Source organism: Burkholderia sp. Bp9142 (genome assembly GCF_003853415.1).
Taxonomy (GTDB): Bacteria; Pseudomonadota; Gammaproteobacteria; order Burkholderiales; family Burkholderiaceae; genus Burkholderia.
Genome location: NZ_QTPP01000043.1, coordinates 1 through 56,797, shown reverse-complemented (window position 1 = coordinate 56,797; position 56,797 = coordinate 1). Strand labels below are relative to the sequence as shown.

Annotated in this window: 48 protein-coding genes and 2 pseudogenes; 29 read left to right on the top strand and 21 right to left on the bottom strand. The window is 67.7% G+C overall.

Annotated features, from left to right (window positions below):
* Window positions 1–86: 86 nt before the first annotated feature.
* Both DIE22_RS32090 and ceoR read right to left on the bottom strand, forming a co-directional pair.
* A complete protein-coding gene (locus DIE22_RS32090; protein WP_124497192.1) occupies window positions 87–383 on the bottom strand; it encodes a DUF4148 domain-containing protein in 297 nt (98 codons plus the stop codon).
* A gap of 415 nt (window positions 384–798) precedes the next feature.
* Window positions 799–1,803, bottom strand: a complete 1,005-nt coding sequence (ceoR, locus tag DIE22_RS32085; protein WP_124497191.1) for a putative multidrug efflux transcriptional regulator CeoR — start codon at window positions 1,801–1,803, stop codon at window positions 799–801.
* A 173-nt stretch (window positions 1,804–1,976) separates the two neighbouring features.
* Here ceoR and DIE22_RS32080 point away from each other — a divergent pair, with 173 nt between their 5' ends.
* Genes DIE22_RS32080 through opcM form a run of 4 tightly spaced genes read left to right on the top strand, consistent with a single transcriptional unit; the run spans window position 1,977 to window position 8,911 of the window.
* Entirely contained in the window at window positions 1,977–2,837 is an 861-nt protein-coding gene (locus tag DIE22_RS32080) for an alpha/beta hydrolase (protein WP_124497190.1), read from the top strand.
* A 31-nt stretch (window positions 2,838–2,868) separates the two neighbouring features.
* Window positions 2,869–4,098, top strand: coding sequence for a multidrug efflux RND transporter periplasmic adaptor subunit CeoA (gene ceoA, locus DIE22_RS32075; protein WP_124606940.1), 1,230 nt, complete (start codon window positions 2,869–2,871; stop codon window positions 4,096–4,098).
* A gap of 45 nt (window positions 4,099–4,143) precedes the next feature.
* Window positions 4,144–7,359, top strand: a complete 3,216-nt coding sequence (gene ceoB / locus DIE22_RS32070; protein ID WP_124497188.1) for a multidrug efflux RND transporter permease subunit CeoB — start codon at window positions 4,144–4,146, stop codon at window positions 7,357–7,359.
* A 10-nt stretch (window positions 7,360–7,369) separates the two neighbouring features.
* Window positions 7,370–8,911 carry a multidrug efflux transporter outer membrane subunit OpcM gene (opcM, locus tag DIE22_RS32065; RefSeq protein ID WP_124497187.1) on the top strand — a complete coding sequence of 514 codons (1,542 nt, stop codon included), beginning with the start codon at window positions 7,370–7,372 and terminating at the stop codon, window positions 8,909–8,911.
* Between the two features lie 192 nt (window positions 8,912–9,103).
* Here the strand turns inward: opcM and DIE22_RS32060 are convergent, their stop codons facing one another.
* Complete coding sequence (locus DIE22_RS32060; protein ID WP_124606939.1) at window positions 9,104–9,994, bottom strand: LysR family transcriptional regulator; 891 nt, start codon at window positions 9,992–9,994, stop codon at window positions 9,104–9,106.
* 98 nt (window positions 9,995–10,092) lie between these two features.
* On the opposite strand from DIE22_RS32060, the gene DIE22_RS32055 reads away from it, so the two are divergent.
* The gene (locus DIE22_RS32055; protein WP_124606938.1) at window positions 10,093–10,533 is read left to right on the top strand and encodes a PACE efflux transporter; all 441 of its coding nucleotides are present in this window, start codon (window positions 10,093–10,095) and stop codon (window positions 10,531–10,533) included.
* A 94-nt stretch (window positions 10,534–10,627) separates the two neighbouring features.
* On the opposite strand, the gene DIE22_RS32050 is transcribed toward DIE22_RS32055, so the two are convergent.
* The 7 genes and pseudogenes from DIE22_RS32050 to DIE22_RS32025 all read right to left on the bottom strand — a co-directional run bounded on the left by DIE22_RS32050 (window position 10,628) and on the right by DIE22_RS32025 (window position 17,643).
* A complete protein-coding gene (locus DIE22_RS32050; protein ID WP_124606937.1) occupies window positions 10,628–11,479 on the bottom strand; it encodes an alpha/beta fold hydrolase in 852 nt (283 codons plus the stop codon).
* A 185-nt stretch (window positions 11,480–11,664) separates the two neighbouring features.
* A complete protein-coding gene (locus DIE22_RS32045) occupies window positions 11,665–11,994 on the bottom strand; it encodes a DUF6616 family protein (protein ID WP_311767437.1) in 330 nt (109 codons plus the stop codon).
* A gap of 265 nt (window positions 11,995–12,259) precedes the next feature.
* A pseudogene (locus tag DIE22_RS39035) lies at window positions 12,260–12,409 on the bottom strand (IS5/IS1182 family transposase); the annotation flags it as partial.
* Window positions 12,410–12,519: 110 nt separating this feature from the next.
* A complete protein-coding gene (locus DIE22_RS32040; protein ID WP_124606936.1) occupies window positions 12,520–12,861 on the bottom strand; it encodes a DUF3579 domain-containing protein in 342 nt (113 codons plus the stop codon).
* A 25-nt stretch (window positions 12,862–12,886) separates the two neighbouring features.
* Complete coding sequence (locus tag DIE22_RS32035; RefSeq protein ID WP_124606935.1) at window positions 12,887–14,248, bottom strand: sigma-54 dependent transcriptional regulator; 1,362 nt, start codon at window positions 14,246–14,248, stop codon at window positions 12,887–12,889.
* The gene (locus DIE22_RS32030) at window positions 14,238–16,133 is read right to left on the bottom strand and encodes an ATP-binding protein (protein ID WP_124606934.1); all 1,896 of its coding nucleotides are present in this window, start codon (window positions 16,131–16,133) and stop codon (window positions 14,238–14,240) included. The genes DIE22_RS32035 and DIE22_RS32030 overlap by 11 nt, the downstream gene beginning before the upstream one ends.
* Window positions 16,134–16,278: 145 nt before the next feature.
* The gene (locus tag DIE22_RS32025) at window positions 16,279–17,643 is read right to left on the bottom strand and encodes a 2-hydroxycarboxylate transporter family protein (RefSeq protein ID WP_124497179.1); all 1,365 of its coding nucleotides are present in this window, start codon (window positions 17,641–17,643) and stop codon (window positions 16,279–16,281) included.
* 420 nt (window positions 17,644–18,063) lie between these two features.
* Between DIE22_RS32025 and DIE22_RS32020 the strand changes: the two genes are divergently transcribed.
* Genes DIE22_RS32020 through DIE22_RS31995 form a run of 6 tightly spaced genes read left to right on the top strand, consistent with a single transcriptional unit; the run spans window position 18,064 to window position 24,316 of the window.
* Window positions 18,064–18,924: a MetQ/NlpA family ABC transporter substrate-binding protein gene (locus tag DIE22_RS32020; RefSeq protein ID WP_124606933.1), complete on the top strand. Its 861-nt coding sequence runs from the start codon at window positions 18,064–18,066 to the stop codon at window positions 18,922–18,924.
* Window positions 18,925–18,934: 10 nt separating this feature from the next.
* On the top strand, window positions 18,935–20,356 hold the full coding sequence (locus DIE22_RS32015) for an LLM class flavin-dependent oxidoreductase (RefSeq protein WP_124606932.1): 1,422 nt from the start codon (window positions 18,935–18,937) through the stop codon (window positions 20,354–20,356).
* A gap of 12 nt (window positions 20,357–20,368) precedes the next feature.
* On the top strand, window positions 20,369–21,547 hold the full coding sequence (locus tag DIE22_RS32010) for a methionine ABC transporter ATP-binding protein (RefSeq protein ID WP_124606931.1): 1,179 nt from the start codon (window positions 20,369–20,371) through the stop codon (window positions 21,545–21,547).
* The gene (locus DIE22_RS32005) at window positions 21,540–22,196 is read left to right on the top strand and encodes a methionine ABC transporter permease (protein ID WP_124606930.1); all 657 of its coding nucleotides are present in this window, start codon (window positions 21,540–21,542) and stop codon (window positions 22,194–22,196) included. The genes DIE22_RS32010 and DIE22_RS32005 overlap by 8 nt, the downstream gene beginning before the upstream one ends.
* A gap of 54 nt (window positions 22,197–22,250) precedes the next feature.
* On the top strand, window positions 22,251–23,108 hold the full coding sequence (locus DIE22_RS32000) for a hypothetical protein (RefSeq protein ID WP_124497174.1): 858 nt from the start codon (window positions 22,251–22,253) through the stop codon (window positions 23,106–23,108).
* A complete protein-coding gene (locus tag DIE22_RS31995; protein WP_124606929.1) occupies window positions 23,105–24,316 on the top strand; it encodes an acyl-CoA dehydrogenase family protein in 1,212 nt (403 codons plus the stop codon). The genes DIE22_RS32000 and DIE22_RS31995 overlap by 4 nt, the downstream gene beginning before the upstream one ends.
* A 106-nt stretch (window positions 24,317–24,422) precedes the next feature.
* Here DIE22_RS31995 and DIE22_RS31990 read toward each other — a convergent pair whose 3' ends face one another.
* Together DIE22_RS31990 and DIE22_RS31985 are read right to left on the bottom strand one after the other, a co-directional pair.
* Window positions 24,423–26,150 (bottom strand): YadA family autotransporter adhesin, encoded by a 1,728-nt coding sequence (locus DIE22_RS31990; protein ID WP_124606928.1) that lies wholly within the window; start codon window positions 26,148–26,150, stop codon window positions 24,423–24,425.
* A 552-nt stretch (window positions 26,151–26,702) separates the two neighbouring features.
* Window positions 26,703–26,903, bottom strand: a pseudogene (locus DIE22_RS31985) (transcriptional regulator); the annotation flags it as partial.
* 327 nt (window positions 26,904–27,230) lie between these two features.
* Here DIE22_RS31985 and DIE22_RS31980 point away from each other — a divergent pair.
* Both DIE22_RS31980 and DIE22_RS31975 read left to right on the top strand, forming a co-directional pair.
* Entirely contained in the window at window positions 27,231–28,193 is a 963-nt protein-coding gene (locus DIE22_RS31980) for a DUF2167 domain-containing protein (RefSeq protein WP_124497171.1), read from the top strand.
* Window positions 28,190–28,915 (top strand): site-2 protease family protein, encoded by a 726-nt coding sequence (locus DIE22_RS31975; protein ID WP_124497170.1) that lies wholly within the window; start codon window positions 28,190–28,192, stop codon window positions 28,913–28,915. Before DIE22_RS31980 ends, DIE22_RS31975 begins: the two co-directional genes overlap by 4 nt.
* Before the next feature lie 62 nt (window positions 28,916–28,977).
* Here the strand turns inward: DIE22_RS31975 and DIE22_RS31970 are convergent, their stop codons facing one another.
* Complete coding sequence (locus DIE22_RS31970) at window positions 28,978–30,369, bottom strand: MFS transporter (RefSeq protein WP_124606927.1); 1,392 nt, start codon at window positions 30,367–30,369, stop codon at window positions 28,978–28,980.
* A gap of 252 nt (window positions 30,370–30,621) precedes the next feature.
* Between DIE22_RS31970 and DIE22_RS31965 the strand changes: the two genes are divergently transcribed.
* Entirely contained in the window at window positions 30,622–32,199 is a 1,578-nt protein-coding gene (locus tag DIE22_RS31965; protein WP_124606926.1) for an aldehyde dehydrogenase (NADP(+)), read from the top strand.
* A gap of 133 nt (window positions 32,200–32,332) precedes the next feature.
* On the opposite strand, the gene DIE22_RS31960 is transcribed toward DIE22_RS31965, so the two are convergent.
* Both DIE22_RS31960 and DIE22_RS31955 read right to left on the bottom strand, forming a co-directional pair.
* Window positions 32,333–32,704 carry a type II toxin-antitoxin system VapC family toxin gene (locus tag DIE22_RS31960; RefSeq protein ID WP_124606925.1) on the bottom strand — a complete coding sequence of 124 codons (372 nt, stop codon included), beginning with the start codon at window positions 32,702–32,704 and terminating at the stop codon, window positions 32,333–32,335.
* Window positions 32,701–32,898 carry a type II toxin-antitoxin system VapB family antitoxin gene (locus DIE22_RS31955; RefSeq protein ID WP_006752328.1) on the bottom strand — a complete coding sequence of 66 codons (198 nt, stop codon included), beginning with the start codon at window positions 32,896–32,898 and terminating at the stop codon, window positions 32,701–32,703. Before DIE22_RS31955 ends, DIE22_RS31960 begins: the two co-directional genes overlap by 4 nt.
* Window positions 32,899–33,086: 188 nt before the next feature.
* Between DIE22_RS31955 and DIE22_RS31950 the strand changes: the two genes are divergently transcribed.
* Entirely contained in the window at window positions 33,087–33,638 is a 552-nt protein-coding gene (locus tag DIE22_RS31950) for a hypothetical protein (protein ID WP_124606924.1), read from the top strand.
* 151 nt (window positions 33,639–33,789) lie between these two features.
* On the opposite strand, the gene kdgD is transcribed toward DIE22_RS31950, so the two are convergent.
* Entirely contained in the window at window positions 33,790–34,704 is a 915-nt protein-coding gene (gene kdgD, locus DIE22_RS31945) for a 5-dehydro-4-deoxyglucarate dehydratase (RefSeq protein ID WP_124497165.1), read from the bottom strand.
* A 229-nt stretch (window positions 34,705–34,933) separates the two neighbouring features.
* Here kdgD and garD point away from each other — a divergent pair, with 229 nt between their 5' ends.
* The 3 genes from garD (at window position 34,934) to DIE22_RS31930 (ending at window position 37,824) form a co-directional block, all read left to right on the top strand.
* A complete protein-coding gene (gene garD / locus DIE22_RS31940) occupies window positions 34,934–36,487 on the top strand; it encodes a galactarate dehydratase (RefSeq protein ID WP_124606923.1) in 1,554 nt (517 codons plus the stop codon).
* Between the two features lie 216 nt (window positions 36,488–36,703).
* Window positions 36,704–37,159 carry an RbsD/FucU family protein gene (locus tag DIE22_RS31935; protein ID WP_124497163.1) on the top strand — a complete coding sequence of 152 codons (456 nt, stop codon included), beginning with the start codon at window positions 36,704–36,706 and terminating at the stop codon, window positions 37,157–37,159.
* Between the two features lie 227 nt (window positions 37,160–37,386).
* Entirely contained in the window at window positions 37,387–37,824 is a 438-nt protein-coding gene (locus tag DIE22_RS31930) for a DoxX family protein (protein ID WP_124497162.1), read from the top strand.
* A 135-nt stretch (window positions 37,825–37,959) separates the two neighbouring features.
* On the opposite strand, the gene DIE22_RS31925 is transcribed toward DIE22_RS31930, so the two are convergent.
* Together DIE22_RS31925 and DIE22_RS31920 are read right to left on the bottom strand one after the other, a co-directional pair.
* Entirely contained in the window at window positions 37,960–39,270 is a 1,311-nt protein-coding gene (locus DIE22_RS31925) for an MFS transporter (protein WP_124606922.1), read from the bottom strand.
* 304 nt (window positions 39,271–39,574) lie between these two features.
* A complete protein-coding gene (locus DIE22_RS31920; RefSeq protein WP_124497160.1) occupies window positions 39,575–40,711 on the bottom strand; it encodes a branched-chain amino acid ABC transporter substrate-binding protein in 1,137 nt (378 codons plus the stop codon).
* 681 nt (window positions 40,712–41,392) lie between these two features.
* On the opposite strand from DIE22_RS31920, the gene DIE22_RS31910 reads away from it, so the two are divergent.
* The gene (locus tag DIE22_RS31910; RefSeq protein ID WP_124497158.1) at window positions 41,393–42,187 is read left to right on the top strand and encodes an AraC family transcriptional regulator; all 795 of its coding nucleotides are present in this window, start codon (window positions 41,393–41,395) and stop codon (window positions 42,185–42,187) included.
* Between the two features lie 72 nt (window positions 42,188–42,259).
* On the opposite strand, the gene DIE22_RS31905 is transcribed toward DIE22_RS31910, so the two are convergent.
* Window positions 42,260–42,523 (bottom strand): hypothetical protein, encoded by a 264-nt coding sequence (locus DIE22_RS31905; RefSeq protein ID WP_124497157.1) that lies wholly within the window; start codon window positions 42,521–42,523, stop codon window positions 42,260–42,262.
* 277 nt (window positions 42,524–42,800) lie between these two features.
* Window positions 42,801–44,693, bottom strand: coding sequence for a bifunctional sugar phosphate isomerase/epimerase/4-hydroxyphenylpyruvate dioxygenase family protein (locus DIE22_RS31900; RefSeq protein WP_124606921.1), 1,893 nt, complete (start codon window positions 44,691–44,693; stop codon window positions 42,801–42,803).
* A gap of 257 nt (window positions 44,694–44,950) precedes the next feature.
* On the opposite strand from DIE22_RS31900, the gene aroQ reads away from it, so the two are divergent.
* Genes aroQ through DIE22_RS31885 form a run of 3 tightly spaced genes read left to right on the top strand, consistent with a single transcriptional unit; the run spans window position 44,951 to window position 47,640 of the window.
* The gene (gene aroQ, locus DIE22_RS31895; RefSeq protein ID WP_124497155.1) at window positions 44,951–45,406 is read left to right on the top strand and encodes a type II 3-dehydroquinate dehydratase; all 456 of its coding nucleotides are present in this window, start codon (window positions 44,951–44,953) and stop codon (window positions 45,404–45,406) included.
* Window positions 45,403–46,257: a shikimate dehydrogenase gene (locus DIE22_RS31890; RefSeq protein ID WP_124606920.1), complete on the top strand. Its 855-nt coding sequence runs from the start codon at window positions 45,403–45,405 to the stop codon at window positions 46,255–46,257. Before aroQ ends, DIE22_RS31890 begins: the two co-directional genes overlap by 4 nt.
* 39 nt (window positions 46,258–46,296) lie before the next feature.
* Complete coding sequence (locus DIE22_RS31885) at window positions 46,297–47,640, top strand: MFS transporter (protein WP_124606919.1); 1,344 nt, start codon at window positions 46,297–46,299, stop codon at window positions 47,638–47,640.
* A gap of 102 nt (window positions 47,641–47,742) precedes the next feature.
* Here DIE22_RS31885 and DIE22_RS31880 read toward each other — a convergent pair whose 3' ends face one another.
* Window positions 47,743–48,852 carry a 2-aminoethylphosphonate--pyruvate transaminase gene (locus DIE22_RS31880; protein WP_124606918.1) on the bottom strand — a complete coding sequence of 370 codons (1,110 nt, stop codon included), beginning with the start codon at window positions 48,850–48,852 and terminating at the stop codon, window positions 47,743–47,745.
* A gap of 254 nt (window positions 48,853–49,106) precedes the next feature.
* On the opposite strand from DIE22_RS31880, the gene phnS reads away from it, so the two are divergent.
* The 7 genes from phnS to DIE22_RS31840 are packed head-to-tail and all read left to right on the top strand — an operon-like array spanning window position 49,107 to window position 56,398.
* Entirely contained in the window at window positions 49,107–50,198 is a 1,092-nt protein-coding gene (gene phnS / locus DIE22_RS31870) for a 2-aminoethylphosphonate ABC transporter substrate-binding protein (protein WP_124606917.1), read from the top strand.
* Between the two features lie 34 nt (window positions 50,199–50,232).
* Window positions 50,233–51,336, top strand: a complete 1,104-nt coding sequence (gene phnT / locus DIE22_RS31865) for a 2-aminoethylphosphonate ABC transport system ATP-binding subunit PhnT (protein WP_185640737.1) — start codon at window positions 50,233–50,235, stop codon at window positions 51,334–51,336.
* Entirely contained in the window at window positions 51,314–52,234 is a 921-nt protein-coding gene (locus tag DIE22_RS31860; RefSeq protein ID WP_124606915.1) for a 2-aminoethylphosphonate ABC transporter permease subunit, read from the top strand. Before phnT ends, DIE22_RS31860 begins: the two co-directional genes overlap by 23 nt.
* A complete protein-coding gene (phnV, locus tag DIE22_RS31855) occupies window positions 52,224–53,084 on the top strand; it encodes a 2-aminoethylphosphonate ABC transport system, membrane component PhnV (RefSeq protein ID WP_124497147.1) in 861 nt (286 codons plus the stop codon). Before DIE22_RS31860 ends, phnV begins: the two co-directional genes overlap by 11 nt.
* Window positions 53,081–54,391: a phosphonoacetate hydrolase gene (phnA, locus tag DIE22_RS31850; protein ID WP_124606914.1), complete on the top strand. Its 1,311-nt coding sequence runs from the start codon at window positions 53,081–53,083 to the stop codon at window positions 54,389–54,391. Before phnV ends, phnA begins: the two co-directional genes overlap by 4 nt.
* Window positions 54,391–55,842: a phosphonoacetaldehyde dehydrogenase gene (phnY, locus tag DIE22_RS31845; RefSeq protein WP_409410206.1), complete on the top strand. Its 1,452-nt coding sequence runs from the start codon at window positions 54,391–54,393 to the stop codon at window positions 55,840–55,842. The genes phnA and phnY overlap by 1 nt, the downstream gene beginning before the upstream one ends.
* Window positions 55,843–55,846: 4 nt before the next feature.
* The gene (locus DIE22_RS31840) at window positions 55,847–56,398 is read left to right on the top strand and encodes a phosphonate degradation HD-domain oxygenase (RefSeq protein ID WP_124606912.1); all 552 of its coding nucleotides are present in this window, start codon (window positions 55,847–55,849) and stop codon (window positions 56,396–56,398) included.
* Window positions 56,399–56,797: the final 399 nt, after the last annotated feature.

Below are 56,797 nucleotides of genomic sequence, written 5' to 3'. Positions count from 1 at the left end.
CTCCTGCAACTAACTGACTAATCGAATATTCGACGGCGGTATCACGACGCCGCGCACCGGATCATCCGTTGCGCGGCGTCGCACGTTTACCGGCCTGCGCCTGCGAGCTGGTTGCCTTCCGGCGTCGGGCGATACGGGCCTTGCGCGAGTTCGAGCCCTTGCGGATACGAATTCGCCTTGCGCAGCCACGCCAGCGTGCCGTCGCGGCGGGCCTGCTCGACTTCCGCGCTGACTTCGGCGCGGGTGCGCGGGCCGTTGTTGTGCTGCGTGTACCACGACGTGTTGCCGTAGTCGCCGGCGTGCGGGGTGGTCGTATCGGCGAACGCCGGTGCGGACACGGCGAGTGCGAGGGCGACGGCGGAGAGAAGGTGGCGGCGGTTCATGACGTAACTCCTGTGTTGGTCGGAGTTGGCGCATGAGCGCTCGCTCCGGTCCCGTCAAACGGGGCTGTTCGATGCGCAACGAGGTGCGCGACAGGGTTTACTCTAGGTGTCTGTTCCGTCGCGATAAATGCGGCTGACGCGAATTGAATAGTCGCGATCGAGGAACAATCGCCATCCGTAACGTCGGCAGGGTTATTCGAATCGCGCGCGAAGCCGCTTCCGGCGGGGCTCACGGCGATGTGGCGCGCAGCGCGGCGACGCGCACCGACGATTGCCGCGCGTGGCGCAAAGGTGTGATGCGGATTCGGGAAAGACGCTGTGCGCGGAGGCGCGGGTGGCACGGCGGTGACACCGGCACGGCGCGAAGGCGGGACGGCGCGCGGGCCGGACAGCCCGCGCGCAGCGGTTCAGACGATTACGCGACCCACTCGTTGATGACCGGCGTGTCGAGCGCCGGCGCGCGCTCGGCTTCCTCGAACGTGCGCTTGCTGCATGTCGCGTCGAGGCTGCCCTTGCCGCTCAGCAGCGGGCAGCGGTCGAACACTTCGGCGATCCAGTCGACGAACACGCGCACCTTCGGCGACAGGTGCCGGCTGTGCGGGTACACGACCGAGATCGGCATCGGCAGCGGCTTGATGCCCGGCAGCACTTCCTTGAGCCGGCCTTCGCGCAGGTGCGGCAGCACCATGAACAGCGGCGGCTGGATCAGCCCGAAGCCCTCGACGCCGCAGGTCACGTACGCATCCGCATCGTTGACCGACACGATGCTGTTCATCTTGATCTCGGTTTCCTTGCCGTCGATCAGGAACGACCAGTCGATCGTGCGGCCCGTGCGGCTCGAGAAATAGTTGACGGCCTTGTGGTCGTTCAGATCCTCGATCGTCTGCGGCTCGCCGTGATGTTCGAGATACGACGGCGCGGCCACCGTCACGCCTTCGAACAGGCCGACGCGGCGCGCGACGAGCGACGAGTCCTGCAGCGCACCGACGCGGATCACGCAGTCGACGCCCTCCTGCAGCAGGTCGACCGGGCGGTCGGACAGGCCGAGCTGCAGGTCGATGTCCGGATAGCGCGTGTGGAATTCGCACAGCGACGGAATCACGAGCAGCCGCCCGATCGAGCCCGGCATGTCGATACGCAACTTTCCGTGCGGCTTCCGGTTGTTGTTCTGGAAGCTTGCTTCGGTTTCCTCGACATCGGCGAGGATCCGCACGCACCGTTCGTAGTACGCGGCGCCGTCCGGCGTGAGCGACAGCCGGCGCGTGGTCCGGTGCATCAGGCGCACGCCGAGGAATGCTTCGAGATTCTGGATGATCGTCGTGACGGACGCCCGCGGCAGGCTGAGCGTTTCTGCTGCCTTGGTGAAGCTGCTTGTATCGACGACGCGAGTAAACACCTGCATGGCCTGAAGCCGGTCCATCACAACCTCCGCAATCTAATGAGCCCGCGAACAACAAGGCTGCGCTACCTCGTGGGTGAACGCAGCCTGGGATTGTTCGGGGGCGTTGAATTGTGTTGCCGGATTATAGGCATTTATCCCGATGTCTGCCGGATCCAGAATTCGTTCCATCTCGAAATGGATGCTGCATCGTCATGGACGCTTCTGAATTCAGCAAATTCCTGAAAGCCGCATTGCCCGCCGAAGCCAGAGCCGGCGCGGCACTGACGGTCGCGGAGGTCGAAATCCCCGGCCACGCGCAGGACATCGCGCTGCGCCTCTATCGGCGCGCGGACAAGACCGGACTGCCGGTAGTGCTTTACTTCCACGGCGGCGGTTTCGTGCGCGGCACGCTCGACGACGCCGACTTCGCCGCGCGCTTTTTAGCAGAACGCTTACCAGCTCTCGTAGTGTCGGTCGATTATTCGCTCGCGCCGGCCTTTCCGTTTCCGGCCGCGCCGGAGGATGCGTATCGCGCGGCCGTGTGGGCCGCGACGCGCGCCCGCGCGTTCGGCGGCAATCCGAAGAAGATCGGCGTCGCGGGGCACGATGCGGGCGGCCAGCTCGCGAACTGCCTCGCGTTCATCGCACGCGATCGCGGCGAAGTGTCGATCGCCGCGCAGGCGCTGTTCGGGCCAATGCTCGACCCGAGCATGACGCGCATCGGCGACGCCGAACGCCTGTCATCCGACATCACCGCGCGCGAATGCGCGGCCTGTTATCGCGCTTATCTGCCCCAGGCGGCGCAGCGCATGCACCCGTATGCGGCGCCGCTCGAATCGGCGCGTCTCGCGGGCCTGCCGCCGACGCTCGTCGTCACCGCGCAGAACGACGTGCTGCACGTCGAAGCGGAGAAATACGCGGGCTGCCTGATCTCGTCGGGCGTGCTCACGCAGGTGATCCGCTACCCGGACGTCACGCACGCGGCGCTCGCCACGCACGAGGCCGCGCTCGAGGAAGCCGTGCGCTTCTTCCAGTGCCGCTTCCAGGCGCGTCAACCGAATCGCAACGAATAACCAATCCAATCCACGCTTACTGGAGATCTACATGGCCATCCTACGCACTTCCCGCTCCCGGATCGCGACCGCGGCGATCGTGACGCTCACCGTCGTCGGCCTCGGCACGTTCGGCGCGATGCGCGTCAGCGCGAACGCGCCCGAGAAAGCGGCGGCGCCGTTGCCCGAAGTCGATGTCGCGACCGTCGTGCCGCAGACCGTGACCGACTGGCAAAGCTATTCGGGCCGCCTTGAAGCGGTCGAGAAGGTCGACGTGCGCCCGCAGGTGTCGGGCACGATCGTCGCGGTGAACTTCAAGGACGGCGCGCTCGTGAAGAAAGGCGACGTGCTGTTCGTGATCGATCCGCGCCCGTATCAGGCCGAAGCCGACCGTGCGGCCGCGCAGCTTGCGGCCGCGCAGGCACGCAACGGCTACGCGCAGAGCGACTGGCAGCGCGCGCAGCGGCTGATCGGCGACAACGCGATCGCGAAGCGCGACTACGACGAGAAGCAGAACGCCGCGCGCGAGGCGAGCGCGAACCTGAAGGCGGCCGACGCCGCGCTGGAAACGGCACGCATCAACCTCGGCTATACGCGGATCACGGCGCCCGTATCGGGCCGCGTGTCGCGCGCCGAAATCACGCTCGGCAACGTCGTATCGGCCGGCGCATCGGCCGCGCCGCTCACCACGCTCGTGTCGGTGTCGCCGATCTACGCATCGTTCGACGCGGACGAGCAGACCTACCTGCAATACATCAACGGCGCGCGCAGCGGCCGCAAGGTGCCGGTCGAGCTCGGCCTCGCGAACGAAACCGGCTACTCGCGCAGCGGCGAGATCGACTCGGTCGACAACCGCCTCGACACGTCGTCGGGCACGATCCGCGTGCGTGCGCGCTTCGACAACGCGGACGGCGCACTCGTCCCCGGCCTGTATGCACGCGTGAAGGTCGGCGGCAGCGCGCCGCACCCGGCGCTGCTCGTCGACGACGCGGCGATCAACACCGACCAGGATAAGAAATTCGTGTTCGTCGTCGACCAGCAGGGCCGCGTGTCGTACCGCGAAGTGCAGCAGGGCATGCAGCACGGCAACCAGCGCGTGATCGTGAGCGGTCTCGCCGCCGGCGATCGCGTGGTCGTGAACGGCACGCAGCGCGTGCGCCCCGGCGAACAGGTGAAACCGCACATGGTCCCGATGACGGGCGGCGGCGATGCCGCATCGGCGCCCGCCGCGCCGCTCGCGAGCAACGCGAAGCCGGCCGCATCGTCGAAGGCGGATTCGTAAGCGGCGCGCCGCTTCGCTTCCGCGTTCAACCAGACAGAGCAACCCATGAACATATCCAAATTCTTTATCGACCGGCCGATCTTCGCAGGGGTGCTATCGGTGATCATCCTGCTGGGCGGGGTGATCGCGATGTTCCTGCTGCCGATTTCGGAGTATCCGGAAGTCGTGCCGCCTTCGGTGATCGTGAAGGCGCAGTACCCGGGCGCGAACCCGAAGGTGATCGCCGAGACGGTCGCATCGCCGCTCGAGGAGCAGATCAACGGCGTCGAGGACATGCTCTACATGCAGTCGCAGGCGAACAGCGACGGCAACATGACGATCACCGTCACGTTCAAGCTCGGCACCGATCCGGACAAGGCCACGCAGCTCGTGCAGAACCGCGTGAACCAGGCGCTGCCGCGCCTGCCGGAAGACGTGCAGCGGCTCGGCATCACCACGGTGAAGAGCTCGCCGACGCTGACGATGGTCGTCCACCTGATCTCGCCGGACAACCGCTACGACATGACCTACCTGCGCAACTACGCGCTGATCAACGTGAAGGATCGCCTGTCGCGGATCCAGGGCGTCGGCCAGGTGCAGCTGTGGGGTTCGGGCGACTACGCGATGCGCGTGTGGCTCGATCCGCAGAAGGTCGCGCAGCGCGGGCTGTCGGCCGAGGACGTCGTGCAGGCGATCCGCGAGCAGAACGTGCAGGTCGCGGCCGGCGTGATCGGCGCGTCGCCGTCGCTGCCCGGCACGCCGCTGCAGCTGTCGGTGAACGCGCGCGGCCGCCTGCAGACGGAAGACGAGTTCGGCGACATCGTCGTGAAGACCACGCCGGACGGCGGCGTCACGCACCTGCGCGACATCGCGCGGATCGAGCTCGACGCGTCCGAGTACGGGCTGCGCTCGCTGCTCGACAACAAGCCGGCCGTCGCGATGGCGATCAACCAGTCGCCGGGCGCGAACTCGCTGCAGATCTCCGACGAAGTGCGCAAGACGATGGCCGAGCTGAAGCAGGACATGCCGGCGGGCGTCGACTACAAGATCGTCTATGACCCGACGCAGTTCGTGCGTTCGTCGATCAAGGCCGTCGTGCACACGCTGCTCGAAGCGATCGCGCTGGTCGTGATCGTCGTGATCGTGTTCCTGCAGACCTGGCGCGCGTCGATCATTCCGCTGATCGCGGTGCCCGTGTCGATCGTCGGCACGTTCTCGCTGCTGCTCGGCTTCGGCTACTCGATCAACGCGTTGTCGCTGTTCGGGATGGTGCTCGCGATCGGTATCGTGGTCGACGATGCGATCGTGGTCGTCGAGAACGTCGAGCGCAACATCGAAAGCGGGATGAACGCGCGGCAGGCGACCTACAAGGCGATGCAGGAAGTGAGCGGGCCGATCATCGCGATCGCGCTGACGCTCGTCGCCGTGTTCGTGCCGCTCGCGTTCATGTCGGGCCTGACCGGCCAGTTCTACAAGCAGTTCGCGATGACGATCGCGATCTCGACGGTGATCTCGGCGTTCAACTCGCTGACGCTGTCGCCGGCGCTGTCCGCGATCCTGCTGAAGGGTCACGGCGACAAGGAGGACTGGCTCACGCGCGTGATGAACCGCGTGCTCGGCGGCTTCTTCAAGCGTTTCAACAAGGTGTTCCACCGCGGTGCGGAGAACTACGGCCGCGGCGTGCGCGGCGTGCTGTCGCGCAAGACGCTGATGCTCGGCGTGTACCTCGTGCTGGTGGGCGCGACCGTGCTCGTGTCGAAGGTCGTGCCGGGCGGCTTCGTGCCCGCGCAGGACAAGGAATACCTGATCGCGTTCGCGCAGCTGCCGAACGGCGCGTCGCTCGACCGCACCGAGAAGGTGATTCGCGACATGGGCTCGATCGCGCTGAAGCAGCCGGGCGTCGAGAGCGCGGTCGCGTTCCCGGGGCTGTCGGTGAACGGCTTCACGAACAGCTCGAGCGCGGGCATCGTGTTCGTCACGCTGAAGCCGTTCTCGGAACGGCACGGCAAGGCGCTGTCGGCCGGTGCGATCGCCGGTGCGCTGAACCAGCAGTACGGTGCGATCAAGGACTCGTTCGTCGCGGTGTTCCCGCCGCCGCCGGTGCTCGGCCTCGGCACGCTCGGCGGGTTCAAGATGCAGATCGAGGATCGCGGCGCGGTCGGTTACGCGAAGCTGTCGGACGCGACCAACGACTTCATCAAGCGCGCGCAGCAGGCGCCGGAACTGGGCCCGTTGTTCACGAGCTACCAGATCAACGTGCCGCAGCTCAACGTCGACCTCGACCGCGTGAAGGCGAAGCAGTTGGGCGTGCCGGTCACCGACGTGTTCAACACGATGCAGGTGTATCTCGGCTCGCTGTACGTGAACGACTTCAACCGCTTCGGGCGCGTGTACCAGGTGCGCGTGCAGGCCGACGCGCCGTTCCGGCAGCGCGCGGACGACATCCTGCAGCTGAAGACGCGCAACGACAAGGGCGAGATGGTGCCGCTGTCGTCGCTGGTCACGGTGACGCCGACATTCGGCCCGGAAATGGTCGTGCGCTACAACGGCTACACGGCGGCCGACATCAACGGCGGCCCGGCGCCGGGCTTCTCGTCGGGTCAGGCGCAGGCCGCGGTCGAGCGCATCGCGCATGAAACGCTGCCGCGCGGCGTGCGGTTCGAATGGACCGACCTCACGTACCAGCAGATCCTCGCGGGCGATTCGGCGATGTGGGTGTTCCCGATCAGCGTGCTGCTCGTGTTCCTCGTGCTCGCCGCGCTGTATGAAAGCCTGACGCTGCCGCTCGCGGTGATCCTGATCGTGCCGATGAGCATTCTGTCGGCGTTGACGGGCGTATGGCTCACGCAGGGCGACAACAACATCTTCACGCAGATCGGCTTGATGGTGCTGGTGGGGCTGTCGGCGAAGAACGCGATCCTGATCGTCGAATTCGCGCGCGAACTCGAGCATGACGGCAGGACGCCGCTCGAGGCCGCGATCGAGGCGAGCCGCCTGCGGCTGCGCCCGATCCTGATGACGTCGATCGCGTTCATCATGGGCGTCGTGCCGCTCGTCACGTCGACGGGCGCGGGCTCCGAGATGCGGCATGCGATGGGTATCGCGGTGTTCTTCGGGATGCTCGGCGTGACGCTGTTCGGGCTGATGCTGACGCCGGTGTTCTATGTCGTGCTGCGCACGCTGGCGGGCGGCAAGATCCACGTCGCCGGCAAGGACTCGGCCGGCTATGGCGCGTCGGCTACGGGCGTACCGGCTACGGGCGTGCCGGCTACGGATGCTTGAGGATAGGAAGATGGACAACATGCACAACTCGAATGGCCTGATGCGCTTCGCGAAGGTGGCGGCCGCGAGCACCCTGCTCGCGACCCTGCTCGCCGCGTGCGCGGTGGGGCCCGACTACAAGCGCCCGGATGTGTCGACACCCGCGGCGTTCAAGGAAGCGCCGACGCTCGCGGCCGGCGAACAGGCCGGCACGTGGAAGACCGCCGAACCGGCGGACGGCGAGCATCGCGGCGAATGGTGGAAGGTGTTCGGCGATCCGGTGCTCGACGCGCTCGAAGCGCAGGCACTCGCCGCGAACCAGAACCTGAAGGCCGCGGCCGCACGTGTCGAGGAAGCGCGTGCGGCGACCCGCACCGCGCGCTCGCAGTGGTTCCCGCAAATCGGCGCCGGGTTCGGGCCGACGCGCGAGGGGCTGTCGTCGGCGTCGCAGTTCCAGCCGCAGGGCACGGGCCCGACCAACGCGACGCTTTGGCGCGCGCAGGGCACGGTGTCCTACGAGGCCGACCTGTTCGGCCGCGTCGGCCGCAACGTCGAGGCGTCGCGTGCCGACCAGGCGCAGAGCGAAGCGCTGTTCCGCTCGGTGCAGCTCGCGCTGCAGGCGGACGTCGCGCAGAACTACTTCGAACTGCGCCAGCTCGACTCGGACCAGGACCTGTACCGCCGCACGGTCGAACTGCGCGACCAGGCGCTGAAGCTCGTGCAGCGCCGCTTCAACGAAGGCGACATCAGCGAGCTCGACGTGTCGCGCGCGAAGAACGAACTGGCGAGCGCGCAGGCCGATGCGGTCGGCGTCGCGCGCCGGCGCGCGGCGTCCGAGCATGCGCTCGCGATCCTGCTCGGCAAGGCGCCCGCGGACTTCGCGTTCAAGGAGACGCCGATCGTGCCGGTCGCGGCGAAGATCCCCGCGGGCCTGCCGTCCGCGCTGCTCGAACGCCGCCCGGACGTGTCGGCGGCCGAGCGCGCGATGGCGGCCGCGAATGCGCGGATCGGTCTCGCGAAGTCGGCGTACTTCCCGAAGCTCGATATCACGGGCGCGTTCGGGTATGAGGCGTCGACGCTCGGCAACCTGTTCCTGTGGTCGAGCCGCACGTTCCTGCTCGGGCCGTTCGCCGGCACCGCGCTGACGCTGCCGCTGTTCGACGGCGGGCGGCGTGCGGCCGGCGTGCAGCAGGCGCGCGCGCAGTACGACGAGCAGGTCGCGAACTACCGGCAGCAGGTGCTCGTCGCGTTCCGCGAGGTCGAGGACAACCTCGCCGATCTGCGCCTGCTCGACGACCAGATTCGCGCGCAGGATGCGGCGGTCAATGCGTCGCGCCGTGCGGCGACGCTGTCGCGTACGCAGTATCAGGAAGGCGAAGTGGCCTATCTCGACGTGATCGACAGCGAGCGGTCGGTGCTGCAGTCGCAATTGCAGGCGAACCAGTTGACCGGCGCGCAGGCCGTATCGACGGTCAACCTGATCCGGGCGCTGGGCGGCGGGTGGGGGCCGGCGCCGGCGCCGGCTGCGGTTGGCGACGCGGCGACCGGCAAGGCGGAGGTGGCTGCGCGCTGAACGTGAGCGGCGGGCGATTCGGGCAATTCGTTGCCCGGCCGTCGGCCGCGAATCGAAGAACCCCGGCATGCAGGCTCAGGCCCGCGTGACCGGGGTTTTTTCATGGTGCGTCGAGCTGATATCGCAACTAACGGTCAAACTCGCCCGGCACCGGCGGGCGGAGCGTGCGGCCGTGTCCCGCCGCACGCCCGATCAAGCTAGGTGGCCTTCAGCCCGCAGCGCCCGCACCAGTTCGCCGGCCGCCTTGCCGAGCCCCGTGTGCTTCGGCCGGCGCAGGTAGACGGGCAGTGGCAGCCCGTTGCGGATGTTCGCGAACACGAGCGGCGCGAGCTCGCCGGCGGCGACATGCCGGCCGATCAGCGAATCGGGAAAATTCGCCCAGCCATGCCCGGCCTTCACGAGCGCGATCGCGGTCGCCATGTCGGTCACCTTCCACGTGCGGTTGCCGATCACCGGGCGCACGTCGGTGAGCGGTCGCCCGGGATCGGCGATCACGATCTGCCGGAACCCCGACAACCGCTCGATCGCCTCGGGCTGCGCGGCTTCGGCGATCGACGGATGACCGGGCGCGGCGACGGCAATCAGCGTCTCGGTCCACAGCGCGTGGATCTGTTCCTGCGGATGAAGATCGAGCCCGCCGTACGCGACGCAGAGATCGACGGCGCCGCGATGCAGGGCGTCGACGATCGCGTCCTGCGGCGCGGTGACGATGCTGATCGCGAGCGCCGGATACTTCGCGGCCACGGACGTCAGCGCGCGCGCAACGGGCGCGCCGTCGAGCTCGGCCGCGAGACCGAGCCGCAGCGTGTCCTCGACGCCTTCCGACAGATGCTGCGCATGCGCGCGCAGCGCCTGCAGCCGTTCGGCGATCGATCGCGCGTCGGGCAGCAGCGCGGCCATCGCGGCGGTCGGCGTCGGCTCGCGCGTGCCGCGATCGAACAGCACGAGGTCGAGTTCGGCCTCGAGGTTCGCGATCGCCATGCTGACGGCCGACGGCGTGCGGCCCAGTGCACGCGCGGCTGCCGAGAACGAGCCTTTGTCGATGACGGTCAGCAGCATGTCGATGTGGTCGCTGGTCAGCACGTGCGGCCTCCTGTCAGAAAAATTGAAAGGATCTGACTTTTGCGGGCGAAGGGCCCGCTGTAGTCTCGCCACCTTGTTCGATACGAAGGTGGCAGGTCATGCAAGGATGGAAGAGGCGCATAGTCTACGTCGTGATGTTCGAGGTGCTCGGCATCCTCGTCGCGTCGTCGGTGCTCGGCATGCTGAGTGGCGCGAGCGCGACGGCGAGCGGCCTGCTCGGCGTGATGATCTCGACGACGGGCGTCATCGTCAATTTTTTCTACAACGTCGGGTTCGAGGCGTGGGAGCGGCGGCGTGCGGAGACCACGCGCACCGTCGGGCGGCGTGTCGTGCACGCGATCGGATTCCAGGTCGCGCTCGTGACGTTCCTGATCCCGCTGATCGCGTGGTGGCTCGACGTGTCGCTGCTGCAGGCGTTCCTGTACGACGCGGTGCTGATCGTGTTCTTCCCGATCTTCACGTTCGCGTACAACTGGTCGTTCGACAGCGTGTTCGGGTTGCCGGATGCGGTGACGCGCAAGCCCGAACCGGCCGCGTAACGAATAGGAAAACGAAGCGATGCGGGATGGCCCGCATCGCTTCGCTTTGAAAGAGAAGGGGAGTAACGGGCGGAACGCATGCCGCCCGCGAACGTTACGCGGCGACGAACTCGTGCACGTAACGGTTGAACACCGCGGGGCTCGCCGCGTTCATTCCGTGCGACGCACCGGCGACGGTCTGCCGTCGTGCATCGCCGATCCACTGCGACAGCGTGTCGACGTTGTTGCGGAACATCTTCGGGCTGCGCTGGCCGTCGATCAGCAGCGTGCGGCATGCGATATCCGACGCCGTGTGCTGCGAATAGGCGGGCAGCGGATCGCGCAGCTGCTTCGGCAGCGTGCTCGCATTGTCGATCGCCATCGTGCGAAAGCGCGACGTGCTCTTCTTCCATGCGCCGGGCAGGCTCACCGAGTCGACGAACATCTCGAGGCCGGTTTCCACTTCGCCTTGCCCGATCAGGTTCACGGCCTTCGTGCGCAGTGCGATCGCGGCGGCCGGCAGCGCGGCTTCGCGCACGCCGGGCTGTTGAAGCGGGCCGCCCGGATCGGCGAGCGTGAGCGTGTCGACGAGCTGCGGATGCTGGCGCGCGACGTTGAACGCGACGCTGCCGCCACGCGAATGGCCGACGAGATGCACGGGGCCGAGATCGAGCGCATCGATGAATTCGGCGAGCTCGTCGACGTGGTTCTGCCAGCTGAACTCGTCCTGGATGCCGGCTTCGACGGCCGGCCAGTAGTGGCTCAGGCTCGGCGCGATGCAGCGGTAGTGCGCCGACAGCGACGCGAGTTGCGGATCCCAGTAACGGTAGTCGCATAGCGAGCCGTGCACGAACACCATCGGCGCGCCGCTGCCCCGCTCGACATACGGCAGGCTGATGCCTGACGAAAGCGTCGCAAATTGCAGGTCGGGGTTCGCGAGCACTGACGGCTCGATTCGCATGTTCATGACTGAAAACTCAATGGGTGCGTCATCACGTCGCAACTATGCCTCACGGCAAGCTGCAAGGAAAACGCATAATTTTCATCGTGACGATCAATTTTATTGATGGCTGCACCGGAAACCCCTGTCGGAGCGTGGGGGCGGCAGCCGCGCATGGCGTGGCCTACATGGCAGACGCGGAGCTCGAGATCCTAGCGATAGCTCGCCAACGCATGCAGATGCTCACCTAGCTCGCCTGTCCGCGTTGCGGCATTGACGTGATGGAAGTAGCGATACCATCCGCTATCGTGGATGCCCTGGAGCAAAGCGTCCCGAGCGGTCGCGTTAGGGAAGCGCCAGATGCCGACGAAACGATGATACGTAGAGCGCGGGACGTCGGGGTCGATTTCGCTCAACGTCAGCATCTCGATACCTAGCGTACCGAGTTCAGTCATGCCTTTGGCAATGCCGTCAATGAATACACGACGGTTATCGTCAGACAAAATCTCCCAGGCAGGCGAGGGCGAATAAAGTTCTACCAGGTAATGCGACGTGCGGAGCTCCCCATCAATTGCGTTGCCGACGCCCCGTTAGCTCGGTATCGGTTTGGACGCCCGTGTTGCCCGAGACTTTCACCAGCAACGTGGCAAGTTGCTCACGCTCTTTTGATGTCAGGTTGGCAAACAAGCTGCCGATCCACTGGCTGTGCTGATCAAATATGCGAACGGATGCTCCAGGACCCACGGGGTCTTGCCGAGGCCACTGCCGTGAGGCACGCCACGGCCTGCCGAAGCATCTCCCAGGCGATGCCGGACTGCAGCACGAATAGGACCCGATCGGCACGGCGCGATCGTCGAGCGGCTTGCGTCCCGGGTATCGCGTCCGGCGTGGCTTCGGCGGTGGCGGCAGAGGTTGGATCAGTGACCAAAATTCGCCATCGAGTATCGGTTTTGCGATGACCTCCTCATCAGCGAAACAACGACGAAGCTAACAGGGCGTGCGGCGGGTTAACAGCCCCCGCCACTCATTTGGTTAGACTTTCTAAGCCGCCGAGCGCTACCTGCCCGTCACCGCACCGCCAGCGCCGGCGCGCTCTGAAGCTCGACGGCAAGATCGTTGTCGGCGGCGAACTGCATCGCGAAGTCGAATGCATCCGCGCATACGGTGCGCAATTCGTCCGACACGAACAGGCATTTGACGCCGCCGTCGACGACCGGCATCGCGAGCCGCGACAGCGCGCACGGATAGCCGGGCCGCCGCTCGCCGACGAACAGCGTGATGACGCCGGCGAGCCGCTCGGGCCAGTCGCTGGGGCGGAAGGTCTTCTGCGCGCGCGTGATGCCGCGGATCAGGTGGCCGCGGGGTTGGCCAATGAGGCGGCCAAGTTCGGCAATGTCGATGCGATCCATGCTGGGGTGCGTATCCTCGTTCGCGTCATTCGCCGCCGTCGGCCGCCGCGTCGCCGCGCGCGGGAATCCGCAGGTTGCGCAGCTTGTGATAGAGCGTCTTCTTCGGCATGCCGAGCGCAACGCTTGCTTCCGCCACGTTGCCGTTGTGACACCGCAGCATGTCCTCGATCAGCATCCGCTCGAAATACGCGAGCTGCTCCGCGAGCGTGCCGCCCGCCGCGGGCGCGCCGCCGGACGACAGCAGGCTGTCGCCGGTCAGGCCGAGCACGAAGCGGTCGGCCACGTTCTGCAGTTCGCGCACGTTGCCGGGCCACGCGTGCGTCATCAGTTCGGATACCTGCGCAGCCGTGACGATCGGCGCCGGCTGCCCGAAGCGCCGCGCGGCCGCGAGCACGAAATGCTCGAACAGCAGCGGCACGTCCTCGCGCCGTTCGCGCAGCGGCGGCAGCTCGATCTGCGCGACGTTGAGCCGATACAGCAAGTCCGCGCGGAAGCGCCCGTCGGCCGCGAGTTCGGCGAGATCGGCCTTCGACGCGGCGACGACGCGGCAGTCGACCGGAATCAGCTCGTTCGCGCCGAGCCGCTCGACCACGCGCTCCTGCAGCACGCGCAGCATCTTGATCTGCAGCGGAATCGGCATCGTCTCGATCTCGTCGAGGAACAGCGTGCCGCCGTGCGCCCATTCGATCTTGCCGATGCGCTTCTTGATCGCGCCGGTGAACGCGCCGGCCTCATGGCCGAACAGCTCGCTCTCGAATACCTGCTCGGGCAGGCCGCCGCAGTTCAGCGCGACGAAATGCGCGTCGCGCCGGCCGCCGAAGTCGTGCAGGCTGCGCGCGATCAGCTCCTTGCCGGTGCCCGTCTCGCCGGTGATCAGCACCGACACCGAGGTATCGGCGAGACGCAGGATCTTCTTGCGCACGTCGGCCATCGCGGGCGACTTGCCGAGCACGAACGCCTCGATGCCCTGCCAGTTGTCGAGCGCCGCGCGCAGCCCCTGCACCTCGAGCGTGAGCCGGCGCTTCTCGACCGCACGCGCGACGCGGCCGGCGATCACGTCCGACGAAAACGGCTTCTCGATGAAGTCGTACGCGCCGTCCTGCATCGCGCCGACGGCCGTCGAGATGTCGGCATGGCCGCTGATCAGCACGACCGGGATCTGCGCATCGACGGCCATCACGCGTTCGAGCAGCTGCAGCCCGTCGATGCCCGGCATCCGCACGTCCGACACGATCACGATGGGCGCGCCGGGCGCGACGTGCGTGAGCGCGTCGGCGGCGGACGCGAATGCGTCGACCGGGAACCCGGCGAGCGCGACGGCCTGCTCGACGCCGATCCGGACGTTCTCATCGTCCTCGACGACCAGCACGCGAATCTCATCTTCCATGCTCTGTCCTTGGTTGCGGCGTCGCCGCCGCGAATTCGATTGTGAACTGCGCGCCGCCTGCGTCACGGTTCGTCGCGGCGATCTTCGCGCCGAACGCCTCGACGATGCGCGACGTGATCGCGAGGCCGAGCCCGAGGCCCTGGCCGCGCGGCTTGGTGGTGACGAACGGCTCGAACAGGTGCGGCAGCACCTCGGGCGCGATGCCGGCGCCGCTGTCGGCGATGGTGAAGTGCACGCGGCCGGCTTCGTCCGCATCGTCGGCTTTGGCCGCTTCGATGACGATGCGCCGCACGGGCGCGTCGTGCACCGCGTCGAGCGCGTTGCCGAGCAGGTTCACGATCACCTGCTGCAACTGGCTCGATTCGGCGGACACCGTCGTGCCCGGCGCGATGTTCACGTCGAGCTGCACGCCTTCGTCGCGGATCCGCGCCTCGTAGATGAGCCGCGCATGCGCGACGGCCTCGTTCAGCGACACGGCGACGCGCTCGACGTCGGGCTTGCGCGCGAAGGTCTTCAGTTCGCCGGTGAGCACGGCCATGCTGTCGACCAGCTTGCCGATCCGTTCGAGATTGGCGTATGCCGGTGCCGGCTGGCCGCGCTCGAAGAACGTGCGCGCGTTGTCGCACAGCGTGCGGATCGCGACGAGCGGCTGGTTCAGCTCGTGCGTGAGGCCGGCGGCCATCTGCCCGAGCACCGCGAGCTTGCCTGCGTGCACGACTTCCTGCTGCGAATCGCGCAGCCGCTGCTCGGTGCGTTCGCGTTCGACGATCTCGCGCTGCATCCGCTCGTTCGCGGCCGTCAGCGCGGCGGTGCGCTGCGCGACGGTCAGCTCGAGCCGGTCGTTCGCGCGACGCAGCGCGTCCTGCGCGTTCAGCCGCGCGACGATCGCCCGGCGGCGCTGGATCGCGTAGCCGACCAGCAGCGCGGCGATCAGGAACGCGCCGGTGACGAACACGAACGCGGTCTGCTGCTGGCGGCGCGCGCTGGCGATGTCGAGCAGCACCATCAGCGAATCGCCGGCCTGCGGGGCGGGACGCGACATCACGAGATAGCGCGTGTTGCGGCCGGCGTGATGCGCATCGGGGAACGTGCCGAACCACGCCGCGGCGCTGCGGTCGCCGATGTGGCGGTACGGCAGCACGTCGACCGTGCGGCCCGCGTATTGCCGCGACGCCTGGATGTCGCGCTGCTGCTGCGCGGTGATCGGGCGCAGCGCGGTGAATTTCCACGCCGGCTCGGTCGAGATCACGACCACGCCGTTGCCGTCGACCACCATCGCGGCGACGCCCGGCGCACGCCATGCGGATTCGAGCGGGTCGACGCTGATCTTCACGGCCGCCGCGCCGATCGGCACGCCGTCGTCGCGCACCGCACTCGCGAAGTAGACGCCGGGCACGCCGGTGTTGGTGCCGATCCCGAAGAAGCGGCCGCTGCCGTGTGCCAAGGCATCCTTGAAGTACGGCCGGTACGACACGTTGGTGCCGACGAAGCTGATCGTCTCGTTCCAGTTGCTGGCGGCGATCACTTCGCCGCGCAGGTCGATCACGTCGACGGCGCCGCTGCCCGCGTCGCGGTTCACGGCCTCGAGATAGGTGTTGACCGTGTGCGCGAGCGCGGGCCGGTCCTGCGGCGCGGCCTTCAGCAGCGCGCGCACGCCGTCCTGGCGGGCGACCAGGCCGGGCAGGATCTCGAAGCGGCCGAGCTCGCTCTTCAGGCTCGACGCATACAGGTCGAGCCGGTGCGCGCCGGTTTCCTCGAGCGCGTCGATCGCGCGTTCCCACGCGAAATCGACGGCCGCGCCCGCCACGCCGACATACAGCACGGCGGCCGACGCCCAGCCCCACCACGGGATTCCCTTGAAGCTCTTCTGCACGTTCGCCCTCATCGAAGCCCGCCACCGGTCGTCCGCAACCGGCCCTCCGCAACCGGCCCTCCGCAATCACCACGCTGGAACGACGCGCGCCGCGCGCCGGCAGGGCCGGCGGCGGCGCGTGCGAAGCAGCCTGCGCGACGGTGCGCGCGGCCGCGCCTTATCCGAAGTGCGCGACCAGGATCAGCGTCACCGTGACGACGATCGCGCCGCCGATGCGGGTCGCGATCTGCGCGAACGGCATCAGCTGCATCCGGTTCGCGGCGGTCAGGATCGCGACGTCGCCGGTGCCGCCTTGCCCGCTGTGGCAGGCGTTCACGATTGCGGTGTCGATAGGGTACATCTTCAGCAGGCGGCCGACCACGAAACCGGTGCCCATCAGCGTCGCGACGGTCGACACGATCGTGACGACGTTGACGATCGTGAAGGCGGCGGTCAGCTTGTCCCACGGCGTCATCGCGACGCCGATCGCGAACAGCAGCGGATACGTGACGGCGGTCGAGAAGAACTTGTAGACGACGAACGCGCCTTCCTGCAGCGGCGGCGACACCGCGCGCGCGAGCTTCACCAGCACCGCGAGGAACAGCATCGCGACCGGCGCGGGCAGGCCGAACAGCTTGTGGGCCATCAGGCCGACGAGGTACAGCGTGATCGCCGTGATGCCGGCGCCCGCGATGTGCGTGACGTCGACGTGGCCGCGGATTTCCTCGTTCTCGGGCGTCATGTCGCCCGATTCGCCGACCTGCAGGCGACCGTTGCCGGTCAGGTGCGGCAGGCGCTTGCCGATCATGTCGAGCGCGCCCGACAGGATGATCGCGGTCAGGCTGCCGAGCATCACCGGCGGCAGCACCATCGCGAACATCTCGCCCTGCGGCAGGTGCATCAGTTCCGAATAGCCGATCGACAGCGGAATCGCGCCTTCGCCGACACCGCCCGCCATGATCGGCACGACGATGTACAGCAGCGTGTGGCGCGCGCCGAGGCCGAGCGCGGTGCCGACGGCCGTGCCGACGATCGCGGCCGCGACCGAACCGGCGGCGAGCGGGATGAAGATCTTCACGAAGCCCTGGATCAGCACGCGCCGGTCCATGCTCAGGATGCTGCCGACGATGATCGACGCGATGAACAGGTACAGGAAGTTCGTCGACTTCGTGAACTCGACCGTCAGGTTCAGCACCGGCTTCGGCAGCACGTGGTAGTAGGTGAGCGCCGACGGCACGAAGGTCGCGAAGATCGCGGCCGCGCCGATGTTGCGCAGCAGCGGCAGGCGCTTGCCGAGTTCCGCGCACGTGAAGCCGAAGAACGCGAGCACGGCGATCGCCATCGAGATTTCGCCGGGCACCTTGCCCGTGACCGCGAAACCGACGATCAGGCCGAACAGGATCACGTAGACCGGCAGCGGGATGATGCCGATGCGGATTTCCATCAGCTTCCACCAGCCTTCCGGCCAGAAGCGTTCGCGCGTGGCGGGACCGGCTTCGGCAATTGCCTCCGGACGGGATTGGGTATCGATAGAGGTCTGCAAGACGTGTCTCCTGATGTTGGAATGCCTGCATTGCTTCGCGGCATCGTGTGCCGTCTATTACGCAACCCCCGTGCCAGGAATCCTGGCCGGCCGGAATATTCTTAGTTCATTGATTCATAAGGGATTTATTTCGTCTGTTGAAAGGGTTGCCGCCGCGGGCTGGCCGAGATTTCGGAATCCGCCCGGCGCGGAGGCCGAGATCTCGGCCACGCAGCCGGCCGGATGCTTGGCCGGCCCTGATCGCGCGCCATATCGCCGCGCGCGATTTTCTTCGCACAATCGCTTCGTAGACCACCCTCCCGCCGCTCTCTATCATCGGCTGATCCTTTTCCGATGCGACGACTGTCCGGAGAACGCCCGCGCGTTCGCCGCGGCGTCGCTCATCCGTCGATACCGTCTTTGGACAGGAGAGTGGTTCCCATGCCGCATGCCGTTTTTTCCGCCCGCTTTTCCTCCGGCCGCATCGCACGGCTCATCCGGCCGGCCCGCCTGCTGGCGGCCGCGCTGTTGGCGGTGTCGCTCGGCGTCGCGCTCGCGGACGGCGCGCGTGCCGACACCGCGCCGCTGAAGGTCGGCCTCTCGACGAGCCCGCAGATCGAAGCACTGAAGATCGCCGCGAAGGAGGCGAAGGAACAGGGCCTCGACGTGCGGATCGTCGAGTTCACCGACTGGAATACGCCGAACGCGGCGCTCGCGAACAAGGACATCGACGTCAACTACTTCCAGCACATCCCGTTTCTCGAGAACGCGAAGAAGCAGGGCGGCTACGACTTCGTGTCGATCGCACCGGGCACGATCATGAAGATCGGCCTCTACTCGAAGAAGGTGAAGCGCTTCGACGAGCTGAAGGACGGCGCGCGCGTGGCGATCGCGAACGATCCGGTGAACGGCGGGCGCGGGCTGTTGCTGCTGCAGCGCGCGGGGCTGATCACGCTGAAGCCGGGCGCCGACTATCGCGCGACGACGCGCGACATCGTGTCCAACCCGAAGCACCTGAAGATCATCGCGCTCGAGGCGTCGCAGCTCGCGCGCTCGCTCGACGACGTCGACCTCGCGCAGGGCTATCCGAGCTTCATCAAGCTCGCCGGCACGACCGACCCGAACAGCGCGCTGCTGTTCGACGGCACCGAGAACAAGAACTTCGCGATCCAGTGGGTCGTGCGCCCCGAGAGCGTGAACGATCCGCGCATCCGCAAGTTCATCGCGATCTACCAGCATTCGCCCGCGGTGCGCAAGGCGCTCGACAACGCGTTCGGCTCGCTGTACGCGATCGCGTGGTGACGGGGGCGACATGACGACGGCCAACCGCAAGAAGATCCTGCTCAACGCGTTCAACATGAATTGCGTCGGGCACATCAACCACGGGCTGTGGACGCATCCGCGCGACCGCTCCGCGCACTACACCGATCTCGACTACTGGGCCGATCTCGCGAAGACGCTCGAACGCGGCAAGTTCGACGGGATCTTTCTCGCGGACATCGTCGGCGTGTACGACGTGTTCGGCGGCGGCCCGGACGCCGCGCTGCGCGAATCGGTGCAGGTGCCCGTCAACGATCCGCTGCTGCTCGTGCCCGCGATGGCGCAGGTCACGCGGCATCTCGGCTTCGGCGTGACCGCGAACCTGACCTACGAACCGCCGTACCTGTTCGCGCGCCGCATGTCGACGCTCGATCACCTGACGAAGGGGCGCGTCGGCTGGAACATCGTGACCGGCTATCTCGACAGCGCCGCGCGCGGAATGGGCCTCGCGCGGCAGATCGGCCACGACGACCGCTACGAACGCGCGGACGACTACATGGACGTCGTCTACAAGCTGTGGGAACAGAGCTGGGACGACGACGCGGTGATCCGCGACGCGCAGGCGCGCGTGTTCGCGCAGCCCGGCAAGGTGCGGCGCGTGAAGCACGACGGGCCGTTCTATTCGGTCGACGCGATCCACCTGAGCGAGCCGTCGCTGCAGCGCACGCCGGTGCTGTACCAGGCCGGCTCGTCCGCGCGCGGCGTCGAGTTCGCGGGGCGGCATGCGGAGTGCGTGTTCGTGAACGGGCAGAGCAAGGCCGCCGCGCGCGCGGCCGTGCTCGATATCCGCGCGGCCGCCGCACGGCTGGGGCGCGACCCGGCATCGATCAGGATCTTCGCCGGCGTGAGCGTCGTGACCGCCGAGACCGAACGGCTCGCGCGCGAGATGTTCGACGAATACCGGCGCTATGCGAGCCCGGAAGCCGGCCTCGCGCATTTCGCGAGCTCGACCGGCATCGACTTCGCGAAGTACGGCCTCGACGAGCCGATCTCGTACGTGAAGACCGATTCGATCCAGTCGGCGGTCGACGCGATCTCGCGCAAGAGCGCGACCGGCACGTGGACCGTGCGCCGGATGCTCGAACAGATGGCGCTCGGCGGCCGCTATGCGCCGATCGTCGGCTCGCCGTCGCAGGTTGCGGACGAGTTGCAGTCGTGGATCGACGAGACGGGCATCGACGGCTTCAACCTGACGCGCACGGTGATGCCCGAGTCGTTCGAGGATTTCGTCGACTGGGTCGTGCCCGAACTGCAGAACCGCGGCGTCTACAAGGAAGACTACGATCCCGCGCCGACGCTGCGCGAGAAGCTGTTCGGCGCCGGTGCGCGGCTGCCGGCCTGGCATACGGGCGCGCAGCACCGGCCGGCCGCCGTGCCGGCAACGGAACCCGCGCATCCCGCGCATGCAACGTGACGGAGCGAAGCGATGACGCAACTGTTCGATACGCTGGGTTTCATCGAGGCATCGGTCGTGCGGGCCGGCGCCGGTGCGGAGGCACTTGACGAAGCGGCCGCGCCGGCCGCCGGCGCCGCCGTGTCGTTCGCACACGTCGGCAAGGTATTCGCGACGCCGCGCGGCCAGGCCGCCGCGCTGCGCGACGTGACGCTCGATGTGCGGCGCGGCGAGGTGTTCGGGATCATCGGCCGCAGCGGCGCCGGCAAGTCGACGCTGCTGCGGCTCGTGAACGGGCTCGAGCGCCCGAGTTCGGGCAGCGTCCAGGTGCAGGGCGTCGACGTCGGCGCGCTCGACGAAGGCGGGCTCGTCGCACTGCGCCGCCGTACCGGGATGGTGTTCCAGCATTTCAACCTGCTGTCGGCGAAGACGGTGTTCGAGAACGTCGCACTGCCGCTGAAGATCGCCGGCGTGCCGAAGGCCGAGCGCGTGCGCAAGGTCGAGGCGCTGCTCGAACTCGTCGGGCTCGCCGCGAAACGCGACGCGTATCCGGCGAGCCTGTCGGGCGGGCAGAAGCAGCGCGTCGGCATTGCCCGCGCGCTCGTGCACGATCCCGAGGTGCTGCTGTGCGACGAGGCGACGTCGGCGCTCGATCCCGAGACGACGCAGTCGATCCTCACGTTGCTCGCCGACATCAACCGCCGCCTCGGGCTGACGATCGTGCTGATCACGCACGAGATGGAAGTGATCCGCGCGGTGTGCGACACGGTCGCGGTGATCGAGCAGGGCGAGGTCGTCGAAACGGGCCCGGTGTGGCGCGTGTTCGGCGATCCGCGCCACGGCGCGACGCGCGCGCTGCTCAGCACGCTCGTGCACGACCTGCCGGCCGAACTGGCCGCGCGCGTGCAGCCGTTGCCCGAGCTGGCCGCGCTGCCCGACGGCGCCCAGGTCGTGCTCGACGTCCGCTATACGGGCGAAAGCGGCGGCGAGCCGGACGTCGGCGCGCTCGCGGCGGCGCTCGGCGGCTCGGTGCGATTCCTGCATGGCGGGATCGAGCGGATCCAGGGGCATGCGCAGGGGCGCCTCGTGATCGCTGCGTCGCCGCGCGCGAATGAACCCGGGCTGTCGCTGGCGCGAGGCGGCGCGGTCGCCGCGTTGCTCGAACGCGCGCGCCGGCATGCGAACCACGCGGAGGTGCTCGGCTATGTTTGAGTTCTGGTGGCCCGAACTGCTCGACGCGATTCGCGACACGCTGTCGATGGTCGCCGCGTCGGCCGCGGTTGCGGCGTTGATCGGGGTCCCGCTCGCGGTGATCCTCGTGACCACCGCGCCCGGCGGCATCTACGAGCGGCGCGGCGTGAACGCCGTGCTCGGCGCGCTCGTCAACGTGTTCCGCTCGACGCCGTTCATCATCCTGCTCGTCGCGTTGCTGCCGTTCACGCGCGTGCTGATCGGCACGACGATCGGCGTGTGGGCGGCCGTCGTGCCGCTGTCGATCGCCGCGATCCCGTTCTTCGCGCGGATTGCCGAAGTGAGCCTGCGCGAAGTCGATCGCGGGCTGATCGAGGCCGCGCTCGCGATGGGCGCGAAACGCCGCCACATCGTATGGCACGTGCTGCTGCCGGAGGCGTTGCCCGGCATGCTCGGCGGCTTCACGATCACCGTCGTCGCGCTGATCGGCTCGACCGCGATGGCGGGCGCTGTCGGTGCGGGCGGGCTCGGCGATCTAGCGATCCGTTACGGCTACCAGCGCTTCGACACCACCGTGATGGCGACCGTGATCGTGATCCTGATCGCACTCGTTTCGGCCGTGCAAATCACGGGCGACCGCCTGGTCCGACACGTGACCCGGCGTACCTGAGCGGCGCCACGAGCGCCGGCTCTTTTCATTGAAGATCCTGAGAGAACGATACCCATGACCTTGCCCCTCCGCGCGCCGCGCGAATGGAACGGACAATTCGAGGAAGCGCTGTTTCTGGACGTCGCGCGACGCCATCGCCCCGGCTTTCCCGACAAACTCGCGACGCCGCCGCGCGAGCCGCGCGGCGAAGACGAGCGCGCCGCCGTTGCGGACTACTACACGAAGATGGCATCGCACGACCTGTTCATCGTGCAGGTCGTCGCGAAGGCGATCGACACGGTGTTCCGCGACGATCCGCATTTCCAGCTGATCCTGTCGCGCCAGCTCGGCGACGACGGCGCGCACGCGGTGATCGGCCGCGAGCGCGTGACCGAACTGACGGGCCGCGATCCGCTGCCGGAAGTCGAGCGGCTCGTCGCCGCGCACTGGGCGCGCATCGGCGACATCGCGGTGCGCGACGTCGCGGGCTTCCTCGCGTTCGAATGGCATTACGAGCTGCACATCCTCGCGAAGCTGTGGATCCAGCGCAAGACCGGCCGCATCGCGGATGGCGCGATGCGCGAGCACGGCGAGAACCGCATCCGCCCGGACGAGGAGTGGCATCGCGTGCAGATCGTCCAGTGGTGGTTCGACAGGTTGAACGCGCTGCCGGCCGCCGAGCGCGACGCGCTGATCGACCGCGTGATCGCGGCCGACGAGGAAACCCAGATCCGGCTCGACGGTTACCTGCATGACGAATACGCGCATACCGCGCACGTGTTCGGCGCGGATATCGCGGAATACCGCGCGATCTACGACGACTGGCGGCGCGAGATCCTGTCGCGGCTGACCGGCCGCCGGCTCGATGCGCTGGTGCCGCTGTCGCACGAAGTCGTTGCGCATGAAACCCTTGCACAGGAAGCCGTTGCATGAACGATCCACGCGGACCGGCGACGTTTGCGCCGGATACCGATGCACTTGCGATCGACGCCGATGCGCTGGCGCGCACGATCGACGCACTGCGTGCAACGGCCGTTGCACGCGATCGCGCGGGCGGTCACGCGGCCGGCGAGAAGCAGTGGCTCGCCGATGCGGGCCTGCTGACGCTTGCCGTGCCGCGCGAATTCGGCGGGCAGGAAGCCGCATGGCCGGCGATCTACGACACGATCCGGCGAATCGCGCGCGTCGACAGCGCGCTCGCGCATCTCGTCGGGTTCCAGATCCTGCAGGTGGTGAGCGTCGACGTGTGGGGCAGCGCGGCACAGCGCGAACGCTATCTGCGCGGTACGGTCGAGCATCGCTGGTGGTGGGGCAATGCGGTCAACCCGCTCGACACGCGGCTGGTGGCAACCGCGACGCCGGACGGCGGCTATCGGCTCGATGGCGTGAAGGGCTTCTGCTCGGGCACGCGCGGCTCGCAGCGGATGACCGTGTCCGCGCACGATCCGGAATCGGGGCGCGCCGTGTTCGGCGTGGTGCCGACCGATCGTGACGGGATCACGGTCGACGAGGACTGGGATCCGATCGGCCAGCGCCAGACCGACAGCGGCAGCGTGCGCTTCGACGGTGTGACGCTCGCGCCGGATGACGTGCTGCACCGGTCGGAGACGCCGCCGACGCCGCGCGCGACGCTGCGCACGCTGGTGTCGCAGCTCGTGCTGACGAACCTGTTCGTCGGGCTTGCGCAAGGCGCGCTGGCCGAGGCGCGCGACTACGTGCTGAAGCACGGCCGGCCGTGGATCCACTCGGGTGTCGCGCAGGCGAGCGACGATCCCTATACGCTGCAGCGCTTCGGTGACATGCGCGTACAGGCGGTCGCGGCGGCGTCGCTGGCCGACCGCGCGGCTGTCGAGCTGCAGCGCGCATGGACGCGGCGCGAAGCGCTGACGGCCGGCGAACGTGCCGAAGTGGCGCTCGCCGTGTCGGACGCGAAGATCGTCGCGCAGCGCGCGGCGCTCGACAACGGCGAGGCGCTGTTCGATGCGTGCGGCGCGCGCGCGACGGCTGCATCGCTCGGCCTCGACCGCTTCTGGCGCAACGCGCGCACGCATACGCTGCACGATCCGCTCGACTATCGGCTGCGCGACGTCGGCCGGTTTGCGCTGACGGGGGAATTGCCGCAGGCGTCGCTCTATACATGACGGCGGCCCTGGACGATCAAGTCGTCACGCCATCGGCGCCGCGGCGCCGATGGTCGATTTTCCGCGCCAGGAGGCCGCTCCCTGGCGCGTTGCCGCTACAGGCGGATTACCAGCGGTAGCCGACGCCCGCGCCGGCGCCGAACGAGCCGTGGCCCGACACCGCCGTCGTGATCGAGCCTTTGACGAGCCATTTCGTCGTTGCGACGGACAAGCCGACCGCCATCGCGCTTTGACCGCCGTACGTGCCGCCGCCGAGCGCGACGACCTTCTCGCCGGGCAGCACGGCCTGCGGCAGGTTCGCCATCGCGATCGCGCTCGCCGTGCCCGCATTCGCGTCCTTGCGGTACTTCGACATTTCCTCGCGGACCGAGTTGATCGCACCGTTCAACTGGCGCACGTTCACGCCATCCGTCGGCGCGGTACCGTCCGCCACGTTGGTCAGCTGACGCTCGGCGCCGGGCGAGCCGATCGACACCGTGTTGTCCCGGTCGGCAACCGAATTCGCACCCAGCGCCACCGCGTTGTTCGCCGTTGCCCGGCTGTTCGTGCCGATCGCGGTCGAGTCCGTGCCGGACACGTTCGAGCCGGTGCCGATCGCCGTTCCGTTTGCCGCGGTGACTTTCGAATTCGTGCCGATGGCCGTGCCGTTGGTCGCCGTGACGGTCGAATTCACGCCGACGCCCGTACCGTTGTCGCCGGACACGTTCGAGCCATTGCCGACCGCGGTGCCGTTCGTCGCGGTGACCGACGTGTTCGTGCCGATCGCGGTGTCCGTCGGGTCCGTCACGGTGCCGCTCGGGACGCTCGACGAAATCTTGCCGACGGTCGTCGTGAGGTTGGCCAGGTCCGCCGTCAGCGTCGACACCTGATTGGCGATCGAGAAGAGCTGCGAGCCGTTTACCGCGTCCGTGCTCGTCGCACTGATCGCGCCGGCCGCGACGTTGACGATCTGCCGCTCGGCACCGGCGCTGCCCACGCTCACCACGCCGACCGGCGTGCCCGCGAAGCCGCTGTAGGTCACGCCGTTGAGCGCCACGCTGCTGACGGAGGTAAAGGCGCGCGTGGTTGCGTTCGAGCCGAGCGCGACGGAATTCGCGTCGGCGGCGTTCGCGCCTTCGCCGAGGGCGACCGCGTTCACGGCGGAGGCCGTCGCGCGCGCAATGGCGACGCTGCCGGTAGCGGACGCCGAGCTGTCGACACCGAGCGCGACCGAATCGGCCGCGCCGGCGTTGGCCTGGAAGCCGAGTGCCGTACCGCCCGCTGCGATGCTGCCCTTGCCCACGGCGGTCGAGAATGTCGCGGTGGCGCTCGCACCTTGGCCGACCGCCGTCGACTGATCGACCGCGAATGCAGCCTGACCGAATGCCGACGCCGTGGCGCCGTTTGCGATGGCGCCGTTACCGACCGCCGTCGCCTGGGTTCCGACTGCGCTCGAGACCGCCCCGATTGCGGTCGCCTGATCGCCGGTGGCCACCGCATTGCCGCCGACGGCCGTCGCGAGCGTACCGGTCGCGGCCGCCATGCGGCCGATCGCGACGGTTTCGCTATAGGCGCCGGTCGACGAGCCCGAATTCGCGGCTGCCGCCGTGCCGATCGCGACGTTGTCGCAGCCGGTTGCCGTGGCCGGATACGTGCTGCTTCCCGAAATGGCGATGTTGCCGACGCAGCCTGCCGACGTTTCGGTCGACGTGCCGTTCTGCACATAGTCGGCGCGCGCGGGTGCGGAAGCAGCGAATGCGACCATGGCTGCGCTGACCGTGACGGCAAGCGCCGCCTTCGACTTCCTCGGTGCGCGTCGTGCCGAATTGCCCAACCCTCGTTGATTCTTGCTCATTTGTTTTCCCAGGCTCGATATGAATGTTGTGTTGCGGCTCGCGTGCCCCTTCCGTAATCGCCCGATCGCATCGATTCATCCATGTCAGCTTCATGACGGTCGTCGGTTTTGGCTGATGACGGAATGAAAGGTCTGCTAACTAAATTCGACATTCGACGATATCGGGCGATGGGAAAAGGCAAACGACGCCGCCGCGTGCTTCTGTCACGGCCACGGTGGAACTTCCCGGCTCCGCAGCTCGACTCGCGACGATGCATTTTGATTGGCGCGGGCCGCACCTATGTTTGCTGCGGCGTCTGAACGCTATGTTTCGGGAGAAATTCGTTCGGCGAGCGGCGTGATGAAGCGGCGGGTATCGCGGGGTGGTGGCGCGCAGGTCGCCGATTATCGCGCGGCGGCAGGCGGGAGAGGGAAGGCTCGGGTAACGCGTGTCGGCGTTCTCATGGTCGGCAATTCATGCACGAGCGGATGTTGCATGTCCGTGCACGATCCGCAGTCTCACATGTTGGGACCAACGGGTGCCGGCAACCGCCGCTCACGGTCGCCCGTGCGTCACTGCGCCGGCAACGCGTCCGCCAGCGCCCGCATCGCGTCGACCGTCTCCGGATTCGCCGGGAAAAACGCCTCGATCGCCAGCTCCGACAGCGTGACGTCGACCGGCGTGCCGCATACCGTCGTCGTGCTGAAGAACGTCAGTTCGCCGGCCGCCGTGCGCAGCCACAGCGGCACCGCGATGTCCGCATGGTCGGTGCGCAGCAGCGGGCCGATGCCGGCCGCGCGGCCGGCGGACGGGGGAGCGAATGGAGGGCGGCGGTCGAGTTAATGTTCGCGATGATAGGCAATCCTGCGCGCGCCGGGCATGACCTGCGAGGTAGGCACGCCGGCGCGGCGTGCGTCGCCGATTCCGTCGGCTGCCACCCGAGGCTCCCTTCCACCCCCTTATTTCGTTCCCTGACGCTCCCCGACGGTGCGTTACCATGGATTCCGTGCCACCTGAGAGGCGGCACCGGACCCGCGACCACAACGCCCGGGCCGGATGCCGCGCACGTTCACAACAAGGCATTCCAGGGGAATTCAATAATGAAAAAACTCGCCGTCCGCGTCGCCTGCGTGGCGATGCTCGCACTCGCCGCGACCAGCGGCCACGCGCAAACCGAAGCCGCGCAGGTCGAAATGAGGGCCGCCGCCGCGGCCGCCAACAAGGCCGTCGTGAACGGGCCGGCCGATATCGACGTCAAGCACGAAGCCGTGCTGAAGCTGAAGGCGGGCGAATCGTTCGTGCCCGCCGCGGAAGCCGGCCGCTACCTGCGCTCGATGGGCAACTCGATCGACGAATCGAAGCTGGTCGGCCTCGTGCTGCCCGAGGATCCGGACGCCGACTGGATTTCGGTCGTGTCGTTCGAGCCGAGCGGCTACATCCGCGACGACGACGCGAAGGACTGGAAACCCGACGAACTGCTGAAGAGCCTGCAGGCCGGCACCGAGGAGAACAACCCGGCGCGCAAGGAGCGCGGCCTGCCCGAAACCGAGGTGGTCGGCTGGGCGCGGGCGCCCGCGTACGACGCCGCCACGCACCGGCTCGTGTGGTCCGCGATCATCCGCGACAAGGGCGCGGCCGCGAACGCGGAGAACGACGGCGTGAACTACCGGACGCTCGTGCTCGGCCGCGACGGCTACCTGTCGCTGACGATGGCGTCGACGCTCGCCGATCTGCCGAAGTACAAGGCATCGGCCGACGACCTGCTCGCGAACATCCGCTTCAACGACGGCAAGCGCTACGCCGATTTCAACCAGTCGACCGACCACGTCGCCGAGTACGGCCTCGCGGCGCTGATCGTCGGTGTCGGCGCGAAGAAGCTCGGCCTGCTCGCGCTGATCGGCGCGTTCGCCGTGAAGTTCTTCAAGATCGGCGCGCTCGCGCTGCTCGCTGCCGGCGCGGGGCTGAAGCGCTTCTTCGGGCGCAAGCCGAAGCTGGCGGCCGCGCCGGCCGTTGCCAACGCCGCCGACGCTGCCGAGGTGTCCGGCGCGGAGCGTAAAGAATGACGAAGCTGCTGCTGCTGATCTTCGGCGGCCTGAAGCTCGGCAAGGTGCTCGTGTCGGCGGGCACCATGCTCGCGTCGATCGCGGTCTACGCGCTGTTCTACGGCTGGCGCTTCGCGGCCGGCTTCGTCGCGCTGCTGTTCGTGCACGAAGCCGGCCACTACCTGGCCGCGCAGCGGCGCGGGCTCGACGTCGGGCTGCCGACGTTCATCCCGTTCGTCGGCGCGTGGATCCAGCTGAAGGAGATGCCGCACGACGCCGAAACCGAGGCGTACGTCGGGCTGGCCGGGCCGTTCGTCGGCACGCTCGGCGCGCTGGCCTGCTACGCGGCCGCGCGGCACGACGACAGCAACCTGCTGCTCGCGCTCGCCTACACGGGATTCTTCCTGAATCTTTTCAACATGATTCCGCTGTCGCCGTTCGACGGCGGGCGCATCACCGCGGTGCTGTCGCCGCGCATCTGGTTCGCGGGCGTGCCCGTGCTGATCGCGCTGTTCGCGTACCGGCCGAGCCCGCTGCTGATCGTGATGGCGATCCTCGCGCTGCCGCAGCTGAAGCGCGCATGGCGCTACGATCCCGATGCGCCGGAAAACCGCGCGTACTACGCGACGTCGGTCGAGACGAAGACGACCTACGCGCTCTGCTACGTCGGCCTGCTCGCGTTTCTCGCGCTGATGACGTCCGGCGTGCACGACATGCTGCGCGTCGCGCATGCGGCGGCCTGACGAAAAAAACGGCGGCCGCTTGCGCGCGGCCGCCGTCGTCATCCTTCGAGTCCTGCCGAAGCTCACGCGTCGCGATGACGCAGCTCGACGCGCTTGATGTCCTTCACGATCACCAGATAGCTGAACACGGTGACGAGTGCGTTCAGGCCGACGAACACGAGCGCGCCGTTGAACGAGCCACTCGCGCCGACCAGGTAGCCGATCGCGATCGGCGCGACGATGCCGGCCGTGTTGCCGAACATGTTGAACAGGCTGCCCGACAGGCCGATCGCCTCCTTCGGCGCGGTGTCCGCGACGACGGCCCAGCCGAGCGAGCCGATGCCCTTGCCGAAGAACGACACGGCCATCAGCACGATCACCAGCACTTCGCTGTCGACGTAGTTGCAGCCGATGATCACCATCGACAGCAGCATCCCGCCGACGATCGGGATCTTGCGCGCGCGCGTCAGCGACACGCCGCGACGGATCAGCGTGTCCGACAGCATTCCGCCGAGCACGCCGCCGAGAAACCCGCAGATCGCAGGCAGCGACGTCATGAAGCCGGCCTTCAGCAGCGACATCCCGCGCGCCTGCACGAGGTAGATCGGGAACCACGTGAGGAAGAAGTACGTGAGCACGTTCACGCAGTACTGGCCGAGATAGACGCCGAGCAGCATCCGGTTCGACAGCAGCTGGCGCACGTAGTACCAGCCCGCGACGCGGCTGCTTTCGGACACGGCGCCGTTGCCGCGCGTCCCGGCCGGCCGGCCCGTCGTGCGCACGAGGCCGCCGCCTTGCTCGATATGCTCGAGTTCCGCGCGGTTCACCGCCGGATGGTCGACCGGATCCTTCATCACGCGCAGCCACAGGAACGCGAGCGCGATGCCGGCGAGGCCGAGCCACAGGTACACGTGGTGCCAGCCGTACGCATGCGTGAGCCACGCCATCAGCGGCGAGAACACCACCGCCGCGAAATACTGCGCGGCGTTGAAGATCGCCGACGCCGTGCCGCGCTCGGCGGTCGGGAACCAGCTCGCGACGACCTTCGCGTTCGCGGGAAACGCGGGCGCCTCGGCGATGCCGACCGCGAAGCGCATCACGAACAGCGCGGTCACCGCGAACGCGGCGCTGCCGCCGAGGCCGATCGTGCTTTGCAGCAGCGTGAACGCCGACCACAGGAAGATGCTGGTCGCATACACGCGGCGCGCGCCGAAGCGGTCGAGCAGCCAGCCGCTCGGCAATTGCGCGAGCACGTACGCCCAGCTGAACGCCGAGAAGATGTAGCCCATCGTCACCGGATCGATGCCGAAGGCCTTGCGGATCGGCGTGCCGGTGATCGACAGCGTCGCGCGGTCCGCATAGTTGAGTGTCGTGACGACGAACAGCATCGCCAGGATCCAGTAGCGCACGGCGGTGCGGCGCGCGCTGCCGGCGAGATCGATCGGAAGATCGCGGGGAGAGGTCTGATTGTTCACTTTAAATGTACGTCGTCATATGACATAGCTGAAAGTTTATTGACAATGTCCGGATTCAGAAACCTCGGGTTTTCCCTTTGAAGATCGTCGTCACAGTATGGGCAGTCGTGCTTTTTCTGGCCTGACAAGGCTTTCGGGTGTATCGTCGGCGCCATCGCAGGCGGCGAGAATGATGCAATGCTGTCGGCAGACATCGTATCTGTTGAGATACAATGGATGGACCATTCCCGAACGAACCACGGAGCACACCCCATGCAATTGACAGGAGAGATGCTGATCGGCGCCGAAGCGGTGGCCGGCTCGGCCGGTACCTTGCGCGCGTTCGACCCGTCGAAGGGCGCGCCGATCGATGCGCCGGCGTTCGGCGTCGCGACGCAGGCCGACGTCGAGCGCGCGTGCGAACTCGCGCGCGATGCCTTCGACGTGTACCGCGCGCAGCCGCTCGCGGCCCGCGCGGCGTTTCTCGAAGCGATCGCCGATGAAATCGTCGCGCTCGGCGACGCGCTGATCGAGCGCGCGCACGCCGAAACGGGCCTGCCCGTCGCGCGGCTGCAGGGCGAGCGCGGCCGCACCGTCGGCCAGCTCCGGCTGTTCGCGCGCGTCGTGCGCGACGGGCGCTTCCTCGCCGCGTCGATCGATCCCGCGCAGCCCGCGCGCACGCCGCTGCCGCGCGCGGACCTGCGGCTGCAGAAGGTCGGGCTCGGGCCCGTCGTCGTGTTCGGCGCGAGCAACTTCCCGCTCGCGTTCTCGGTGGCCGGCGGCGATACCGCGTCGGCACTGGCGGCCGGCTGCCCGGTGATCGTGAAGGCCCACGAGGCGCACCTCGGCACGTCCGAGCTGGTCGGTCGCGCGATTCGTGCGGCGGTGGCCAAATGCGGGATGCCGGCCGGCGTGTTCTCGCTGCTGATCGGCCCCGGCCGCGTGATCGGCGCGGCGCTCGTCAGCCATCCGGCGATCCAGGCCGTCGGCTTCACCGGGTCGCGGCAGGGCGGCATGGCGCTCGTACAGCTCGCGAACGCGCGTCCGCAGCCGATTCCCGTCTATGCGGAAATGAGCAGCATCAACCCGGTCGTGCTGTTCCCGGCCGCGCTGGCCGCGCGCGGCGACGCGATCGCGACCGGCTTCGTCGATTCGCTGACGCTCGGCACCGGCCAGTTCTGTACGAACCCGGGCCTCGTGCTGGCGATCGACGGTCCCGACCTCGACCGCTTCGAGTCCGTCGCCGCGCAGGCGCTCGCGAAGAAGCCGGCCGGCGTGATGCTGACGCGCGGCATCGCCGACGCGTATCGCAACGGCAGCGGCAAGCTGGCCGAACTGCCGGGCGTGCGTGAAGTCGGCGCGGGCGAGGCGGCGCAGACCGAATGCCAGGCAGGCGGCGCGCTGTACGAAGTCGCCGCGCAGGCGTTCCTGGCCGAGCCGGCGTTCAGCCACGAGGTGTTCGGGCCGGCATCGCTGATCGTGCGCTGCCGCGATCTCGACGAAGTCGCGCGCGTGCTCGACGCGCTGGAGGGCCAGTTGACGGCCACCCTGCAGATGGACGCCGACGACAAGCCGCTCGCTCGCCGGCTGCTGCCGATCCTCGAACGCAAGGCCGGGCGCCTGCTCGTCAACGGCTACCCGACCGGCGTCGAGGTGTGCGACGCGATGGTGCACGGCGGCCCGTTCCCGGCGACGTCGAACCCGGCCGTCACGTCGGTCGGCGCGACGGCGATCGAGCGTTTCCTGCGGCCCGTGTGCTACCAGGACTTCCCGGACGACCTGCTGCCCGAAGGGCTGCAGGAGAGCAATCCGCTCGACATTCCGCGGCTGCGGGACGGAAAGGCGGAGTGAGGATGCGAAACGGCTGAAGGCGCGTCCCGGGAGGGGCGCGTTCCGGCGCGTTGAAACATGGCGGCGGACGGTGCCCACGGGCGCCTCCGCCTTTTTCATTTGTGGCGGGCGTCGTGCCGCTGATTTCGCGCGGTCAGTGACCGGGGTGGGCGACGAGTTGCAGGCGCTCGGCTGCGGCCAGCAGGCGCCGATCGCGTGTCCACAGCTTGCTGCCACCGGTCAGTCTGGCCGAGGCAAGCAGATGGGCGTCGATGTAACCGATGCCGAGCCCGTGAAGCGGTACGACATCGATCATGCGCTGAACTTCGTCGTCGGTTGCCGGGGTTGCGGCGGGAAGGTCGCGCAGCGCATCCAGTACGGTCTGGCGATCGCGCATGCTGCCGAGTGCAAGCTCGCCGATGATGAACGGATGGATCAACACGCGTTCGGCTTCCAGCAATGTCGTGAGCGCCGCGTCACCGGCTCGCAGGTGGTCGAACCACACGGAAGTGTCGACAAGAATCATGCTGGCTCCGATGGGCGGCGTGGAACAGATTCGAGATCGGGCTCGGTACCGCCGAGGCGGGCAAGCCGGCGTGCGCTTTCGCGCGCGATCAATGCGCGCAGCGCTTCTCTCACCAGCGCCGATTTTTCGGTGACGCCGGTTAATTGCTGCGCTTTGGCAAGCAGCGCGTCGTCGAGGGACAAGGTGGTGCGCATGAGCAGCTCCCGAGAAAGTCGATGCATCAATTGTGGCATCAAATGATGCTATTGATGATGTGTTGCCTTGACGAGGTGAGCATCGGCTTCCGCGTCGCCGGAAATTCTCCTACAGTAGCGGGGCCTCGCGCCGCACGGCCCGCAGGCGAGCCTGAGAGACTCACAAAAGACCAAGAGGGAACCACCCGATGAACATCAGCAAGCGCGGCGACCACCTGTTCGCCGCCGGATTGTGGAAGGCGATCGGCGACGTCGCGCATTCGGTCCGCAGCCGGATCGGCCAGTACAGCGAAGGGCGCGTGCTCGCGAACGCGCTGCTGGAATTCCAGCGCGACCTGGGCGGCAGCGAATTCGACGTGACCATCAACCAGGGACGGCCCGTGACCGGCTCCGACGCGCATTCGCTCGTGTTCGGCCTTGCCGTGCGCCGTTTCAGACAGGACATGGAAGCACTCGTATTCGCGCTCGAGCATCGCCGTGGCATCGACGAACGCGACCAGAACCTGCGCACCGAAGCGCTGATGCAGGCCAACAGCGCGCTCCTGAGCGCGAAGCAGTCGGCGACGATCACGGTCGGCCGGTTCTTCGATGCGGTCGTCGACCGCGACGTGCTGGGGCAGATTCTCGGCGGCGAGTCGAATACCCGCGTGCGTGCGGGCGCGCAAGGGCAAATCGAGGCGACCCGGATCAAGCTCGGCAACGTGCGTCACCGGATCATCGGCGTCATCGCGCAGATGTAGATGTGTCGATTTGACCGCACGTATCGCGGCGGGATGCGTGGCATGGCTGCCGCGGCAAATGACTGCGGCCGGCAAGAGCCGGCCGCGATGCGACACGAGCAACACAAGCCGGCCGCCGTGCCGCCGAGGGCACCGCGGCCGGCCGCCCCGCTTACTGCGGCCCCATCTTCTTGATCAGCACGTCCAGCTCGGCGCGTTCGGCGTCGGTGAGGTCGACGAGCGGCGCGCGCACCGGGCCCGCGTCGTGGCCGACGAGCTTCGCGCCCGCCTTCACGATGCTGACCGCGTAGCCGGCACGACGGTTGCGGATCTGCAGGTACGGCAGGAAGAACTCGTCGATCAGGCGGCCGACCGTTGCGTGGTCGTCCTTCGCGATCGCTTCGTAGAATTCCATCGCCGTCTTCGGGATGAAGTTGAACACGGCCGACGAGTACACCGGCACGCCGAGCGCCTTGTACGCGGCTGCGTAGACTTCGGCCGTCGGCAGGCCGCCGAGGTACGCGAAGCGATCGCCGAGGCGGCGGCGGATCGTGACCATGCTCTCGATTTCGCCGACGCCGTCCTTGAAGCCGATCAGGTTCGGGCAACGATCGGCGAGGCGCTCGAGCATGTCGGCGTTCAGCTTCGAATTCGCGCGGTTGTACACCACGACGCCGATCTTCAGCGCGCGGCACACCTGCTCGACGTGTTCGGCGATGCCTTCCTGGCTGGCTTCGGTCAGGTAGTGCGGCATCAGCAGCACGCCGCTCGCGCCGAGGCGCTCGGCTTCCTGCGCATATTCGATCGCGACGCGCGTCGCGCCGCCGGCGCCGGCCAGGATCGGCACCTTGCCCTTGCAGGTTTCCGTCGCGACGCGGATCACGTCCGAATACTCGCGCTGCGTGAGCGAGAAGAATTCACCGGTGCCGCCGGCCGCGAACAGCGCGGTCGCGCCGTACGGCGCCAGCCATTCCAGGCGCTCGGCGTAGGTGGTCGGGCGGAAGCTGCCGTCCGCGTCGAAATCCGTCAGCGGAAACGACAGCAGGCCGTGGGAGATGATCTGTTTGAGTTCTTGCGGTGAAGTCATGGTTGGGTCGTCCGTCTTGCGCGAGTGCTGGGTTCGTCGGGCACGGCATCCGAGCCATATTGGCGATGTCGTTGTATGTCATCGTACAACGCAAGAAGAAGTGACGCAAGCGATTTGCTGGCCAATGCGAAGTAGGGTCTTTCCGAATAAGGGTTTACGCAGCATCGCAGGTTGGCGTTGAATGTCGTATGATGACTAACGATTTGACGGTAGCCTCCCAGGAATTCCGATGACTGCTTCCCCTCTCTATATCCGCGTGCACCCGGACGACAACGTCGCGATCGTCGTCAACGACGGCGGCCTGCCCGAGGGCGCGACGTTCGCCGACGGCCTGACGCTGCGCGAAGGCGTGCCGCAAGGCCACAAGGTGGCGCTGGCCGACCTCACGGCCGGCGACCCGATCGTCCGCTACAACGTCGTGATCGGCTACGCGCTCACGGAGCTGCGCCGCGGCAGCTGGGTCAACGAGCGCACGATGCGCATGCCCGAGCCGCCGGGGCTCGACGACCTGCCGCTCGCCACGCGTGCCGCACCGCCGCTGGCGCCGCTCGAAGGCTATACGTTCGAGGGCTTTCGCAATCCCGACGGCTCGGTCGGCACGCGCAACATCCTCGCGATCACGACGACCGTGCAATGCGTGTCGGGCGTCGTCGAGCATGCGGTGAAGCGGATCAAGGAAGAACTGCTGCCGCGTTACCCGAACGTCGACGACGTGGTCGGGCTGGAGCACACCTACGGCTGCGGCGTCGCGATCGACGCGCCCGATGCCGACATCCCGATCCGCACGCTCCGCAACATCAGCCTGAACCCGAACTTCGGCGGCGAGGTGATGACGGTGAGCCTCGGTTGCGAGAAGCTGCAGCCCGAGCGCCTGCTGCCGCCCGGCACGATTCCGGTGGCGGCCGACGGCGCGACGGACAACGGCGGCGTCGTGTGCCTGCAGGATGCCGCGCACGTCGGCTTCAACTCGATGATCGACTCGATCATGAAGATGGCCGAATCGCATCTCGAGCGGCTGAACCGCCGGCGTCGCGAAACCTGCCCGGCGTCGGATCTCGTCGTCGGCGTGCAGTGCGGCGGCAGCGACGCGTTCTCGGGGCTCACCGCGAACCCCGCGGTCGGCTTCGCGGCCGACCTGCTGGTGCGCGCGGGCGCGACGATCATGTTCTCGGAAGTGACCGAAGTGCGCGACGGCGTCGCGCAGCTCACGTCGCGCGCGGCGAACGAGGACGTCGCCCGCGAGATCATCCGCGAGATGGACTGGTACGACCGCTACCTGCAGCGCGGCCGCGTCGACCGCAGCGCGAACACGACGCCCGGCAACAAGAAGGGTGGCCTGTCGAACATCGTCGAGAAGGCGATGGGCTCGATCGTGAAGTCGGGGAGCGCGCCGATCGCCGGCGTCGTGCGCCCCGGCGATCGTGCGCGGCAGAAGGGGCTGCTGTACGCGGCGACGCCCGCGAGCGACTTCATCTGCGGCACGCTGCAGCTCGCGGCGGGGATGAATCTGCACATTTTCACGACCGGCCGCGGCACGCCGTACGGCCTCGCGCAGGTGCCGGTGATCAAGGTCGCGACGCGCAGCGATCTCGCGCGCCGCTGGCACGACCTGATGGATCTCGACGCAGGGCAGATCGCGACCGGCGCGGCCTCGATCGAGGACGTGGGCTGGGAGCTGTTCCGGCTGATGCTCGACGTCGCGAGCGGCAAGCGCCGCACATGGGCCGAGCAATGGAAGCTCGCGAATGCGCTGACGCTGTTCAATCCGGCGCCGGTGACCTGAAGCACGGTCGCGGCGGCTGACGATGCGGGCGCCTTCGGGCGCCCGTTTGTCATCGCGGCGGCGCGATTTCCTTACCTCGAACGTAATCGACCGCTCGCGCGCGGCCGGCGACGAAAGGCGCACGCGAACCCGAAACGTCCGCGGCGCTGTCGCCCGGCGGCGTCCGGGTTCGGGTAATGTTATGCAATTCGTTCCTGATCCCGGAGACTTGCCCACATGCTGAAGAATCTCGATCCGCTGTTGCACGCCGACATCCTGCACGCGCTGCGCGCAATGGGCCACGGCGATGAAGTGGCGATCTGCGATGCGAACTTTCCTGCGGAATCCGTCGCGGAGCACACGGTGGTCGGCCGCGCGCTGCGCATCGACGGCGCGGACTCGGCACGCGTCGCGCGCGCGGTGCTGTCCGTGCTGCCGCTCGACACGTTCGTCGACACGCCCGCGTGGCGGATGGAGGTCGTCGGCGATCCGGTCGCGGTGCCGCCCGTGCAGCGCGAAGTGCAGGTCGAGATCGATCGCGCGGAAGGGCGCGCGGTGCCGCTCGCGGGCATCGACCGTTTCGCGTTCTACGAGCGCGCGCAGCAGGCCTATGCGGTGATCGTCACCGGCGAGCTGCGCGGCTACGGGTGCTTCCTGTTCAAGAAAGGCGTGCTGTTGAGCGACGCCAGATAGGGCCTGTTCCCTTTATCTGCGGTAAAGGCCGAACACCGCTTTTTCGCGGCGGCGTCATGCCTGTGCCGCCGCCGCAGTGTAAAGATTTGCTACAACCTTTTGCTTGGACACCGCGGAAAGACCCTCTATGCTGGCCCATTTGCCGCGGGCCCCGCAGGGCCGCGCGGCCCCGAACCGCATTGGGCGCGCCCCGTGCGGACGGCCGAATTGCATACGAGGAGAGAGGCATGACGCGTTCCGTCGATTCCGGCGTCATTTTTTTCGCACGCCTGGCGCTGGCGGCGTTGTTCTTGTGGGGCGGCGTGATGAAGCTGCTCGGCTACAGCGATTTCATCGGCTATCTGCACGGGCTGAACGTGCCCTATCCGCAGGTGATGGGGCCGGTCGTCGTCACGATCGAAGCACTCGGCGGGCTGCTGCTGATCGTCGGCTACAAGGTGAAGCCGCTCGCGCTGCTGATGGCGTTCTATACGATCGCAACCGCGATGGTCGGCCACAATTTCTGGGACGCGACGGACGCCGCGGTCCAGCACGACATGGTGATCCACTTCTGGAAGAACGTCGCGATCGCCGGTGGTTTCCTGCTGCTGTTCGTGACCGGCGCGGGCGGCGCGAGCATCGACGCGCTGCGCCGGCCGAGTTCGTCGTACGGGGCGCTGCGCTGAGTCGGGGCGAACCGGGCGACGCGCATGGGCTGTCGCGCTGAAGCAAGACAAAATGAAGCAAGACAAAAGGGCCGAATCCCGCACGTCGCGGGATTCGGCCCTTCGTTCATGCAGCCGGCGCGTGCGCGCCGACGTTCAGCGTGCGTCCTTCAGGTCCTTCGCATCCTTCGAGAACTGCACGGCGATCGCGCCGAGCACGCAGATCGCCGCGACGTACACGACCGGCGCGAGCGGATTCGACTTCATCATCAGCGACACGATCACCGGCGTGAGGCCGCCGAAGATCGCATACGCGACGTTGTACGAGAACGAGATGCCCGAGAAGCGCACGACGGCCGGGAAGCTGCGGACCATCACGAACGGCACGGCGCCGATCGTGCCGACCGCGAAGCCGGCGATCCCGTAGTACAGCGGCAGCGTCGACGCGTCGGCCGCGACCTGCACGAACAGCAGGTAGTAGCACGCGGCCAGCACGAGGCCGCCGATGCCGAGCACGCGTTTCGCGCCGATCCAGCCCGCGAGCGAGCCGGCGGTAACGCAGCCGGCCGTCAGGCACAGCGTCGCGATGCTGTTTGCGAACAGCGTGGTCGCGGGCGTCAGGTGGAACTGCTTCTGCAGCAGCGCGGGCGTCATCAGGATCACGACGACGATCGCCGCCGACAGCATCCACGTGAGCAGCATCGACACGATCACCGCGCGGCCGTGGTCGCGCAGCACGGCCTTCAGCGGAATCTCGGCCGCGAGCGCCTTCTTCGCCTTCATCTCGGCGAACACCGGCGTCTCGTGCAGCCAGCGGCGCAGGTACACGGAGAACAGGCCGAACACGCCGCCGAGCAGGAACGGAATGCGCCACGCGAACGCGATGACTTCGGCGCCCGAGTAACGGCTGTTGATGCCGGCCGCGACCAGCGAGCCGAGCAGGATGCCGGCCGTGAGACCCGCGGTCAGCGTGCCGCACGCATAGCCGATGTGACGCGACGGCACATGCTCCGACACGAACACCCATGCGCCCGGCACTTCGCCGCCGACCGCCGCGCCCTGCAGCACGCGGAACAGCAGCAGCAGCACCGGCGCGAGGATGCCGATCGAGTCGTAGGTCGGCAGCAGGCCCATCAGCAGCGTCGGCACCGACATCATCAGCACGCTCAGCGTGAACATCCGCTTGCGGCCGAACAGGTCGCCGAAGTGGGCCATGATCACGCCGCCGAGCGGACGCGCGAGATAACCGGCCGCGAAGATGCCGAATGTCTGCAGCTGGCGCAGCCAGTCGGGAATGTCGTGCGGGAAGAACAGCTGCCCGATCGCTGGCGCGAAGAACACGAAGATGATGAAGTCGTAGAACTCGAGGGCGCCGCCGAGTGCGGCAAGGCCAAGGGTTTTGTAGTCGCTGCGCGTGAGCGCGCGTTCGGCGGCGCGAGGCACGCCGCTCAATTCGGAAGCTTGCATGGTCAGGACGATCGGTTTTCGAATGTTGTTGTGTCTGTATCGAGGCCGCGTCTCCAGCGCGCGGCCTGCGTCGTCGAAAGTGTGCTGAGCGCCGGATAGAGCACGTAACACGCGCCGTCGCACCGGGATGGGGCACGACGGAGACGAAGCGTCAAAGCGGGTGGGGGGATTCTACAGGAGCGCGAAATGCGCGAGCGCGGGGGCGTGCCGAGGAATGCCTCGGACGTTGTCGAGCGCGAAACGCGCGCGGCGCGGCAGGCGGGTGAGCCGCTTGCCGCGCCGCGCGTCACAAGGGTCCAGGCGATCAGTTGCCGGCGATCGTGTCGACCGGCTTGAACGCGCCGCGTTCGACCTTGTAGATCGTCACCGGCGCATCCTTCAGGTCGCCTTTCGCGTCGTACGCGATGCTCGGCGCCGACACGCCCTTGATCGACACCTTGCCGAGATACGGCGTATAGACCTTCGGGTCGGTCGAGTTCGCGTCCTTCATCGCGGTGAGCAGTGCGATCGTGCCGTCGTACGAGTAGGGCGAGTAGGTGATCACGTCTTCGCTGAAGCGTGCCTTGTAGCGCGATGCGTAGCCGGCGAAGCCGGGCATCTTTTCCTTCGGCAGCCCGCCCATGTAGACGATCGCGCCTTCGGCCGCTTCGCCGCCGACCTTCAGGAACGTCGGCGAGCGCGACATCTCGCCGGTCACGAATGCCGACTTCATCCCGAGCTGGCGCATCTTGCGGATCATCGGCGAAGACTGCGCGTCGCCGCCGCCGTAGAAGATCGCGTCCGGGTTGATGCCCTTCAGGTTGGTCAGGATCGCGGAGAAGTCGAGCGCCTTGTCGTTCGTGAAGTCGCGCTTGACGATCGTGCCGCCCGCGGCCTGCACGGCCTTCGCGAATTCGTCGGCGATGCCCTGGCCATAGGCCGTGCGGTCGTCGATGATCGCGATGCGCTTGAAGTGCAGCGTCTTCACCGCATACGCGCCGACGATGCGGCCGGCCTGCGCGTCGCTCGTCAGCAGCCGGTAGGTCGTCTTGTAGCCGCGTGCCGTGTATTGCGGCGACGTCGCCATCGAGATCTGCGGCAGCCCCGCGCGATCGTACAGGTCGGACGCCGGAATGCTCGTGCCCGAGTTGAAGTGTCCGATGATCCCGCGGACGTTGTCGTCGATCAGCCGCTGCGCGACGGTCGTGCCGGTGCGCGGGTCGGCCTGGTCGTCCTGCGAGTCGAGCTGGAACGTGACCGGCTTGCCGCCGATCGTCGGATGCGTCGCGTTGAAATCGGCGATCGCGAGCTGCACGCCCTTCTGCATGTCCGTGCCGTAGTTCGACTGCGGCCCCGTCAGCGGTGCGGCGAAACCGATCTTGACGACGTCGGCGGCGATGGCGTGTGCGCCCGACAGTGCGCAGGCAGCAGCCAGCGCGACGTGCGATACCTTCAGCTTCACTTTCACTTCCCCTTGATGGCATGGTTGGGCCGCCGCCGGCCAGCGGGCCGGTGCGGTAAACCGGGCGAGACGTATCGGTTTGCGCACCGATGCGAGGGCGGTGCGGGCGCGCCGCGCGCCGCGCGCCGCGCGGGTTGTGCCGGAATCGGCGTGCGCGGCTGCGGCGGGATGTCGTCTCGTGACCGTTGAGCAAAGTCTAGGTAGCAAAAAAGCGCCCGTCTTGCGCGTTCGGTGCGCGGCCGGCGACGATATCGGCATATCGTCGATAACCCTGATATATGCTGAAATCGTCATGCCGAGTGCGTAATCGCGCCAAGACGCGACACGCCGGCATTTCTAGGATGGCGGGTTCGGGCGTGCGTTGTCCCGGCGCCGTTGGTTGGACGCGGGCATCGCGGGCATCGCGGACAGATGCGCGGCGACATGCAGCGGGCCGATGCGGAATCGTCGCCGCCCGGCACGCGAGCGACTCGGTGGTTGCGCGCACAACCGCGCGGCGTGCCGCGCGCCATCGCCTGCGGCCGCCCGATCGCCGTCGAACGGCGGCGCGTTGCACGCACCGCCGTTCGCCGCGCTATCGGACCGCTTGCCCGAGATCGTCCGCCCGTCGATCGCCGCGACGCGCTCGCAAGCGCGCTCCTATAATCGACGCCATCAGCCACTCCCTTCGCAGACGCCGGGATGACGACCTTCCTTGCCGCACCGCCCATGAGCCTGTCCGATACGTTGCGCTACCAGCCCGACAACGCCGATCTCGGTGCAATGCTCGCGCACTTCCGCCTGCTCGAGCCGGTGTTCGACGCGCTGCCCGACGTCGCGTTCTTCGTGAAGGACGCGAACGGCCGCTACGCGCTCGTCAACCGCACGCTGGCGATGCGCTGCGGCTACAAGGACAAGCGCGACCTGCTCGGCAAGACGACCGACGAAGTGTTTCCGCGCCGCTTCGGCCGCACCTATTTCGAGCAGGACATGGCGACGATCAACGCCGGCCAGCAGCTGATGGACCAGCTCGAGCTGCATCTGTATCCGGGCCGCCAGCCGGGCTGGTGCCTGACCTGCAAGGAGCCGCTGCGCGACGCGGCCGGCAAGGTGGTCGGCCTCGCGGGCATCTCGCGCGACCTGAAGGCGCACGAGGGTTCGCATCCGGCCTACAGCAGGCTCGCCGACGTAGTGCAGCACATCCAGGATCACTACGTGCAGCCGCTGAACCTGAAGCAGCTCGCGCAGATGGCCGGGATGTCGGTCGCGCAGCTCGAACGCTATTTCCACAAGGTGTTTCACCTGACGCCGCGCCAGGTGCTGCTGAAAACGCGGCTCGACGCGGCCACGGCGCTGCTCGTCACGCACGACAAGGTGACGGACGTCGCGGCGCTATGCGGGTATACGGATCACAGCGCGTTTACGCGCCAGTTCAAGGCGACGGTCGGCGTGACGCCGACCGAATACCGGCTGATGCTGCAGGACCGGGCAGGGTGAAATGACGCGCCGGCCGGGCCGGCGGATCGGAATGATCGTGGGGGCGGGAACGGGAAACGGGACAGCGTCGGCTCAGCGGTAGCCGAGCCCTTTCAGGACGGCCGTGCCGTCTTCGGTCAACCGGAAGCTCGGTGCCGTGTCGGTGTCGAGCTTGACCATCTCGACGAGGCCGGCTTCCTGCAGCGCCGGCAATTCGGCCTTGGCATTCGCGCCGATCGGTGCGTGCAGCAGCACGAGCAGCGTCGCGATTTCGTGATGGCTGAGCAAACGGCGCAGCATCGTCTTCTTCTCAGGGGGGGCGGCCGGGCGGCCCGCGGGTGCATCTACGGCGCTCATCGCTGTCCTCCTTTTCGGGATATCCATCGGGTTACTGGATGCGGATGGTGCCGAGGAAGACTTAAGCGATTCTTAAAACCGCGGCGGCGGCGCGGATGGTGCGGTGCGGCAAGCATTACCGGATGTAACCCCGGCCGGTCGGCCGTTTCGGGTAGCAGGCGGCCAGCCTTGCCAGGCGGGGCGCCGCCGCGGTATTTCCCACGATGGTGGGGCCGCGCGGCGCACGCCGCGCGTTCTCTCAGTCAATCCGACCCCGAAACGGAATCCCGTTGCGCCCTTATTTCCTGCGCTGCGCCTGCGCGGCGAGCCGCACGGCCGCGTTCGTCGCGCCGTAGCCGTCGTAGCCGCCGCGCCGCTCGACGATCTCGAGCGAGAAGCGGTTGTCGACCAGCTCCGTATACGCATGCAGGAATTCGCCGCCGTGTTCGTCGCGGTCGTACAGCAGATGGTGGGCGCTCAGCGTGTCGATCAGCTCGTCCGGCAGCGCGTAGCGTGCGGCGAGATCGTCGTAGTAGTTCGGCGGGATCCGCAGGAACGGCACGCCGTCGGCCGCGAACGCGGCGACCGTCTTCACGATGTCGTCGGTCCGGAGCGCGACGTGGTTCAGCCCCGTGCCGTGATAGCGGTCGAGCGATTCGGCAACGGCGGTATGGCGGTCGACCGACGCATTCAGCGCGATCCGCACCGAGCCGTCCGCGCTGCGCACCGCACGGCTGCGCATCAGGCCGTACGGATCGGGCACGAGCCAGCTGCGCTCGGCCTCGAAGCCGAAGGCGGTCTTGAAGAACAGGATCCACGTATCGAGCGCGTCGGCCGGCAGCGCGAGGCAGACGTGGTCGATGCCCGTCAGCGGGCCGACCTCGCTCGGGCCGTCGATGTCGGTCAGCACGAAATCCGATTCGTACAGCGTCGGCGCGTTCGGCGCCTCGTCGACGAAATATTCGAGGCTGCCGTCCGGCGCCTGCACGCTCGGCAGCACGCGTTCGTTCGGGCCGACGCGCCCGGAAAACGGCGCGTAGCCGAAGCCGGCCGCGCGTTCGAATGCCACCTTCGCGTCGTCGACGCGGAACGCGGACGCACACAGCGACAACCCGTGCTGCTGGAAGAACGCGTCGGCGAACGAATCGCGCTCGGCGTTCAGCACGATCGACGCGGCGCCGTGCTGAAACAGCGTCACGTCCTTTGACCGGTGACGGCCCGCGAGCCGGAACCGCATCCGGCCGAGCCATTCGCCGACGGTGGCCGCCGCCTGCGCGTCGACCGCGAATTCGATGAACTGGAACCCGACGTGCGCGGGCGGCGCCGGCGGCGCGAACAGCGGCTGGTCGGCGGCCGGCGTGCGGCCGTCCTGCGCGAGCCGGGCGCGTGTCAGTTCTTCCAGATAGAGCAGCGAGCGGTGGCCGTCGGCGGCCGTGATCGCGGTCGGCGCGGCGCGGAAGCCGTCGTTGAAGATCTCGAGCGACAACGGCCCCTTGTAGCCGGACTCGATCACGCGGGCCGTGAAGCGCGCGAGATCGAAGTCGCCCTGGCCGGGGAACGAGCGGTAGTGGCGGCTCCATTCGAGCACGTCCATCGCGAGCTTCGGCGCATCCGCGATCTGCACGAACGCGATCCGGTCGCCGGGGATGTCGGCGATCGCGTCCGGCGAATCGTCGAGCGACAGCGTGTGGAAGCTGTCGAGCGCGAGGCCGAGGTGCGGGCTGTTCACCGCGTTCACGAGCCGCCATGCGTGGCTGTACCGGTTCACGACGCGGCCCCACGCGAGCGCCTCGTACGCGGCGACCACGCCGGCCTGCCGCGCGGCTTCGGCGAGCGCGCCGAGCTGGTCGACCAGCAGCGCGTCGTCCGCGATCGTGTCCGGCGACACGTTGCTGCACACCAGGATGCGGTCGGTGCCGAGCGCGTGCATCACGTCGAACTTGCGGCGGATGCGGTCGAGATTGCGGGCGAGCTGGGCCGGGCTCACACCCTCGAAGTCGCGAAACGGCTGGAACAGCACGATGTCGAGGCCGAGATCGGCGGCCATGCGCCGCACGTCGGCGGGCGATCCGTCGAAGTAGACGAGGTCGTTCTCGAAGATTTCGACACCGTCGAAGCCGGCGGCCTGGATGGCGGCGAGCTTCTCGGCGAGGGTGCCGGACAGTGACACGGTGGCGATCGAGCGCTGCATGGGCGAATCCTGCGGATGAGCGGGGTGTGGCGTCGGCCGAATCGGGCCGGAATGAACCAGTCGTTGAATTCTCGGCGAACGCCATATCCCGAATTTACTAGGGAAGTGAGGTGAATTATACAAACTAACTAGATGGTACAAATTAGCGAAAACCCGAAAAGACATTGCGCTTGCGCAAGCGCACACTAGCGCCAATTCTTGACGTCAGGGGCCGAAGTCGGCTAGCGATTCGCCCCCGTTTCTGGAGCAAAACCGACATGAGCAAGTACAAGGTGCTGGTGCTGAACGGCCCGAACCTGAATCTGCTGGGGACCCGCGAGCCCCATATCTACGGCGCGGAAACCCTCGCCGACGTCGAGCAGCGTTGCCGCACGGCGGCCGACGGGCTCGGGCTGGAGATCGACTTCCGCCAGTCGAACGCCGAGCACCAGTTGATCGACTGGCTGCATGCCGCGCGTCACGACACGCACGGCATCGTGATCAACCCGGCCGCCTATACGCACACGTCGGTCGCGCTGGCCGATGCGCTTTCCGCGATCGCGAAACCCGTGATCGAGGTGCATATCTCCAACGTGCACCGCCGCGAGGCATTCCGTCACCACTCGTACGTGTCGGCGGTGGCCGAAGCCGTGATCTGCGGCTGCGGCACCGAAGGCTACGTATTCGCGCTGCAGCGCCTGTCGACCCTTTTTGCCCAGGGAGCCGCCCGATGAGCCGCCCGTCTTTTCTGATCGGCCTGATCGGCCAGGGCATCGGCGGTTCGCTGTCTCCCGCGATGCATGAGGAAGAAGGATTCCGCCAGGGGTTCAGCTACGTGTACCGGCGCATCGATCTCGACGCGCTCGGCCTGACCGTCGACGCGCTGCCGCAGCTGCTCGAGGCCGCGCAGCGGATGGGCTACAACGGGCTCAACATCACGCATCCGTGCAAGCAGCGCGTGATCGAGCACCTCGACGCGCTGTCGGACGACGCGCGCGCGCTCGGCGCGGTGAATACCGTGCTGTTCAAGGACGGCAAGCGAATCGGCCACAACACCGACTGGTCGGGTTTCGCGAAGTCGTTCCGCCGCGGGCTGCCCGACGCGTCGCTCGAGCGTGTCGTCCAGCTTGGCGCGGGCGGCGCGGGCGCGGCCGTCGCGCATGCGGCGCTGCAGATGGGTGCCGCCGAACTGGTGATTTTCGACGTCGACGGCACGCGTGCCGCCGGGCTCGCCGGCGACCTGCAGCAGCGCTTCCCGGCCGCCCGGGTCACGCCGGGCAGCGATCTCGCGGCCGCGATGCGCGCCGCGACGGGCCTCATCCATGCCACGCCGACCGGCATGGCCAAGCACCCGGGCTTGCCGCTGCCGGCCGAACTGCTTCACGCGGGGATGTGGGTTGCCGACATCGTGTATTTCCCGCTCGAAACCGAACTGATCCGCGCGGCGCGCGCGGCCGGCTGCGCGACGCTGCCGGGGGGCGGAATGGCCGTGTACCAGGCCGTGGACGCATTCGAAATCTTCACCGGACGCACGCCGGACGACGAGCGGATGTTCGAGCACTTTCAGTCGCTCGTCGCGCGCTGACCCTACCTACTAGCTGGAAAAAGAGACCAGGAGACGACCATGCAGCACACTACCCACACCAACGCCGCGCCCGCGCAGGCGGCCGGCGCGGTCCGGCGTACGTCGGCGCGCTACAAGATTCTCGCGCTGCTCGCGATCGGCACGATGATCAACTATCTCGACCGTACCGTGCTGGGAGTGGCTGCGCCGCAGCTCACCAAGGAGCTCGGCATCAACGCGGCCGTGATGGGCATCATGTTCTCCGCGTTTTCGTGGACGTACGTCGCGATGCAGGTGCCGGGCGGTCTGTTTCTGGATCGCTTCGGCAGCAAGATCACCTATTACTGGTCGATGACGCTGTGGTCGCTGTGCACGCTCCTGCAGGGCTTCGTGCCCGGCGTCGGGACGCTGCTCGCATGCCGGCTCGGTCTCGGCGTGACGGAAGCACCGTGTTTTCCGACCAACAGCCGCGTCGTCGCGACGTGGTTCCCGCAGAACGAACGCGCGATGGCAACCGGCACCTACACCGTCGGCGAGTACATCGGCCTCGCGTTCTTCAGCCCCGTGCTGTTCGCGCTGATGGGTGCGTTCGGCTGGCGCTCGCTGTTCTGGGTCGTCGGGGCGGTCGGGATCGTATTCGGTCTGGTCTGGTGGAAGTTCTACCACGAGCCGCGCAACCATCCGAGCGCGAACGCGGAGGAACTGGCCTACATCGAGGCCGGCGGCGGGCTCGTGCACGGCGCGCGCAAGGACGGCGACAAGGGCGGCAAGGCCGCGCAGGCGAAGTTCAGCTGGGCGATGGCCGGCCGGCTGCTGAAGAAGCGCCAGCTCGCGGGCATCTGCCTCGGTCAGTTCGCCGGCAACTCGACGCTCGTGTTCTTCCTGACCTGGTTCCCGACCTACCTCGCCACCGAGCGCCACATGGGCTGGCTGAAGATCGGCTTCTTCGCGGTGATGCCGTTCATCGCCGCGTCGGTCGGCGTGATGTTCGGCGGGATCTTCTCCGACTGGCTGCTGCGTCGCGGCAAGTCCGCGAACCTCGCGCGCAAGCTGCCGATCATCGCGGGCCTGCTGCTCGCGTCGACGATCATTCTCGCGAACTACGTGAAGAGCAACGAAGCCGTGATCGCGATCATGTCGGTCGCGTTCTTCGCGCAGGGGATGGCCGCGCTCGGCTGGACGCTCGTGTCCGACATCGCGCCGGACGGCCTGCTCGGCGTGACGGGCGGCATCTTCAACTTCGCGGCGAACCTCGCGGGGATCGTCACGCCGCTCGTCGTCGGCTTCATCGTCGCATCGACCGGGTCGTTCGTCGGCGCACTCGTGTTCATCGGCGTGATCGCGCTGATCGGCGCGCTGTCGTACATCTTCGTCGTCGGCGACATCAAGCGGATCGAGCTGTAAGTACCGGCTCCACGCACGTTCGGTGCATTCGCCCGGCGGCCTCGAGCCGCCGGGCTTTTTTGTTTCTGCCGCCGGATTGCGGGCCGGTTCGTGCATCAGCGCTCACGCGCGCTGCATGGCGATCCCGAGCGATTCGAGCGCCTGCGCGATCGCCGCGACCGCGCGCCGGATGTCGCCGGCATCGATCGCGCCGATGCAGCCGACGCGGAACGTCTCGAGCTGCGTCAGCTTGCCCGGATACAGGATGAAGCCCGCGTCGCGCACCGCGTCATAAAAACGGCGGAAATCGTAGGCCGGATGGTCGGGCGCATGGAACGTGACGATCACGGGCGCCTGCACGCCGGCGTCGAGGAACGGCGCGAAGCCGAGCGCGCGCATCGATTCGAGCAGCGACCGGCAGTTCTCCGCATAGCGCGCACCGCGCGCGGGCTGGCCGCCTTCGGCCAGGTACTGGTCGAGCGCGGCGCGCAGCGCGGCGATCACGTGCGTCGGCGGCGTGAAGCGCCACTGGCCCGTCTTGCGCAGGTACGCGTACTGATCGTGCAGGTCGAGCGCGAGCGACGGCGAGTTGCCTTCGCACGCGTCGAGCGCGTCGCGCCGCACGATCGCGAATCCCATCCCCGGCACACCTTCCAGGCATTTGCCGCTCGCCGAGATCAGCGCGTCGATCCCGCTGTCCGCCAGCGCGATCGGCAAGGCGCCGAACGAACTCATCGCGTCGACGATCAGCCGCTTGCCGTGCCGTCGGCACGCAGCCGCGATCGCATCGAGCGGATTCAGGATGCCGGCGCTCGTTTCCAGGTGCACCAGCGCGACATGCGTGATGCGCGGTTCGCGCGCGAACGCGGCTTCGACCGCCGCCGGTTCGACCGCTGCGTCCTCGCCGAACGGCAGCGCGATCGCTTCGATGCCGAGCCGGCCGAGAATCTTCAGGATGCGCGCGCAATACGCGCCGTTGTCCGGCACCAGCACGACGCCGTCGCGCGGCACCAGCGTGCCGAGCGCGGCCTCGACCGAAAACGTGCCGCTGCCCTGCATCGGCACGCACACGTACTCGTCGCCGCCGCGCGCGATCGCGACGAGATCCGCGCAGGCGCTCGCCGTCAATTGGTTGAAAGCAGTGTCCCACGAGCCCCAGTCATGTTGCATTGCGTGGCGTGTTGTGGCGGACGTGGTGAGCGGGCCGGGCGTGAGCAGAATGGGGTCGGGCATGGTTTTCTCCAGCAAAGGTTGGGCGAAACGCCGAGGCGGCATGTCTGAGTGGCTTGCATGATATTGGCAAAATGTGTCATTTTGTGGAAATTGTGGTGCTCGTCACGGGGTTGTCATCGAACGCTGTGATCCTTCGGTTGCCGCGCGAAACCACCTGCAGCGCGGCAGCGAGGCAGGCCGGTTGTCGGTCTGTCCGACTGAAACGAGCCGGATCGTGCCCCGGCCGCCTGGTGTTCCGTCTACGGAGAAGTGAGATGACACTGCAGAATTCCTCGCGCGCCGCTGCCGGCGCGTTCCGCAAGCTCGCGCTGGCCGCCTGCGCCGCCGGTCTGCTGCAAGGTGCCGCGATGCCGGCGCATGCGGCAAACGCGGTCGTGCTGTATACGGCGGACGGTCTCGAGAACCTCTATCGCGATGTGCTGCCGGCCTTCGAGAAGAAGGAAGGGGTCAAGGTCAACATCGTGACGGCGGGCAGCGGCGAGGTGGTCAACCGCGCGAACATCGAGAAGAATTCGCCGAAGGCGGACGTGATCGTCACGCTGCCGCCGTTCATCCAGCAAGCCGGTCAGATGGGCCTGCTGCAGCCGTACCAGAGCGTCAACTACAAGAACGTGCCGGCGATCGCGAAGGCGGAAGACGGTACGTGGGCGACGTTCGTGAACAACTACTTCTCGTTCGCGATCAACCCGGACGTCGTGAAGAACCAGCCGAAGACGTTCGCCGACCTGCTGTCCCCCAGCTATGCCGGCAAGGTTGCGTACTCGAACCCGGCGACCGCCGGCGACGGGATGGCCGTGCTGATCCTGACCACGTCGCTGATGGGCGAGGACAAGGCGTTCGACTATCTCGCGAAGCTGTCGCAGAGCGTGAAGTTCCACACGAAGGGCACGGGCTACCTGAACGTGCTGCTGTCGCGTAACGAGATCAGCGTCGCGAACGGCGACCTGCAGATGGACCTCGACGACGCCGAGCACGGCGCGCTGTCCGTCAAGCCGATCTTCCTCGCGGCGAAGGAAGGCGACCAGCCGACCACGTTCCAGCTGCCGTACGGCATCGGCCTGATCAAGAGCGGCCCGAACCAGGACGCCGGCAAGAAGCTGATCGACTACCTGATGTCGACGGACGTGCAGTCGAAGGTGCCGGACATGTACGGCATCCCGGGCCGCACGGACGTGCCGCTGGCCGGCAAGAACGGCGAAGCGGTCAAGAAGGCGATCGCGGGCGTGAAGCTGATCCCGGTCGACTGGACCCAGGTGATGGCGAAGAAGCCGGTGTGGCTCGAGCGCTGGAAGAAGGACGTGATCGGCAGCTCGGGCAAGCAGCTCGACGTCGTCAAGCCGAAGTGATCGGCGCACGTCACCTGTATTCGTGAGCAAGAGGATGAACCCGGTGGAAACCGCCCTGACCCATCCCGGCGCATTCGGCGCCGCCGAGCCGCATGCGACGCTGCGGTCCGGCGCGCCGGGCGGCGTGCGGATCGAGCATCTGAGCGTGCGCTACGGCGCGCGCACGGTGCTGGAAGATCTGTCGCTGTCGATCGGCGCCGGTGAATTTCTGACCGTGCTCGGCAAGAGCGGCTGCGGCAAGACCACGCTGTTGCGCTTCATCGCCGGGTTCGTGAAGGCCGATGGCCTGACCGGCACGCTGACCGTGGCCGGGCGCGACCTGACCCATGCGCCGCCGCACAAGCGCAATCTCGGTCTGTTGTTCCAGAATTACGCGCTGTTCCCGCACCTGTCGGTGTTCGAGAACGTCGCATTCGGGCTGCGCGCCCGCCGGATGGCCTCGTCGGAAGTGACGCGCCGCGTCGCCGACGCGCTGAAGCTCGTGCAGCTCGGCGATGCCGGTCATCACCTGCCCGCGCAGTTGTCGGGCGGGATGCAGCAGCGCGTCGCGCTGGCACGCGCGCTCGTGATCGAGCCGGACGTGCTGCTGCTCGACGAGCCGCTGTCGGCGCTCGATGCCAACCTGCGCGCCTCGGTGCGCAGCGAACTGAAGGCGCTGCACGAGCGCCTGCCGAACCTGACCGTCGTCTGCGTGACGCACGACCGCGACGACGCGCTCGTGCTGTCCGACCGCGCGCTGCTGATGCGCGATGGCCGCATCGCGCAGCTCGGCACGCCCCAACAGCTGTACGACGCGCCGCAGGACGGCTACGTCGCGCGCTATCTCGGCCCGGCCAACCTGCTGCCGCCGCACGTGATCTTCCCGCTCGGCGATCCGCGCCACGACGTGCGCGGCAAGGTCGCGTGCGTGCGCCCCGAGCGCCTGACCGTGATGCCGCTCGCGGCGGGCGGCCTGCACGGCACGGTGTCGTCCGTCGAATGGCAGGGTGCGGACCTGTCGATCGCGGTCGTGATCGACGCGGCGCCCGACGAACCCGTGCGCGTCACGATGCAGCGCGGCCGCGGCGCGGCTCCCGAGCGCGGTGCGCGCGTGTCCCTGCATTGCGAGGCAGACGATGTCGTCCTTATCGAGCCCTGAAGCCGGCCTGCCGCCGCACGTGCTCGCGTCGGCCGCCGCGCATGCCGCCGCCGCGCGGCGCCGCAAGCGCATGGGCGACCTGCACCTCGCGGCGCTCGCGATCGTCGTGCTGGGCCCGCTCGTCGTCTATCCGCTGGTGCGGCTCGTGCTGCTGAGCGTGTCCGGCGATCACGGGCTGAGCTTCGCCGCGTACCGGACGTTCTTCGGCAACCCCGATACGCGCGGCGTGCTGCTGACGACGGTCGGCGTGCTGTTCGCGAGCGCCGGCACCGCATCGGTGCTCGGCGTGCTGCTGGCCGCGCTGCTGTTCTTCAAGCCGTTCCCGGGCGCGTCGCTCGTCACGCGCTTCCTGGAACTGTACGTCGCGTTCCCGTCGTTCCTCGTGGCGTTCACGCTGATCTTCCTGTACGGCTCGCAAGGCTCGATCAGCATCGCGCTGCAGCACCTGTTCCATCTCGAGAACCCGCCGCTCGACTTTTTGTTCGGCATCGGCGGCGTGATTCTCGCGCAGACCGTGTTCTACACGCCGTTCGTCGTGCGGCCGACGCTCGCTTCGTTCGCGACGCTCGACCTGCGCCTGATCGAAGCGGCGCGCAGTCTCGGCGCGTCCGGCTGGATGCTCGCGCGCCGCGTCGTGCTGCCGATCGCGTGGCCGGGCATCGCCGCCGGCACCGTGCTGTGTTTCCTGCTGACGCTGAACGAGTTCGGGATCCTGCTCGTGCTCGGCAGTGCGCGGCTCGTGACGCTGCCGGTCGCGATCTACAGCAGCGCGACCGTCGACCTCGACCTGCCGACCGCGTCGGCCGGCGCGGTCGTGATGCTCGCGCTGTCGCTGGCGCTTTACGCGGTTTATCGCCGGGTGAACCGGCGTGCGACGGGAGGGAACGATGTCCGCTGAATTCCGTATCGGGCAAGCCGTGCCGCGCCATCGGATCGGCTGGGGCGACACGCTGCTCAAGCATGCATCGCGCGCGGCGCTCGCGCTGGCCGCGTTCGCCTGCTTCTGGCTGTTCGTGCTGCCGGTGGTCGTCGTCGCGTTGTCGAGCGTGTCGACGCAGTGGTCGGGTACGATTTTGCCAGCCGGCTACAGCCTGCGCTGGTTCGAGCGGCTCGGGTCGCCGGAATACGACGCGCTGCTGACCAGCCTCGAAATCGGCTTCGGCGTGTCGGCGATCGGCACGATCCTCGGGCTGTGGCTCGCACTCGCGCTCGAAGGGCGCGACCGACGCGGCCTGGGTGCGGTGGTCGACGCGCTCGTGATGGTGCCGAACGGCGTGCCGAGCGTCGTGCTCGGGCTCGCGGTGCTGATCGCGTATCACCAGAAGCCGCTCGACCTGTCGAGCTCCGCGGCGATCGTCGTGCTCGTGCAGCTCGCGCTGATTTTGCCGTTCTGCTATCGCTGCGCGGCCGCCGCGCTGCGCCCGGAGCTGACCGTGCTGCGCGAAGCGGCGGCGAGCCTGGGCGCGCCGCCCGCGATGGTGCTGCGCCGCGTGCTGCTGCCGCAGCTCGTGCCGGCGCTGCGTGCGAGCCTCGCGCTCGGCTTCGCGCTGTCGCTCGGCGAGCTCGGCGCGACGCTGACCGTCTATCCGCCGGGTTTCGCGACCGTGCCGATCGTCGTGATCGGACAGGTGGAGCGCGGCTACTACCTGCCTGCGTCGGCGCTGTCGCTGCTGATGCTCGGCGCGTCGCTCGCGGCGCTGCTGCTGATCGCCGCGCGCGTGCCGCGCGGCACGCGGGCCGCATCATGAACGCCGCGTTCGCGTTGCGGCTGCCCGGCGAGCAACCGGCCGTGGGCAAGGTATCGACGGATCTCGCGGGACGTTGCGTCGACGTGAACGGCCGGCGCTACCGGCTGCCGGTCGAACCGACTGTCGTCGTCTGCGTCGACGGCTGCGAGTACGACTATCTCGAGCGTGCGGTGGAGGCGGGCGTCGCGCCGTTCATCGGCCGGATGATCGCGGAGGGCACGGCATGGCGCGCCGACTGCGTCGTGCCGACCTTCACCAACCCGAACAACCTGTCGATCGTCTGCGGCGTGCCGCCGTCGGTCCACGGGATCTGCGGCAACTACTTCTGGGATCCAGCCGCCGACGGCGGTCGTGGCGCCGAAGTGATGATGAACGACCCGGCATACCTGCGGGCCGGCACGTTGCTCGCGGCGGCGTCCGACGCCGGCGCGCGGGTGGCTGTCGTCACGGCGAAGGACAAGCTGCGCCGGCTGCTCGGCTGGCAGATGCACGGCGTCTGTTTTTCCGCCGAGAAGGCCGCACAGGCGAATCTTGCGGAAAACGGCATCGTCGACGTGCTCGACTGGGTCGGCCTGCCGTCGCCCGATGTCTATAGCGCGGCGCTGTCCGAATTCGTGTTCGCGGCCGGCGTGCGGCTCGCGCAGACGCGTCAGATCGATCTGATGTACCTGTCGACCACCGACTACGTGCAGCACAAGTGCGAGCCGGGCAGTGCGGGCGCGAACGCGTTCTACGCGATGATGGACGGCTACCTCGCGCAGCTCGATGCGCTCGGCTGGGCGATCGGGCTCACGGCCGACCACGGGATGAACGCGAAGCACGATCCGGCAACGGGCCGCCCGAACGTGATCTATCTGCAGGATGCGTTCGACGGCTGGTTCGGTGCGCGGGCCGCGCGCGTGATCCTGCCGATCACCGATCCGTACGTCGTGCACCACGGCGCGCTCGGCTCGTTCGCGACCGTGTATCTGGCGCCGCGTGTCGACCGGACCGATGCGATGTGGCGCATCGGCGGGATCGACGGCGTCGAGCTCGTGCTCGACAACGCGGAAGCTGCCGCGCGCTTCGAGCTGCCTGCCGACCGGATCGGCGATCTCGTCGTGATCGCGCGGCGCGACATGACGCTCGGCACGCGCGAGCGCGAACACGACCTGTCCGGCCTGACCGTGCCGCTGCGCTCGCACGGCGGCGTGTCCGAGCAGGAAGTGCCGTTGCTGTTCAACCGCCGGATCGAGCGGGACGACCCTGCACGTCGTCCGCGCAACTTCGACGTTTTCGATTTCGTGCTGAACCGGATTGCGTCGTGATGGCTCATCCCCGACAGGATCACCCCGCGTTTCGCGCCGAGGCGCTGCGCTGGTGCGGCACGCGTGCGACGCGCGACCGAGTGTTCGACGTCACCGATCCGTACACCGGCACGCGTGTCGGTACGGCGCCGCTGGCGAGCGTCGACGACGTGCGCGCCGCGTTCGAATATGCGATGGCGTACCGGCCGGCGCTCACGCGTTACGAGCGTTCGCAGATCCTCGAGCGTGCGGCCGCGCTGCTGCGCGAGCGTACGGAGGAAGCGTCCGACCTGATCACGCTCGAATCGGGATTGTCGAAACAGGATTCCCGCTACGAGATCGGCCGCGTCGCCGACGTGCTGAAGTTCGCGTCGGTCGAGGCGTTGCGCGACGACGCGCAGAGCTTCTCGTGCGACCTGACACCCCACGGCAAGGCGCGACGTGTGTTCTCGCAGCGGCAGCCGCTCGACGGCATGATCGTCGCGATCACGCCGTTCAATCACCCGATGAACCAGGTCGCGCACAAGATCGCGCCGGCGATCGCGACCAACAACCGCGTGATCGTGAAGCCGTCGGAGAAGGTGCCGCTGTCGGCGTTCTATCTGGCGGACCTGCTCTACGAGGCCGGCCTGCCCGAGCCGATGCTGCAGGTGCTGACCGGCGACCCGCGCGAGATCGCGGACGAACTCGTCACGCATCCGCATGCATCGCTGATTACCTTTACGGGCGGCGTGTCGATCGGCAAGGCGATCGCCGCGCGGGCCGGCTACCGGCGCATCGTGCTGGAGCTGGGCGGCAACGATCCGCTGATCGTGCTCGACGATGCCGATCTGGAACGTGCCGCGTCGCTGGCCGTGCTCGGGTCGTACCGGAATTCGGGGCAGCGTTGCACGGCCGTCAAGCGGATCCTGGTACAGCGCGCGGTCGCGCCGGCGTTCACCGAGCTGCTCGTCGAGAAGACGCGCGCATGGAAGTACGGCGATCCGTTCGATCCGGCGAATGAAATGGGCACGGTGATCGACGCCGCGGCGGCGCGGCTGTTCGAGGCGCGGGTCGACGAGGCCGTCGCGCAGGGCGCGCGCCTGCTGACCGGCAACGTGCGGCGCGGTGCGCTCTATTCGCCGACCGTGCTCGACAACGTCGATCCTTCGATGACGATCGTGCGCGAGGAGACCTTCGGCCCCGTATCGCCCGTCATTACGTTCGACACGATCGACGACGCGATCCGGATCAGCAACGGCACGGCATTCGGGCTGTCGTCCGGCGTGTGTACGGACAGTACGGCCGCGGTCGTGCGGTTCGTGAACGAGTTGAACGTCGGGACGGTGAATGTCTGGGAGGTGCCCGGATACCGGATCGAGCTGTCTCCGTTCGGCGGGATCAAGGATTCGGGGCTCGGCTATAAGGAAGGCGTGCAGGAGGCGATGAAGAGCTTCACGAACCTGAAGACGTTTTCGCTGCCTTGGGAGTAGGCGGATGGCACTGACGGTAGAAGAGATTCACGGGCTGTATCGCGAGCATGGCCATGTCGCCTATAGCGGCGAACCGGTCACGCAGCTGGAGCACGCGTTGCAGAGCGGCTTGCTGGCGGAGGAGGCGGGCGCGGACGAGGCGCTGGTCGCGGCGGCGTTCCTGCACGACCTCGGGCATCTGCTGAATCGGCATGGCGAGACGCCGAGTGCACGCGGGATCGACGATCTGCATCAGTATTACGTGCTGCCGTTCCTGCGGCCGTTGTTGACCGATGCGGTGCTCGAACCGGTCCGGCTGCACGTCGACGCGAAGCGTTGCCTGTGCCGGACGGACGCTGGCTACTTCGAGAGCCTGTCGCCCGATTCGGTGCGCAGTCTCGCGCTGCAGGGCGGCATCTTCAGTGAAGAGGAAGCGGCGGTGTTCCTGCAGCGCCCGTTCGCGGAGGATGCGCTGCGTCTGCGCCGCTGGGACGATACGGCGAAGGAGGCGGGCAAGGTGACGCCGAACCTCGATCACTATATGGAGATAGTGGCACGCCAGGTGCGGGTGGCCTGACGATTCGACCACCTCTATTCAAGGCCTCGCACGCGGTAGCGTGCGAGGCCTTGAATTTTTTCGAGAAACCCCTTGCGCGATCGGCAAACGGTGCATAGAATCACGCCTCTTTCGCGCTAACGGAAACGCGGCGCGGGAGGGAGGGAAGCGGTGCGGTCGGGTTGGCGGTAGGGACCCGGGCGGCACTGGAAGTTGAGCCCCGGTCGTCGCAACGAAGCAGTGTAAAAAGTTGTTGACGAGCCAAGAAAGACGGTTCATAATCTTCCTTCTCTGCTGCTGAAAACGCAGCGCTGCTGAGAAACTTCAGGTTTCTCGCAGAAACGCTCTTTAAAAATTAACAGCCGATAAGTGTGGGCGCTTGATGGCCGCGAGCTGATCTTCGGATCAGATAGCGAAAGT

Bases quoted from the DNA above. Each gene is read 5' to 3' on its own strand.
- DIE22_RS32090 (WP_124497192.1), bottom strand. From the start codon at position 383: ATGAACCGCCGCCACCTTCTCTCCGCCGTCGCCCTCGCACTCGCCGTG.
- ceoR (WP_124497191.1), bottom strand. From the start codon at position 1,803: ATGGACCGGCTTCAGGCCATGCAGGTGTTTACTCGCGTCGTCGATACA.
- DIE22_RS32080 (WP_124497190.1), top strand. From the start codon at position 1,977: ATGGACGCTTCTGAATTCAGCAAATTCCTGAAAGCCGCATTGCCCGCC.
- ceoA (WP_124606940.1), top strand. From the start codon at position 2,869: ATGGCCATCCTACGCACTTCCCGCTCCCGGATCGCGACCGCGGCGATC.
- ceoB (WP_124497188.1), top strand. From the start codon at position 4,144: ATGAACATATCCAAATTCTTTATCGACCGGCCGATCTTCGCAGGGGTG.
- opcM (WP_124497187.1), top strand. From the start codon at position 7,370: ATGGACAACATGCACAACTCGAATGGCCTGATGCGCTTCGCGAAGGTG.
- DIE22_RS32055 (WP_124606938.1), top strand. From the start codon at position 10,093: ATGCAAGGATGGAAGAGGCGCATAGTCTACGTCGTGATGTTCGAGGTG.
- DIE22_RS32050 (WP_124606937.1), bottom strand. From the start codon at position 11,479: ATGAACATGCGAATCGAGCCGTCAGTGCTCGCGAACCCCGACCTGCAA.
- DIE22_RS32040 (WP_124606936.1), bottom strand. From the start codon at position 12,861: ATGGATCGCATCGACATTGCCGAACTTGGCCGCCTCATTGGCCAACCC.
- DIE22_RS32035 (WP_124606935.1), bottom strand. From the start codon at position 14,248: ATGGAAGATGAGATTCGCGTGCTGGTCGTCGAGGACGATGAGAACGTC.
- DIE22_RS32030 (WP_124606934.1), bottom strand. From the start codon at position 16,133: ATGAGGGCGAACGTGCAGAAGAGCTTCAAGGGAATCCCGTGGTGGGGC.
- DIE22_RS32020 (WP_124606933.1), top strand. From the start codon at position 18,064: ATGCCGCATGCCGTTTTTTCCGCCCGCTTTTCCTCCGGCCGCATCGCA.
- DIE22_RS32015 (WP_124606932.1), top strand. From the start codon at position 18,935: ATGACGACGGCCAACCGCAAGAAGATCCTGCTCAACGCGTTCAACATG.
- DIE22_RS32010 (WP_124606931.1), top strand. From the start codon at position 20,369: ATGACGCAACTGTTCGATACGCTGGGTTTCATCGAGGCATCGGTCGTG.
- DIE22_RS32005 (WP_124606930.1), top strand. From the start codon at position 21,540: ATGTTTGAGTTCTGGTGGCCCGAACTGCTCGACGCGATTCGCGACACG.
- DIE22_RS32000 (WP_124497174.1), top strand. From the start codon at position 22,251: ATGACCTTGCCCCTCCGCGCGCCGCGCGAATGGAACGGACAATTCGAG.
- DIE22_RS31995 (WP_124606929.1), top strand. From the start codon at position 23,105: ATGAACGATCCACGCGGACCGGCGACGTTTGCGCCGGATACCGATGCA.
- DIE22_RS31990 (WP_124606928.1), bottom strand. From the start codon at position 26,150: ATGAGCAAGAATCAACGAGGGTTGGGCAATTCGGCACGACGCGCACCG.
- DIE22_RS31980 (WP_124497171.1), top strand. From the start codon at position 27,231: ATGAAAAAACTCGCCGTCCGCGTCGCCTGCGTGGCGATGCTCGCACTC.
- DIE22_RS31975 (WP_124497170.1), top strand. From the start codon at position 28,190: ATGACGAAGCTGCTGCTGCTGATCTTCGGCGGCCTGAAGCTCGGCAAG.
- DIE22_RS31965 (WP_124606926.1), top strand. From the start codon at position 30,622: ATGCAATTGACAGGAGAGATGCTGATCGGCGCCGAAGCGGTGGCCGGC.
- DIE22_RS31960 (WP_124606925.1), bottom strand. From the start codon at position 32,704: ATGATTCTTGTCGACACTTCCGTGTGGTTCGACCACCTGCGAGCCGGT.
- DIE22_RS31955 (WP_006752328.1), bottom strand. From the start codon at position 32,898: ATGCGCACCACCTTGTCCCTCGACGACGCGCTGCTTGCCAAAGCGCAG.
- DIE22_RS31950 (WP_124606924.1), top strand. From the start codon at position 33,087: ATGAACATCAGCAAGCGCGGCGACCACCTGTTCGCCGCCGGATTGTGG.
- kdgD (WP_124497165.1), bottom strand. From the start codon at position 34,704: ATGACTTCACCGCAAGAACTCAAACAGATCATCTCCCACGGCCTGCTG.
- garD (WP_124606923.1), top strand. From the start codon at position 34,934: ATGACTGCTTCCCCTCTCTATATCCGCGTGCACCCGGACGACAACGTC.
- DIE22_RS31935 (WP_124497163.1), top strand. From the start codon at position 36,704: ATGCTGAAGAATCTCGATCCGCTGTTGCACGCCGACATCCTGCACGCG.
- DIE22_RS31930 (WP_124497162.1), top strand. From the start codon at position 37,387: ATGACGCGTTCCGTCGATTCCGGCGTCATTTTTTTCGCACGCCTGGCG.
- DIE22_RS31925 (WP_124606922.1), bottom strand. From the start codon at position 39,270: ATGCAAGCTTCCGAATTGAGCGGCGTGCCTCGCGCCGCCGAACGCGCG.
- DIE22_RS31910 (WP_124497158.1), top strand. From the start codon at position 41,393: ATGACGACCTTCCTTGCCGCACCGCCCATGAGCCTGTCCGATACGTTG.
- DIE22_RS31905 (WP_124497157.1), bottom strand. From the start codon at position 42,523: ATGAGCGCCGTAGATGCACCCGCGGGCCGCCCGGCCGCCCCCCCTGAG.
- DIE22_RS31900 (WP_124606921.1), bottom strand. From the start codon at position 44,693: ATGCAGCGCTCGATCGCCACCGTGTCACTGTCCGGCACCCTCGCCGAG.
- aroQ (WP_124497155.1), top strand. From the start codon at position 44,951: ATGAGCAAGTACAAGGTGCTGGTGCTGAACGGCCCGAACCTGAATCTG.
- DIE22_RS31890 (WP_124606920.1), top strand. From the start codon at position 45,403: ATGAGCCGCCCGTCTTTTCTGATCGGCCTGATCGGCCAGGGCATCGGC.
- DIE22_RS31885 (WP_124606919.1), top strand. From the start codon at position 46,297: ATGCAGCACACTACCCACACCAACGCCGCGCCCGCGCAGGCGGCCGGC.
- DIE22_RS31880 (WP_124606918.1), bottom strand. From the start codon at position 48,852: ATGCCCGACCCCATTCTGCTCACGCCCGGCCCGCTCACCACGTCCGCC.
- phnS (WP_124606917.1), top strand. From the start codon at position 49,107: ATGACACTGCAGAATTCCTCGCGCGCCGCTGCCGGCGCGTTCCGCAAG.
- phnT (WP_185640737.1), top strand. From the start codon at position 50,233: ATGAACCCGGTGGAAACCGCCCTGACCCATCCCGGCGCATTCGGCGCC.
- DIE22_RS31860 (WP_124606915.1), top strand. From the start codon at position 51,314: ATGTCGTCCTTATCGAGCCCTGAAGCCGGCCTGCCGCCGCACGTGCTC.
- phnV (WP_124497147.1), top strand. From the start codon at position 52,224: ATGTCCGCTGAATTCCGTATCGGGCAAGCCGTGCCGCGCCATCGGATC.
- phnA (WP_124606914.1), top strand. From the start codon at position 53,081: ATGAACGCCGCGTTCGCGTTGCGGCTGCCCGGCGAGCAACCGGCCGTG.
- phnY (WP_409410206.1), top strand. From the start codon at position 54,391: ATGGCTCATCCCCGACAGGATCACCCCGCGTTTCGCGCCGAGGCGCTG.
- DIE22_RS31840 (WP_124606912.1), top strand. From the start codon at position 55,847: ATGGCACTGACGGTAGAAGAGATTCACGGGCTGTATCGCGAGCATGGC.